Source organism: Citrobacter sp. Cpo100, from assembly GCF_030332595.1.
Taxonomy (GTDB): domain Bacteria; phylum Pseudomonadota; class Gammaproteobacteria; order Enterobacterales; family Enterobacteriaceae; genus Citrobacter; species Citrobacter portucalensis.
In genome coordinates this window covers 686595-743318 of the sequence record NZ_JAOWHM010000037.1, presented here as the reverse complement: position 1 = coordinate 743318, position 56724 = coordinate 686595, and the positions used below count along the sequence as shown (strand labels likewise).

The window sequence follows — 56724 nt, the reverse complement described above, 5'->3', positions numbered from 1 at the left end:
ATTTTAATCGCCATCAGCGCCAGTTTTTCCTGGATCATCTGATTGTGACCAATTGGCTTACCGAATGCGATGCGCTGGTTGGCGTAACGGGCGGCATCTTCGAAGGCGCATTCAGCAAAACCGGTACTGCGCGCAGCGTTGATCAAACGTTCCATTTCGAAGTTGTACATGACGTTGAGGAAACCCATGCCTTCCTCTCCGACCATATCGCTTTCATCCACTTCAACGTCATCAAGATAAACTTCGCAGGTGCTGAGCATATGCCAGCCGATTTTATGCAGCGGATTAACCTTAATGCCGGGTTTTTTCGAATCGACCCACCACAGCGTAAAGGCTTTTTTCGGATCTTTTGGCTCCGGATCGCGGGCCAGTACCAGCATATATGGATACTCTTTTGCGCCGGTGATAAAGGTTTTCTGCCCGTTGAGATAGACCTTACCGTTTTTGCGAGTGTAGCTGGTGGTCGCGCTGTTGTTGTCGGAGCCAGCTCCCGGTTCGGTTAATGCCAGCGCATACGCTGGATCGCCCGTTTCCATGGTGCTTTCTGCGGTCTTACGCAGCTGTTCAGCGGATCCAAAACGACGCATACTGTGAATGCACTGACCGTTAGTGATCAAAAAAGCGGGTGCGCCGCATTTTGAAACTTCCATCAGCGCCAGCATCTGTGTGACGTAATCCGCCGGGATGCCACCAAACTCTTCCGGAACGCCCAGCATCGAAATACCGTTGTCCGCCAGGGCACGCATAAACTCTTTCGGGTAGGTCGCCGTCTGATCACAGGTACGGAAATATTCTTCCGGGAAATTGCTGGTAATCAGTTCCCGAATACTGGCAAGCAGCAGTTCTTGTTCTTCAGTTAAAGAAAAGTCCATCAGGGTACTCCTTTTAATTGGCGGCGTCGGGTAATACAAAACCCATCGAGGCATCGATAAATAATCTTTCGTCCATCAGCTTCAGATTTGGCGAAATAATTGGCGTGAAATCCATCTTGTCCAGGATGTCTTCCTGTAAAGAGACTCCCGGTGCAATTTCGATTAAATGAAGACCATCTGCTTTTAACGTAAATACAGCGCGTTCAGTGATGTAACGCACATCAAGTCCACGTTCGAGAGCAATTTTTCCGCTGAAAGTCACTTCAGGTAATTCGTTGACGAATTTTTTCACCCGACCTTCCTGCACAATATTTAACTTGCCATCGGCAACTTCCGTTTTCAGACTTCCGGCAGTTAACGTGCCGCAGAAAATAATTTTTTTGGAGGTGGCGCTAATATCGATAAAACCGCCGGTACCCATGATTTTGCCATTGAATTTGTGTACGCCGACGTTGCCGTGGCGATCGACTTCGGCAAAACTTAAATAGCACACGTCCAGTCCACCACCGTGATAGAAGTCAAACTGGGAGGTCATATCCAGAATGGCGCGGGTGTTGACGTTGGCGCCGAAAGCAATACCTTGAGAGGTGATGCCGCCAATCGGACCCGTTTCGACTGTCAGAATAAAATCGTCAGCACAGCCTTCTTCGCGCGCGACGAGGCCAATGCCATCGGCAATGCCTACGCCAACGTTGCCGACCGCACCTTTGCGCATTTCAAACAGGGCGCGTCTGGCCACCAGTTTACGCTGATTGAGCGGCAGGGCAGTCTGTTGGCTGTCATCGAGAACAAAATCGCCAGAGATAAAGCGGTTAACCGGCGCGCCACCATACAGTTGCGTTTGGTCGGGGTCGATGACCACAATATCGACCAGATAGCCGGGAATACGCACCGATTTCGGATGCAACGTGGCTTTCTTCACCATCTTTTGCACCTGCATCATAACGATGCCACCGTTATTGTGTACGGCCTGGGCAATCACCAGCGCATCAAGATACATCACTTCATCTTCAAAGGTGGCGTAGCCTTCACTGTCGCAAGTGGTGGCGCGAATAAAGGCGATGTTTGGCGCAATGGCTTTGTAATACAGGTACTCTTTGTTATCAATTTCCACCAATTTGATCAGATCTTCGGTGGTCACTTCATTCAGCTTACCGCCCTGTTGGCGAGGGTCAACAAATGTACCGATGCCGATATCACTAAGGATCCCCGGCTGGTGAGCCGCCGATGCACGCAGGGTTTGGGTTAATACGCCCTGAGGATAGTTATAGGCGGCAATTTTATTTTGTTCAGCCAGATCGGAGATTCGCGGTGATTGTCCCCAGTGTCCGCATAATGCCCATTTGACTAAACCTTCCTGTGCCAGTGGGCTAATTCCCCGGTCGGCACGGTCACCCAAACCTGTAGGACTAATCAACGCTAAATTTCGCGGTGACTGTGAGTTTTTATATTTTTCAGCCAGTGCATTAATTAATGTTGTTGCTTCGAGAATACCCCCTCCAGCACCTAATACACAAAGCGTTGCTTCATCAGGAATATAATTGACTGCATCTGCAGCGGATAATACGGGTACCCGACCATCTATACGATTTGGCCTTGAAAATTTCATGTGAACTCCAGATTATATGCGTGCGACTACCTGTCGCTATATTCGACAATAATATTGTGAGTTATTTAATAACGCTTAATTACCGGCCAGATATCCGTGGTTAGACGAATATCTGGGGTAGGGCATTACTGATATTTATATGGATATATCTGTAATTAAGCCTGATGCAATATTGTCAATACAGTACGCAGGTCGGTGACCGAAATTTGTCCTGGTGCGGAGGCTTTTTTTACTGCCCCAAAGGTTGCCGCTGAACCGAAAACCTCACCAGACAGACGTGAAATCACCCCTGTTTTAGCCATCGACATGGTGATTATCGGGCGATCGGCATAGCGTTCTTGCATTTCCAGCGTGGCACTAAGCAGCGTCAGAACATCCGTTTTATTTTGCGGCATCAAGGCAATCTTCGGAATATCTGCGCCCAGCTCCTGCATTTTACGCAGGCGCTGGACAATCTCTTCCGCGGCTGGTGTCTTATGAAAATCGTGATTGGACATAATCACAAAGACATTTTTCGCATGCGCATGCTCGACGGTCGCTTTGACCAGTTCGTCACCGGTAAACAGTTCCAGATCGATCATATCCACCAGACCGCTGTCTACCGCCGCGCGGTTAAGTGCAACATAGTGCTCGACAGACAGAGCCTGTTCACCGCCTTCTTTGGCGCTACGGAAGGTGAAAAGCAGTGGTTTGTCAGCCATCACATCACGGATGGTGCGCGCAGCTTCCAACACCGCCTCAATGGAAGAGACATCGGCGAAATGGTCTACGCGCCATTCCAGAATGTCGAAATCCGCTTCGCGATAGGCCAGCGCTTCGCTTTTTACCGTTGCGATGTCTTTACCCATCAGCGAGACAATGATCTTCGGCGCACCCTCGCCAATAACGAGGTTTTTTACGGTTACGGTTTTCATTGATTACCCTTTAACTATTGTACAAATGCTTGCCCGTCAGGCGGCAAAACCCATAACCTGTTTCACATACTCCAGCGGGAAATCTTTCCCGGTCCAGAGCTTGAACTGTTCAGCCCCTTGCCACAACAACATGCCGTAACCATCAATTGTTTTGCAACCAGCACTTTGTGCCTGCTGCAATAATTTGGTCATATGCGGGTTGTAGACGCATTCGGTTACCAGCAGTTCCGGACGCAGCAGGGAAGCGTCGGTCACGAGAGATTCATTTTCCAGCGGCTTCATGCCGACTTTAGTGCCGTTGGTCAAAATATCTGCGCTGGCAAGTGCGTCAGCAAAAGCCTGGCGATCGGCGAGATCGATAACGGTGACCACGCAGTCGGTGTTTTCATTGACGCGTTTGGCAAACTCCTGCGCTTTGGCAAAAAACTCATCCTGGCGGTTAAAGAGTTTAATTTCTTTGATGCCTTCAATCGCTGCCTGTGCACCAATAGCCGTCGACGCACCGCCTGCGCCCAACAGTACCATGGTTTTACCTTTGATATCGAAACCACTTTCCTTAATTGCACGAATATGGCCCGTGCCATCGGTATTGTAACCGCGCAGGTAACCATCATCATTGACGATAGTGTTAATTGCGCCGACCAACTTGGCTGCGGGTGTTAATTCATCAACATACTCACATGCCAGCTGCTTGTTGGGCATTGAGACCCCGGTACCCCGCATCTTTAAGGCCTTCAGCCCGGCAATGGCATTAGCAAACGTTGAGTTATCAACTTCAAATGCCATGTAAGTGAATGGCAATCCCGCTTTTTCTAATGCCTTATTTTGCATTTCAGGCGACAGACTGTGTCTGATAGGGTAAGCCATCAAACCAATCAGTTCATATTTAGCAGTTACGTCCATTTGATACTCCTTCTAAACAATTTATTGAAAATAACGCTCGCCCAACCGCACATCATTTTTGGGGATATCAAATACGCGGTAGTAACGAATAAAGACGATGATGGCGGTGACAAAAGCCAACAGAGCAAATGCAAGGTCCAGCAAAATAATGTATTGCAGACCAATGTTAGAGAGGTATCCGGTGATTAATGGGATAATAAAGTTGGCTACGCCACCCATCATCATATAAATACTGGTGACTTTGGCCTTGCTCTTGGGAAAGAACTCCGACATCACCGAAACACCGAGCTGTAAAATACCGCCAGCGGCAGAGAATCCAATGAGAAATGAACCGGCGTTACATACCAGCGGAGATGGGTATAAATAGATCACGGCTGCGGTGATGGTTGCCAGTCCGGCATTAAATACATTCGCCCAAATAGGCCGTACCCATTTTTTCAACAGTGCGGCAAAGATAAATACGCAGACCAACGACCCCATACTGTAGTAAGAGATTGTTTTCAGTGCGTCGGATTCTGCCATACCGGCAAAGGCCATCGCATATTTCGGCATCCAGACCACGATGACGTAAAAAGTCGAAAAGGCAGCAACACCAAACATGACGGATGCCACACCTTCCAGCCAGACCAACGGTTTACTGTTCATCTGTGGCAGATCTTTTGCGATGCCGGCATCCACCATCTGGCTGGGGAAACGACTTTTTAGCAGCATCAGGGTAATGACTACAAACAACGCACCTGGAATAATGACCGCATAACCGTACCAGATATGGTTGAGCAGCATGGTGCTGACGACGATGGGGTAGATCATCTGCCCAAACGAGACCATAGCTTTCACCAGGATAACGGCTGAGCCAGAGGCTTTAGGGAAGCATTCCATTAACGCCGGGTACCCACCGGTATCCAGTGCCGAGTTTGCCACGCCAACGCAAACGGCCAGAATAAAGGCAATCATCAGATTAGGGCTGGCGGGAATACCGAAGAAGAACAGTATATAAAGAATCGCCCCTAACAGAATGATAGCCCGACGACCAAATTTATCTGAGAGCACACCAAAGAATAAGATGCTCACCAGTCGCCCCAGACCAATGCCTGAAATCAAATAGGCAATTCCTGCATTATCTGTGGAAAACTTTTCTGCAAGAGAGGTCATATTTTGCGCCAGTGTAATGACGCTAATGCCGTGTAGGAAATAACTTAAATAAATACAGGTTATCGCCAAAAGAAATGGCGTATTAAAGGTCTTGCTTTGAGACATTTTCACAACTCCTTGCGGATTTTAAAATTGTTCTGTGCTCGTCGATATTGTTTAAATTGCGGCGACCTTGTAATTAATATACCGGGCGGAAGCCACAGAACCTACATAGCATGGCGTTTAAGTTACCAGGTATATTGCATAACACACTGTGAAATTGAACTCTGCCAGCCGGTGTTTTGCTTATGTTTTAAAATAAATGCCAATTATTTTGCAGAAGGGGGGAACAATATTGCATCCACGCTATTCTACGGCTTGTATCATTTTTAGCTGATGCTTTGACGCGATGTGGCTGCGATAACCAATAAATAACGCCAACAGGAACCCAACAGCAGCTATGCCAGTATCAAGCCACATGATGTGAGCAATACTGGTTTCTGAGAGTTTTGCTGTTATCAATGGAATAGTGAAGGTCGCAATGCTGCCCGCACTGTAGTAAATACCGGTCGCTTTACCCTTCGCATACGGAAAGCGTGCGGCCATGAGCGTTAAACCGATTTGCACAACGCCCCCTGCGGAAGAAAAACCGATGACAAACGCAAAGATAATGACCACGTAGGGTGTCGGATGCAGACAAACCATCAGCAGTGCGACAAATGAGATAAACGTATACAGCATCAGCATCGATGTCGCGCGTTCTGCTTTTCGCGCCAGCGGGGCGGTGATCAGCACGCACAGTAGAGAGCCGCAGGTATAAATGCTTAACAGTTTGATAGATAACGTATAGGACATTCCTGCGACAAACTGTCCGTATTGCGCCAGCCACTGGCTTACCAGGTAAAATGTTGCCATTGCGATGTAGCCGTATAGGGTGTAACTGGCAAGGTCGAGCAGGGAGCAACGATGTTCAGGTTGTGCGGTTTCTCGTTCAGCAGGTTGTGCCCGAATGACGGTATGAGGCCCGGGGTGTGGCGGAAACCGACAGCGAAACAAAAACACGCCGTTGAGTATCATAACGGCAGCCGCCAGCAGGAAGGACCAGCCAAACCAAAGTTCGCTCCACACCAGCAGGCTGATGATCATCGGCAGCAGGAACTGACCGCTGGAGACGAAGGCTTTTATCAAAATATTGGCTGTGCTGGGGGAACGGGGGAATGCCTCCATCAGGCTGGGATAGGTTCCGGCATCGAGAAAACTGTTTGCCATTCCTGCTAAAAAACCAAAAGCATAGGCAAGAAAAATACTGTGAGTATTGATGATGCCAATAAAGAAAATCAGGTAGCAGGTCATACCAAGGATAATGAATGGTCTGCGACCGTAGCGATCGGAAAGCATCCCTGCCACTAATAAAACGCTTAAGCGGCCGATACCGAGTGAGGAAATAACAATCGAGACGCCCGCAGCATTGGTTTGCCACTGTTGTTCCAGCGAAGACATATTGAGGCTCATCAGAATGACCCCCATGCCGTGCACCAGGTAATTTAGGTACAGCCCTATCGCAGTGGAGAAATAGGTGTTTTTCATAATGTGTTACTCAGCGAAGAGGCTAAATAGGTATGGCGTTGCAATCTCTTAACACATACGCTCGAGATCGTGAGCATAGAGTTCAACAGCAGCCGACTGATAGATTTTCCAGTCGAGAAAACTATCGTGGTGATAAATCGCCTGAAAAGCGTTCAGATCGGGGAAAAAACGCATGGTGTTATTACCGATACGATTATTTATTTTGTCGATAATTGCATTAATTCTTAACTTCCTCCTTGCTTTCATTTCTGAACAAATGCGGATGATGTCTTCTGGAATTTCTCTTTCACCCTTTTCCCATTGCTGCCAGGCGGCAACATTGTTATCGCGCGCGATATACCTGGCGCTTTCTTCCACCGTCATAGCAAAAATATGGCGGATTGCCTGTAGTTCTAATGCGTTCATTATTTGGTCACTTCATAAAAGACGGTGGAATAGTAATAACATTGCTGTGGATATTTCTGCTTGAAGAGAGTCACAGTATTTTGTGCAATATTATTTGTTCCTTGACGGGGAAGATAATGTGTTGGTGCGTTAAGGTTGGTGGAGTGGCGCGCGAAGGACAAAAAAAAGCCCAACGTGGGAGTTGGGCAAATTCTCCTATATTCTACCTCGTGCCTTATGTAGCAGGGCTTACAGCTATGATGTGTATTAGCTGGTGTATCACCTGTGTATCACTCCTGATTAATATGATCACCTTCCTGAACTATTAGCATTGCTTGTGCCGTTAGCTATTAGTGCTGTACGCCTCGATGCTGAGTCTTAGACTTTTAAGTAGTAGCTGATAGCCCTGCTATGTGAGCTTGTGGGTTCTATCAGTAAGGCATTCAGTCTAAACAATCACATTCTATTCAGCGCTCTTACGTTGTAAGTTACGGTTAAACATCAGTAAGGTGTTGATTTGACTGTAATAAACTACGCGATTTAGCCCCTATTACTAACCATTCTTTATTATCACTTATTAATCGTTCAGAGTGTTATAAAGTAACATTCTATCGCGTCTGCTGTAATATCCTGTCAGATAATAGTAATAGAAATATACATATTTCCAGCTTGTTGACTACCGTGTTGCATCCGTGTTTATCCGTATGGTTTTAATCAGGTTTTTCAGTGTTCCTCTGATGTGAAGGGATCAGTAACCAACCACCATCTAAGCTATTAGTGCTGATGAGATAATTCTTGGTTTGCTATTACTATTAGCAAGCCTATTATGGCGATGCTTCATCAATAATCACTAACTAACAGGACACGAACAAATGACTACTACAACCCTGAATGCACAAGCTTTAGCTAACAGTGCTCGTGAATGTATTCGTTATGCTCAATCAACTAAATGGACAATCGCTAAGATTGTGAATCATTGGAATCTGTGTGTAGAGCAATCAGGGCTTACAGGTATCTACGATTTCCCTACAGATTACAAACGTAAGGCACATCTGATAGCAGATCTGGAACGTTGTATAGAGCAGCTTACTAACATTGCAGAAGGGCGTGATGCTCTTGTATCTGCTCCTGTAGAAGAATGTCGTGAATACATGGTTCAGGATGTGAAGAAAGAATGGTAGTAGTTAACCCTGTTAGTGGTGAACTGAACACTATTACTTATGTAAATGATTTCTCTTGCTACTTTGTTATTAGTTTCAGTGGTGATATGAACCAACAATATTTTGATAGAGGTGAAACATTAATGGTGTGTGAGGCTGAACAGGCTACACAAATTACTAATGTTATTCCTAACCAATCTAATGAGAGTCCAGCAATGAAAACTTTAACCCTTGCTTATGATTTAAGTGTATTAGTAAAAGCTTCTTCTGATTTAGAAGCAATGGATGTGATTAAAACAGCAATAGCTATTGAAGAAGCTGGTGATAATCTTCCTGATTCATTACACGCTATTGTTTATGATTTGTTTGCTGCTACAGCTTCACAAGGCTTATTGAATACTCTTAATGGTGCTTTACCTGATGAATTGCATGATGAAGTAATAGAGATGGCTGCTAATCTGGCTAACTATCAGTAATATTTAATGGGCTATGCTACCTATGCTACTATAGGTAGCCCTACTACTAAATACTTGAGGTGATGTGATGGAAACTATTAAACAGATTTGTGAAGAAGCTGGTGTAAATCTGGACGTGTTAGGCAACGTAGGCAAGCCTACTACAGATGCTCGTAAAGCAGAGGCTAAGAAGTTTGTTCCAGCGTTAGAACAGGGGAAAACCACTGTAGGGGCAATTGTGAAGCTGGTAACGAGTGTGAACGGTCGTAAGCTTGCACAACAGCAGTTTTACGCTTTAGCAGGATGGAAGCCTAACAACACGGATAAACCTGCTACGCATACTATCCGTGAGACACACACGGCTAAAGCTGTAGCTGCTACTTTCGGTGGTGAAACTTTCACTATTACTAAGGCTGAGAAATATCTTTTTGATGTGCTGGTAATGATGGCAGATAAGAAAGATTTAGAAGCTGCACACGAACAGGTTAAACAGCGTTTCCTAGCTGAACGTGAAGAAGAAATTATGAAGCAGATAGAACGGGAACTATCTTCTATTAGCCCTATCGTGAATAGGGGCGTAGAAACGCCTGTAACGATGTTTGAGCCTGTAGCAGTACCAGAAGCAAGGGAAGAAGGTTAAAGAGGGTGTAACAGAGTTCTTAGGCCGTCTGGAAGAAGAATTAAAGTCTGATGTTCCTATGTTGGATGAAGCAGACCAAAAGCGGCTAATCACTATTAAAGAATCTGGCAATGCTCATAGTGAACGAGCACATAAGATTTTAGAACAATTCACTAATCCAGAGAGTAATAAATAGGGCTAAGTGCCCTATAGGGGAACACATTCTCTTATAGGGCATTTCATGAGGTATGAGTTATGGCTAATAAGAAGCCGCTACAGTGGGTTCACTTTGCTGTTAATGGTGTAACTGGTTTTGTAGAGATAGAGCCTAACGGGGCTATGTGGGTTAACTTCTGTGGTGTTCGTTATGCTTATTCCACTATTCAGGGAAAGCTTAAAAACACTGTTCATTCTATTATGGTTCAGCATTCTTCAGTTAGTAGTTGGAGGGGTTAAAGTGGTAGAGCTTGGCTATAATGTCTTTTTTGGTGCCATTGGCTTATTATTCATTCTGGCTATTATTGCTGGTGTGATTTATGTCTTACTTAAATTCTTTGGATTCATTAAGAAAGAATTTAAATTAGCTAAAAAAGATATGGATCGTAATGATTGGATTGCTGCTGTTATTATGGCTTGCATTCTAATTCCTGGGTTTTATCTGGCAGTAGTTAACGATATTATTCCTTTATTCAATTAAGAGTAAATCTAAAATGGGTTCATTTTTCTTAGGATTGGTTATTGTAGCTGTAGCTATTGCCATCACATTCTATTGTATTGGATTATCTATAGGCCGTCGTGAAGTAGCTGCTGCTAATTATCGCTATCAAATTACGAAGTTTGAAAACGCTATGAATAAAGCTAAAGATGATCTTGCTACTGCTCATACTGTAAAAGATAAGCTTGCTTCAAAAATCAGTAGTGAGGTGTTAGGGCTTAAACTTTTAATGAAGCAATATCACTTTGAACAGGGTGAACATGTAGCTAATATTCGTGGTGATTTAGTAGCAGCACAATCTTTTAATGAGCATTATTTCAAGATTATAAATTCTTCGGGTATGTTCACTAAAAGGATGGTGCTTATGTGTGGTGAGCAATTAGAAAATGCACCCTTTGCTATTACTCATGAGCGTTTTAGTGAAGTATGTGATGATTATTCTAAGCGTGATAGAGAAGAAGAAAAATCTGATTTAGAACATGCTAAAAGATGGTCTGCAAGAGATCGTGAAGCCTTTATGAATGAACATGAGGAAAGTTTAAAATGTTCTTGATAATAGTAGGTGTAGTAATTACAGGAATCTTTATTTTCTTATGGGCTATCTATCAACGCTGCCAGCCTACATCTTTTTCTATTCCCCAATGGCAATGGGAAGCAATAGAAGAACGCTTTAATGATATGGAACGAGAATTAGAGCTATTGAGGGAGGCTAACAAATGAAACGTTTAATTATTGCTGCTATTACCTGTGCTTTATTATCAGGCTGTGCAGGTGAACTAAGGGATGAAGCAGCAGAAAGCAGTAATGCAGAAGTTTTAAATTATGTTACCAAAAATCAAACAGATTGCATTGATAATACTTTCAGTGAATCTATCTATCAGGCCAATATTAAGGAAATGACATACAGAGAATCTAAAGGAGCTATGAACGCTCAAGCAGACGCAGAAGCAATACAGGCTGCTAAAGCTAAATGTGTTGCAGCTAACAAGCAGAGGAACGAACAGAGAGCCTTAGAAGCTTCCTATGAGCACCAGCAACACGAGCAAGCCTATCAGGACGATGAACGGTTAGAGCGGCTGTGTGAAGCTGCACACCCTTACATGATAGGGCAATGTATGCGTAATTCTGCTGTGAACGAAATGGTGGATGCTCTGTAATGGAACAGCCTACAGAGGAACAGCCATTAAGCCCCATAGGAGAGGCTATAGAGCGTTTAAAGGTTCATCCCTATGGAAACCTACAGGAACGTTTTAAAGAGTGGTTAGAACGCGATACAGAGCGTTTAATAGTGTGGCGTGAAGCCGATAATAGATAACAGGCAGAAGAAAGGATGATAAAGAGGTATTTAATTAGCATTGGGGTATTAGTTATTTTCTTAGTTATAGCTGTACGATTGGTTTATTTAGAACAATTCTACAGCATATCAATGAAACAGGCTAAAATAGAAACTCGTTTAGCTACTGAATGTAAATTTACAACTAATACCCCTCATTGTTATGTCTTAACAGACCAATTAGAAAACACTGTTAAAAAGTGGGCAGCATTTAATAGTCGCTGGCATAGGAATAATAAATGAAATGGCTTATTAGATGGTGGAAGCGTAGGAACGCTGAACTAATAACACTCTATCCTATTGATGTTCGATGTGAAGAAACTTTTAAATTTGCTCGTAATGCTGAATTATTTGTAGCTATTGACTGGCATAATAATTTTGATGATGTCATTTTTAAATATATGTTTGTTACTGGTGGTGGAAAACGAGTAGATATAAATTTAGTAGGGGATGATTATTATCTTATAGACTGTTCCACCAAAGAAAAAACCCTTATCAGATTGAAGGTGTTAGATCGTGATTAAGAAACTATTATTAACTACTACACTTTTCTGTTCAGTAGGTGTAGCTCATGCAGATAATTTAAATGATCAGGTGTTAGGGAAGTATGCAAGAGATATAGCTCATGCTTTCCAGCAAGAAGCAAAAGCAGAGGGGCTAACCTACGCTGATTGTGAGGTAACTGTTAAGCTTCTTCCTCGTGGTGAACTGGAAGATGTGAACAGTATTAGCGGTGAAGCCTGTGATGGTGTTGAACGTGTTATGAGGGGCTATCTATGGCCAGAAGCACCTGATAGAAATTATTCTTATGCTATTACTGAAATTCATTTCAGAGTGGGTAATAGTTATGGGGATCATCACGATTAAACGCTGATAATTAACGCTGAGTAAATAGAAGGGCTAACGTCCTTCTGTAAGAAGGGCTATCTTAACAGGTAGCTCTTTTTTTTATTTCTTTTTCAGAGTTTCCTTTCTTTTTACTATCGCTTTTTGTTTTTACTTGTATCTCATTTTGCGTTAGCGACCTTATCTGATGGGAACTACTTAGACCAATTATTAAAAGGTGCATCGCATTTTGCGTTATCCCTTATAGGTGCATCGCAATTTGCGACGGTCTACCTTCTATAACATGCTGTCAGAATAAAACGTTAGTGGATTAGTATCTTTATATTATCGAACCAATAAACAAGGAAATTTAATTATGTTAACTATCTTGCTTGATGCAATGAATCAGAAAGGAATTACAGGCTATAAGCTTGCTAAACTTACTGGTATTCAACATGGTACTATTTACCGGATTATGAACGGTAAAGAATGCTTAGGCGTTAAGATGCTTGAGAAACTTACTAACGCTATGGGTTATGAAATGGTAATTACACTAAAGGATACTGAATAATGTTAATGTTAGACCTGAATCAAGATCTGTTAGATGCAGTTAATAAATCTGCTACTGCAAAGAATCAAACTATCTATGCCTTTATTCGTAATGCTTTAAAGGAATCTATTAAAGATTGATGTTATGCCGGAGGCATTAAATTGAATATAAATAAATTAATCGTGGACACGGTGACGTATGGTAATAGAGCATTTAATTTAAACTCTAATGAAATAATGTACATCATTATTATTTTATCCTTTGCTAAGGAACATAATGAAGATCCTGAATTTTGGCCTTCAAGAGATAATATTAAAGGTCGTTCAGGTGGTATGAGTCGTGACACTCAATTAAGAACAGAGAAGAAGCTAACAGAGAAAGGTTTATTCTTAGGTAAGAGTAGACACCAGATCGGCATGAAATGCCCTAATAACTATTTCTTAGCTCTGGAACTGATGCAGGAACGTTACCGAACCTTTGAGGCCGTAGAGCTACAGGAACAGCAAGCAGAGGAAGTAGAGCAGGTAGCAACACAAGCTATAGCCCCTATCTCTGAGGAGCCACCAGAAGCCCCACACGACGATTTAACAGCTACACCAATACCAGAGCAGCCACAAGTAGAGAACGTAGCTCAAACAGCGATACAGGACGTTAGACGCGACACACAAATCTGTGTAACGCCCGATACTGGAAAACCAGTAACGCTACCTACTGAGATTCCAGTAGCTAACAAGACTGAACAATTCATTGAAGATTACCGTAGGAAGTACAACAGAGAACCACACCCCAGTGTTATTAGCTGCTTCCTGAATGACAAATTAGAGGATTTTATATAATGCTTGATAGCAAATCACTATTACTTTTTCAGCAGAAAGCTTTTAATCAGCTTCTTGCTATTACAGAAGAAACACCTGTTGTTAAACGTGCTGAATTATTCGGACGTGCAAGCGGTATGTTAGCAGCTTTAAAATATATCACTGATGAAGAAACTTATCTCGCTATGAGAACTATCTTTTTAAAAGCTGGCGTAGACTATGTAGAGAATTTAGGAAGGGTACAAAATGAGAGTAAATAATATTAAACGAGATGAAAAAGGAATGTTTATTCCTCAAGAAGATTTTAGTGAATTTATCGGCAAGCATTACGGCAGACTTGAAGTATTAAAGGTAGTGAGATTAGAAACAGCATGGTCTACAATTATGCCTTATGCTATCTGTTATTGTTCCTGTGGTAATGTCCACAAAATACTTCTTTCTACTCTGAAAAGAGGACAATGTAAAAGCTGTGGCTGCTACCACCGTGAGATAATTCCTACTATCCATAAGTTAAGCCCTATGACTAAAGAAGGGCATATTAGCTATCAGCGAATTAAAAAGCAGGGATGAGTAATGGATAATGAAGAAATTGATTATGAAGAATTAGATAAGCTATTTAAAAAAGATTATGCCTATCCTAAGAAAGAAGCAGAGAATTATTAGACCTTCAACATGAAATAGAAAGGCGTAATAACTTATCCCTGAAAGAAGATATTAAAGAACGATCACCAGAGTTTTACGAAATGAACAAGCAACGTATTATGGATAATGAAGAACTACCAGAGATTAAAACGTTCATTAAAAATCATGACAATTCTATGATGTATATTCGCCGTATTACTAAAAACGAATTATTTAAATCTTGTAGAAGGTCATACTCATCAATGAAAGATCGTTGTACTAATCCTAATAGCCCTTCTTATCCTAATTATGGTGGGAGGGGTATTAAAATTTGTGATAGATGGTTAGAAAGACAAAATGGTTTTAAAAACTTCATGTACGATATGGGATTAAAAAAAGAAGGTCTTTCTCTTGATAGAATAGATGTAGATGGAAACTACGAACCGTCTAACTGTAGATGGGCTGATTATTACACACAAGCTAATAATAGGCGATCATCAAAATGGTATAAAGAATTACATAAAAACGAGGAATGCAATGTTAACAACTGAATATAAAATATTAGGAGGCGTTAAAGCTTATACGCCTGATACAAATTTCAAAGGATATGAGAAAGGGAAATATACACCAGTGTTAGTAGGAAACTATTATTGGACTGGTGCTTATATTTTTTATTTCCCTGATGTAAGTGATTTGGATAGTCCTACTTATGGCTATCAAGTTGATGATAATGAAGCTTGGAGTTTTACCACTCGTGATAATTGGCTATATGCCGATCAAGCTACATTACAATCAGCTTTCATTGACGCTGTTAATAGTGGTCAAACATGGAATGCTTTAAAAGATACAAATAAATATTCTATCCCTGTTATCCAGCATGGAACAAAAAATAGATGGGTAGATGAAATTCCTACTACTTACAATACTGTTACCAGCGTATCTATTAGCCCTGCTACCAGTACAGCCACTGTAGGAACAGCTTACAGCCAACTGTTTAAATCTACTTGTAGTGAAGCAGATGATGGTAGTTATACCTATCTGTGGACGGCTACAGGGGTTACAGGAGGCTTACAGCTTGATAATGCTACCATAGCAAGCCCTACACTTTCAGGAACGCCTACAGCCTCTGGTAGTGCTTATTTAAGCGTTACAGTTACAGATAGCTACGGTAATAAGGCTACAAGTGAATCTACAATTACAGTAGCTGCTAAAGCTACCAACGTTATTAATAGCGTTACAGTTAGCCCTACTGAATGTGATTTCACTGTAGGCGATGTATTAGATCAAGTATTTACTGTTAGCCTTTCACCTGTAGATGATGGTAGCTATTCTTATAGCTGGTCATTTGGTGGTAGTGCTATTGGTACTCTTACACCTTCCAGTGATGGTAAATCTTGTACTCTAACAGGTACTTTGGCTAAGTCTGGTACTTATTATGTTAAGTGTACTGTAACTGATGCTTATAAAACGCTGTAGTTAATAATAATGCTCAAGGCGGTAAATGTGTTTGTACAGCAGCAGCTACTAAAGCTACTTTAAATAGTGCAAGTGCTGAAAGTATTACAGCTACTATTGGTGTTACCACATCTTCACCGATTGTATTTGATCTATCTGATAGTGATGATGGTTCTTACACTTACACTTACACTTACACCTTCACTACAGCTAATGGTAGTGGTACTGGCTATGGTTACTTCTATGTTTCTACTGATGGTGGTAGCACTTATAAATTAGGATCAACAGGAACGGCTTATACTGGTAGTCCTATGTTTGCTATCTCTGGTAAGGCTTATGGTATAGCACCTACAGCAGCAGGTAGCCCTTCATTTATCCTTAATATTGCTGATACCCATAGTAACAGCAAAACAGTTACTATCCCTGTTTCTGTAGTAGCTGCTGTTAGTTATGCTCACGTTTCAGACGGTACTGTTACAGGTAGTGCTGATGGTACTTGGAACGGTAGTAATAAACATGGTGTAGCCCAGCATAGGCTATTCCACTGTGTAGCGTCTGCTGATGATGGATCATTTACCTATCTATGGGGATGGACGGGAACAGCCCCTACAGGGCTTAGTTATGATACGCCTACTACCCCTGATACTTACGTAAGCGGTACACAACCTACAGCGGGTACATTCCACGGCGTTTGTACAGTAACTGATACTTATGGTGGTACAGGCCAATACACTTGGACTGATACAGTAAGCTAACCAGTCAAGCCCCTTTCTATGGGGCTTTTTCTTTCAATGCTGACACATTGATATACACATTCCACTTCCAATAAAATCAATAACTTACAATAGATAAGCATTCATTGCTAATACACGATTGATACACCACTTATACACTAAGCCCCTACAGAAAACCCGTAGGCATTGATTTATAAGCAAAAAAAAGCCCATCGTGGGAGATGGGCAAAGACTACACACAGCAATTCGTTGTTTCACTCAGGGGATTTCCATGCTTATAAATCAATGTGTTGATCTAAAGCCATGAGCTAATAGTAGGCATAGTGATTTTTTACGTCGATCAGATTCATCTCAATAGTTTAAAAACTGTAAAGAATTTGCGACACAAATGATTATTTAAAGAAGGGCGAGGTTGGGTCTAATCCCGCAAGAGGGAGGATTGATTAGTATTGTTAAACAATCAGGCGGCGCTGCCGCCTGATGTTGGATTACTTATTGCGTTCGATTTCAGCAATTTCTTCGAGGATTTCATCCGGATTGGTACCTGGCGCAGGGGCTTCGTTTACCCAGGCGGAAAACAGACGCCAGGAAACGGCCAGCACTACTGGACCGATAAACAGACCAATCATGCCGAAGGCAATCAGTCCGCCGATGACCCCGGAGAGAATCAGGATCAGTGGCAAATCGGCACCCATACGAATCAGCATCGGTCGAATAACGTTATCCAGCGTTCCGACTACGCCGCTCCAGACCAGCAGAACCGTGCCCCAGGTTGAATCACCCGTCCAGTACAGCCAGATAATGGCCGGAATCAGCACCGGCAACGGCCCCAGTTGCACCAGACAAGACAGGATCATCAATACCGCCAGCAGCGTGGCGTAAGGCACGCCGGTTACCGCCAGACCAATTCCCCCGAGCACTGCCTGCACCAGAGCGGTGACCACAACGCCCAATGCGACGGCGCGAATGGCTTGCGCGGCCAGCAGAATGGCAGCATCGCCACGTTTTGAGGCAAGACGGCAAGCGAAGTGACGAATACCTAATGCGACCTGTTCACCGCGCCAGTACAACAGGGCGCTGAACAGCAGCATCAGACCACAGTGCATCATAAAGCGGCCGATATGCGCGGCCTGACCGACAAACCAGGTGGTGGTGGTACCGATATAAGGACGAACCTTGGCCATAATGGCCGAACCGCCCATATCCAGTAAACTGTGCCATGCGCCATACATTTTGGCACCCACCAGTGGAATGCTGTTCAACCAAGCCAGATCCGGTAGCGTCATATCACCTGCGGTTACGGCATGGATCAGCGGCCCGCTGCCATCGACGATACTGTTAACCAGCAGCGCGATAGGGATGATGAACAACAGCACTAACAACAGTGTCATCACCAGTACGGCAAGTGAACGACGTCCCCAGAGCAATTTTTGTAAGCGTAGCAGGATAGGCCAGGTCGCAATGACAATCGTACCTGCCCAGGCAAAACCGAGGATAAAGGGCTGAACAATCCAGAGACAGGCCACAATCAGGATGGCTAAAAACAGCACCGATAGCAGCACTTGTGCAATATCCCTGGGCTGACGGAAATTTACCATAAATACTTTTCACCTTTGTCTTTGCGCCAGAACGTTGACGCGACGTGAACACGTTAATCACACTCTATAATGATGAGCAATTTCAGCGGTTTTGAACAGGCGGATTCTGCCTGTAAATCTGCTGAGCGTATTAGAAAAAAATGTGATACAACAAACAAAGCAACACGCAAACGATTAAATTCACAACACAGACCGCAGGAAAGGGTCACTATAATGATTCCACAAATTTCTCAGGCGCCAGGTGTCGTTCAGCTGGTGCTCAATTTTTTGCAGGCGCTGGAGCAGCAAGGATTCACGGGTGATACGGCAACGAGCTATGCCGATCGTCTGACAATGTCGACGGATAACAGTATTTACCAGCTGCTTCCTGATGCTGTCGTTTTCCCTCGTTCAACCGCAGATGTGGCGTTAATCGCCCGTCTGGCGGCAGAACCGCTATTCTCGTCGTTGATTTTTACCCCGCGCGGCGGCGGCACCGGGACCAACGGTCAGGCGCTGAACCAGGGCATTATTGTTGATATGTCCCGCTATATGAGCCGGATTATTGAAATCAACCCGCAAGAAGGTTGGGTGCGGGTAGAAGCCGGGGTGATAAAAGACCAGCTCAACCAGTTTCTGAAGCCATATGGCTATTTCTTTGCCCCGGAATTATCCACCAGTAACCGGGCAACGCTCGGCGGGATGATCAACACCGATGCGTCCGGGCAAGGATCGTTGGTTTACGGTAAAACTTCCGATCATGTGTTGGGCATCCGTGCGGTGCTGATGGGCGGTGATATTCTGGATACCCAGCCCATGCCGGTCGAGCTTGCCGAAATGCTGGGTAAAAGCAATACCACGATTGGCCGTATCTATAAGACCGTTTATGAGCGTTGTCGTGATAACCGACAGCTGATCATGGATAAATTCCCGAAACTTAATCGCTTCCTGACGGGTTACGATCTGCGGCACGTCTTTAACGATGAGATGACCGAATTTGATTTAACCCGCATTCTTACCGGCTCTGAAGGTACGCTGGCGTTTATCACCGAAGTCCGCCTTGATATCACGCCACTGCCCAAAGTCAGACAGTTGGTTAACGTTAAGTACGATTCGTTTGATTCGGCGTTGCGTAACGCGCCGGTGATGGTGGAAGCGCGCGCATTGTCGGTAGAAACCGTCGACTCCAAAGTACTCAATCTGGCGCGTGAAGACATCGTCTGGCACTCGGTAAGCGAACTGATTACCGATGTCGCGGATAAAGAGATGCTGGGCCTGAATATTGTCGAGTTTGCCGGTGACGACGAAACCTTGATTAATTCGCAGGTCAGCGCACTCTGCGAACGCCTGGATGGGTTAATCGCTCGCCAGGAAGCGGGCGTCATTGGCTGGCAGCTATGTACCGAACTGGCGGGCGTCGAACGAATTTACGCCATGCGCAAAAAGGCTGTCGGTCTGCTGGGCAATGCAAAAGGTTCCGCGAAGCCCATTCCGTTCGCCGAGGATACCTGCGTTCCTCCGGAGCATCTGGCTGACTATATTGCCGAGTTTCGCGCGCTGCTCGACAGCCATGGTCTGAGTTACGGCATGTTCGGCCACGTGGATGCTGGCGTGCTGCACGTTAGGCCGGCTTTGGATATGTGCGACCCGCAGCAGGAAGTGCTGATGAAACGCATTTCTGATGATGTCGTCGCGCTGACGGCAAAATATGGCGGTTTGTTGTGGGGTGAGCACGGGAAAGGTTTCCGTGCGGAATACAGTCCGGCGTTTTTCGGTGATGAACTGTATCGTGAACTGCGCAAAGTGAAATCGGTGTTTGATCCGCAAAACCGGCTCAACCCCGGCAAAATCTGTCCACCGGAAGACGTTGATGCGCCGATGATGAAAGTGGACGCGGTGAAACGCGGAACGTATGACCGTCAAATCCCGCTGGCCGTACGCCAGGAGTGGCGTGGGGCAATGGAGTGTAATGGCAACGGGTTATGCTTTAACTTCGATGCGAAAAGCCCCATGTGTCCGTCGATGAAAATCAGCCTTAACCGTATCCATTCTCCGAAAGGGCGAGCTACGCTAGTACGTGAGTGGCTGCGTCTGTTGGCCGATCGCGGGATCGATCCTGTGCAACTGGAAAAAGAGCTACCGGAGAAACGCGCCAGTTTACGCACGCTGATTACCCGTACCCGCAACAGCTGGCATGCACGCAAGGGCGAATACGATTTCTCGCACGAAGTAAAAGAGGCGATGTCAGGGTGCCTGGCGTGTAAAGCCTGTTCCACACAGTGTCCGATTAAAATTGATGTGCCGGAGTTCCGCTCACGCTTCCTGCAGCTGTACCACACGCGTTATCTGCGCCCGTTGCGCGATCATATGGTGGCGACCGTTGAGAGCTATGCACCGCTAATGGCGCGGGCGCCTAAAACGTTTAACTTCTTCATCAATCAGCCGCTGGTGCGAAATCTGGCTAAAAAGCACATTGGAATGGTTGATTTACCGCTATTGTCTGCGCCGTCGCTGCAACGCCAACTGGTGGGACATCGTTCTGCCAATATGACGCTGGAACAGCTCGAATTACTCAGCCTCGAGCAAAAAGCCCGTACGGTGCTGGTGGTACAAGACCCTTTCACCAGCTATTACGATGCGCAGGTGGTCGCTGATTTTATACGTCTGGTAGAAAAACTGGGTATGCAGCCGGTACTGCTGCCGTTTTCGCCAAATGGCAAGGCGCAGCACATTAAAGGCTTTTTAAACCGTTTTGCCAAAACGGCGAAAAAGACATCCGAGTTTCTTAACCGGGTAGCGAAGCTGAATATTCCGATGGTGGGTGTTGATCCGGCGCTGGTGCTTTGTTATCGCGATGAATACAAGCTGGTGCTGGGAGAACAGCGGGGTGATTTCCATGTGCTGCTGGCCAACGAATGGTTATCAAAAGCTGTGGAAACACAGCAGTCAGTCGCTGTTGGCGGTGAACCGTGGTACTTCTTTGGCCACTGTACCGAAGTGACGGCTTTACCGGGCGCGCCTGCACAATGGGCGGCTATTTTTGCTCGCTTTGGCGCAAAGCTGGAGAACGTCAGCGTGGGGTGCTGTGGTATGGCGGGCACCTACGGTCACGAAGTGAAGAATCACCAAAACTCATTGGGTATCTATGAGTTATCATGGCACCAGGCAATGCAACGATTGCCACGTAACCGTTGTCTGGCTACAGGGTACTCCTGTCGCAGCCAGGTTAAACGCGTTGAAGGTACGGGCGTTCGCCACCCATTACAGGCACTGCTGGAGATTATAGGATGATCTGGAAACGTGAAGTCACACTCGAGGCTCTCAATGCCATGGGTGAAGGAAATATGGTTGGGTTGCTCGATATTCGTTTTGTGCACATTGGCGACGATACGCTGGAAGCTACGATGCCAGTGGACCATCGCACCAAACAACCCTTTGGGTTGTTACACGGCGGCGCATCCGTGGTGCTGGCGGAAAGCATTGGTTCGGTAGCTGGCTACTTGTGTACTCAGGGTGAGCAGAAAGTGGTGGGCCTGGAGATCAACGCCAACCATATCCGTTCTGCACGGGAAGGGCTCGTCAGGGGCGTATGTCGCGCGTTACATACAGGTTCTCGTCACCAGGTGTGGCAAATAGAAATCTTCGATGAGCAGGGTCGATTGTGCTGCACGTCGCGTCTGACGACCGCAATTTTGTGATGCATATTGCTTTTGGTCATTATCTGCACAGGGAATGGTGTTATACTGTGCAGGTTTTGAACACAAGCGAGGATGATATGTCTACCCAATTAGACCCTGCCCAACTGGCAATAGAATTTTTACGTCGTGATAAAACCGATCTTTCACCGGCTCAGTACCTGAAAAGGCTGAAACAGCTTGAGCTGGAGTTTGCAGATCTGTTGGCGCTCTCTTCCACTGAACTGAAAGAAGAGATCTATTTTGCCTGGCGCATGGGCGTTCATTGATTCCGGTATGCTTATCGTAACGAAACCCCGACACGCGTTCGGGGTTATTTTTTGCCTTAAATCTTCATTACCACTTCATCTCGCCGCTATTAACCTTCGCACTTAGTTCCAGCGAGCTTACGTCTGCAAGGCCTGGCCATGCTGCCGTCATGGTTTTAATCACATAGTCCGATCCTTTCTTCGCCCCTAGCGCCTGCTCAAACGACTGCAAATAGTCCTGGGTGAAGCGAATAGCTTTATCACCGGTTGGGCGGTCGCCAATGTAATGACCCGGGACCACCTGAGTGGGCTGTAAGCTCTGCATTTCGCTCAGTACGCTACGCCATGCACTACGTTGTTGTTCAGACTGTGTATCCGCCGTCCAGACGTGAATACCTGAAGCCACGCCTGTGCCGCCAATAATGGCTCGATTCGCCGGGATCCAGATATACTCTGCATAATCGTTGGCGTGACGCAGTTCCAGCGTTTCGCCATCAACCGTGAACTGCGTTTGCGTAGTCGCCTGCGGAACGGTAAGCGATGTTGGCGAGCCGTCCTTCATTTGCGGGCCCCAGAATTGCAGCTTGGCCTCTTTGGTAGCGCGGATATGGTCTACCACCTGCGGCGTTGCCAGGACTTTTACCTGTGGGAAGGCCTTAAAGATGGGCTGCAAACCAAAATAGAAATCCGGATCGCCGGAGGTGATCACGATAGCCTTCAGCGTTTTACCGCTGGCGCGAATCATTTGCACCAGTTGTTCACCATCTTTGGTACTGAACTGGGCGTCAAACAAAATCGCCTCTTTTGGGCCAGACACCAGCGTCGAAGAAACCGGGAAAATAGCCTTATCCTGTGGATTATAGACGTCCAGCTGTAGCGGCGCGGCGAAAGCTGAAGACGCAAACAGAGGTAACAGCAGGGCCAGAGTTTTAACTTTCATACCAGGTAACCTTGTGCAGGAAATTGTCTTTTGATAGTTCCCGTATTTTAAGGATATTCGGATCTGTTAGAATTCCCTCATTAGGACATGCTGAGTTTCATAAAACGATCGGATGGGAACAATGGACAGAGTGATGGCGGCAATGGTATTCAACCATATCTGTGATTTGGGTAGCCTGAGCGCAGCCGCGCGTGCGTTGGGGCTTTCCCGTCCGATGGTCAGTCGTTATCTCGACGAGATGGAAAAATGGGCAGGCGCAAGGCTTATCCATCGCTCATCGCGTCGCTTGACGATCACGCCAGCGGGTGAAGAGGCATTAGTGAAAACACGTTCTCTGGCGCAACTTTCGCTGGATATTGGTGCCGCCAGTGCCGCGCAAATTCCCTCCGGCACGCTACGTGTAGCCTGCGCCCATTTTACCGCGATGCATATTCTTGCTCCGGTTCTGCCGACGTTTATGGCGCAATATCCGCAATTACGTATTGAGGTGGAGATCAATAATCAACCGGTAAGCCTTGTGGGGGAACGCATCGATGTGGCGATCCGCATAACGGATAATCCAGAGCCAGGGACTATTGCCCGTCGGTTGGGCGACTGTAAATCGGTTCTTTGCGCGTCTGCAGATTATCTGCATCATCATGGCACGCCTGAGACAATCGACGATCTCACACGGCACAATTGCCTGTACTACAGCGGTTTTGCCGGACAATCCTGGCACTTTTTGGATCCTCAGGGGCAGCCTGTCTCCGTTGCAATCAAAGGGAATTTGAGTGCAGGGATCTCTTCGCTGCTCTGCGAGTCGGCGGTGGCCGGAATGGGGATCGCGTTGGTGCCAGAGCTGGAGGCGCAGGAAGGGCTGGAGCAGGGAAAGCTAATTCGATTACTGCCAGAACTTCAACCTAAGTGCCTGCCGATTTATGGTTTATACCTTTCGCGTGAACATCAACCCGCAGGGCTACGCCTGCTGCTGGACACGCTCAGTGAGGCACAGCGTTAAATATGTGATTGAACGCGTTTATAAAAGAGTCAAACCGCAATTAGTGTTAAAAAAAACTAATCGGTGTATGAGATTCTTCTTATCGCCCCTTCAAGAGCTAAGCCAATATGAGTGCCGGAGATAAGCGCCGGATGGGGCCGGAACCCTTAAGCCTGCCAACAAGCAGACTTAAGGGTTTTTTGTTGTTTGTTTATTATTTGAATTGTTTTTCCCTACCTTCATCCCCACCTATCCCTTAAATAGACATTTTCTATACATCTTTTGTCATTTGACCTGACTGAACGATTGGATTTTCATAATCCATTATTAATCAATGCATTGAATAAAATAATCCATCCCTGTAAACCCTTGCTGCAGGGTCTATGCTTAGTAAAAGTAGTCAAAAAGGGCGATTAACCCGAATGCCCCTGCTGTTGAGGGGTTGAAGTGATAATCATTATCACTAACATGGTGTTATAGCTTAAAAGCTAGTGACTCGAGGTAACTCTATGGAATTGCATTCAGGAACATTTAACCCGGACGATTTTGCCTGGCGTGGGCTGACGTTAACGCCAGCGGCTGCGGCGCATATCCGCGAGCTGGTGGCAAAGCAACCTGACATGTTGGGTGTGCGTTTAGGTGTGAAGCAAACAGGGTGCGCGGGATTCGGTTACGTGCTGGATACCGTCCGCCAACCCGAAAAAGACGATCTGCTGTTTGAAACGGAGGGCGTCAGACTTTATGTGCCGTTGCAGGCGATGCCGTTCATTGACGGCACAGAAGTCGATTTCGTTCGCGAAGGATTAAACCAGTTATTTAAATTTCATAACCCGAAAGCCCAGAACGAATGCGGCTGTGGCGAAAGTTTTGGGGTATAGGCGGTACTATGTCTCGTAATACTGAAGCAACTGACGATGTCAACACCTGGGCTGGCGGGCACCTTAATTACAAAGAGGGCTTCTTCACCCAACTGCAAACCGATGAGCTGGCAAAAGGGATCAATGAAGATGTCGTGCGCGCGATTTCGGCAAAACGAAATGAACCCGACTGGATGCTGGAATTTCGCCTGAATGCCTTTAAAGCGTGGCTGACCATGGAAGAACCACACTGGCTTAAAGCGCATTACGACAAACTGAATTATCAGGAGTACAGCTATTACTCCGCACCTTCCTGCGGTAACTGCGATGAAACCTGTGCGTCTGAACCGGGAGCGGTACAGCAAACGGGCGCGAATGCATTTTTAAGCAAAGAGGTTGAGGACGCATTCGAACAGCTTGGCGTGCCGGTACGTGAAGGCAAAGAAGTTGCGGTTGATGCCATTTTCGACTCGGTATCGGTAGCGACCACCTATCGCGACAAACTGGCGGAACAGGGCATTATTTTCTGTTCGTTCGGTGAGGCCATTCACGATCATCCTGAGCTGGTAAAACAGTACCTGGGCACTGTTGTCCCCGGCAATGACAATTTCTTTGCCGCGCTGAATGCGGCGGTGGCATCTGACGGCACGTTTATTTATGTACCGAAAGGCGTACGTTGCCCAATGGAGCTGTCGACCTATTTCCGTATCAATGCGGAAAAAACCGGGCAGTTTGAACGCACCATTCTGGTTGCGGATGAGGGCAGCTACGTCAGCTATATCGAAGGCTGTTCAGCTCCGGTGCGCGACAGTTACCAACTACACGCGGCGGTGGTGGAAGTCATCATCCACAAAGATGCCGAAGTGAAATACTCCACGGTGCAAAACTGGTTTCCCGGCGATGGCAATACGGGCGGTATTTTGAATTTCGTCACCAAGCGCGCACTCTGCGAAGGCGAAAACAGCAAAATGTCGTGGACGCAGTCGGAAACCGGCTCGGCCATTACCTGGAAATACCCAAGCTGCATTTTGCGTGGCGACAACTCGATCGGCGAATTCTACTCCGTCGCGCTGACCAGTGGACATCAGCAGGCCGATACCGGCACCAAAATGATCCACATTGGCAAAAACACCAAATCGACCATTATCTCGAAAGGGATCTCCGCCGGACACAGCCAGAACAGTTATCGCGGCTTAGTGAAAATCATGCCGACCGCTACTAACGCCCGCAACTATACCCAATGCGACTCGATGTTGATCGGTGCGGATTGTGGGGCACACACCTTCCCGTATGTGGAGTGTCGTAACAATAGCGCCCAGCTTGAACATGAAGCCACCACGTCGCGTATTGGTGAAGACCAGTTGTTTTACTGCCTGCAGCGCGGCATCAGTGAAGAGGATGCCATTTCGATGATCGTGAATGGTTTCTGTAAAGACGTGTTCTCTGAACTGCCGCTGGAGTTTGCCGTGGAAGCGCAAAAACTTCTCGCCATAAGTCTTGAGCACAGCGTCGGTTAAATTTTAAGGAAAGCACATGTTAAGCATCAAAGATTTACAGGTCAGTGTGGAAGATAAGGCGATCCTGCGTGGGTTGAGCCTTGAGGTTCACCCCGGAGAAGTTCACGCCATTATGGGACCAAACGGTTCGGGGAAAAGTACGCTTTCTGCAACTCTTGCTGGGCGGGAAGACTACGACGTCACTGGCGGGACGGTAGAGTTCAACGGCAAAGATTTACTGGAACTGTCGCCGGAAGACCGGGCCGGTGAAGGGATATTCATGGCATTCCAGTATCCGGTGGAAATCCCTGGCGTCAGTAACCAGTTTTTCCTGCAAACGGCGCTGAATGCGGTGCGAAGTTACCGTGGCGAAGAGTCGCTGGATCGATTCGACTTCCAGGATCTGATGGAAGAGAAAATAGCGCTGCTGAAGATGCCGGAAGATTTGCTCACGCGCTCGGTAAACGTCGGTTTCTCCGGCGGTGAGAAAAAACGTAATGACATTCTGCAAATGGCCGTGCTGGAGCCTCAGTTGTGCATTCTTGATGAGTCAGACTCTGGGCTGGATATTGATGCGCTGAAAATCGTTGCGGATGGCGTGAACTCGCTGCGTGACGGGAAACGCTCATTCATTATCGTCACTCACTATCAGCGCATCCTGGACTATATCAAACCCGATTTTGTTCACGTTCTCTACCAGGGGCGAATTGTGAAGTCCGGCGATTTTACGCTGGTCAAACAACTGGAGGAGCAAGGTTATGGCTGGCTTAGCGAACAGCAGTAACGTGCTGCAACAGTGGCACCATCTGTTTGAGACGCAAGGGGAGACACGCTCACACCATGCGCAGCAGCACTTGCAACAGATGCTGCGTCTGGGGCTGCCAACGCGGAAGCATGAGGACTGGAAATACACGCCGCTGGAGGGATTAACAAACAGCCAGTTTGTCAGTCATGTCGCTGAGATAACGTCAGCCCAATGTGCAGCGTTGTCGCCGACAATTGATGCTGTACGACTGGTGTTTGTTGACGGGCAATTCTCTCCGACGCTCAGCGACAGTACAGACGGTAGCGGTTTTGACATTACCATTGACGATGCGCGCCAGGCGCTGCCAGCGGCTATCCAACCGGAAGTGTTTTTGCACCTTACCGAAAGCCTGTCCCGTAGCGTAACGCACATTCAGGTGAAGCGTAACCAGCGCCCCGCGAAACCGCTGCTGCTGCTGCACATAACCCAGGGGCTGGCGGGCGATGAGGTGAATACGGCGCACTATCGCCACCATCTGGAGCTAGCGGAAGGCGCAGAAGCCACCGTTATTGAACACTATGCCAGCCTCAGCGAGCGTCGCCATTTCACCGGCGCACGCTTAACGATGAACGTCGCGGCAAACGCCCATTTGCGCCATATCAAACTGGCGTTCGAAAATCCGTTTAGTCACCACTTCGCGCATAATGACATTCAATTGGGCGCGGATGCTACTGCCGTTAGCCACAGCTTCTTGCTTGGTGATGCGGTATTGCGCCATAACACCAGTACGCAGCTTAACGGTGAAAACACTACGCTTCGGCTGAACAGTCTGGCGATGCCGGTGAAAAATGAAGTCTGTGATACACGGACCTGGCTTGAGCACAACAAAGGGTATTGCAACAGTCGCCAGCTGCATAAAACGATTGTCAGCGATAAGGGACGAGCGGTCTTCAATGGTCTGATCAACGTCGCCCAGCACGCCATCAAAACCGACGGTCAGATGACCAACAATAATTTGTTGCTAGGAAAGCTGGCGGAGGTGGATACCAAGCCACAGCTCGAAATTTACGCCGACGATGTGAAATGCAGCCACGGGGCGACGGTAGGACGGATCGACGACGAACAGATGTTCTATCTGCGTTCGCGAGGGATCGGCCAGCAGGATGCTCAACACATGATTCTCTATGCGTTTGCCGCTGAGCTGACGGAAGCCCTGGGCGATGAAACGCTGAAACAACAGGTACTGGCGCGGATCGCCCAACGCTTGCCGGGAGGCGCAGCATGACATTTCCCATTGAAAAAGTACGGGCAGACTTTCCGGTCCTGACGCGTGAAGTGAACGGTTTACCGTTGGCGTATCTGGACAGCGCTGCCAGCGCGCAAAAACCCAATCAGGTGATTGATGCCGAGGCCGAGTTTTATCGTCACGGCTATGCGGCGGTCCACCGCGGTATTCATACGCTGAGCGCCCAGGCCACGGAAAAAATGGAAAATGTGCGCAAGCTTGCCTCGTTGTTTATTAACGCCCGCTCAGCGGAAGAGCTGGTGTTTGTTCGTGGTACGACGGAAGGCATCAATCTGGTGGCGAACAGCTGGGGCAGCAGCAATGTGCGAGCGGGCGATAACATTATCATCAGCGAAATGGAGCACCACGCCAATATTGTGCCCTGGCAGATGCTGTGTGCCCGCGTAGGGGCAGAGCTGCGCGTTATTCCGCTCAATGCCGATGGTACGTTGCAGCTGGAGACGCTGCCGACGCTGTTTGACGATCGTACGCAACTGCTGGCGATTACCCACGTTTCTAACGTGTTGGGTACCGAGAACCCGTTATCGGAAATGATTGAGCTGGCGCATCAATACGGCGCAAAAGTGTTGGTGGATGGCGCGCAGGCGGTGATGCATCATCAGGTGGATGTCCAGGCACTGGATTGCGATTTTTATGTTTTCTCCGGGCATAAACTTTATGGACCAACCGGTATTGGCGTTCTGTATGCCAGAGAGTCGCTGTTGCAGGAGATGCCACCCTGGGAAGGCGGTGGTTCAATGATTGCGACGGTGAGTTTGAGTCAGGGAACAACGTGGGCCAAAGCCCCCTGGCGTTTTGAAGCCGGAACGCCAAACACCGGAGGTATTATCGGACTCGGCGCGGCTATTGAGTATGTTTCAGCACTGGGGCTTACTGAAATCAGTGAATATGAACAGTTCATGATGCGCTATGCGTTGGAGCAGTTGGCGGATGTGCCGGATTTGACACTTTACGGACCGGATAACCGCCTGGGTGTGATTGCATTTAACCTTGGTAAACATCACGCCTTTGACGTCGGCAGTTTTCTTGATAACTATGGAATAGCCGTGCGGACGGGGCATCACTGCGCAATGCCGCTGATGGCCTACTATAACGTTCCTGCTATGTGTCGGGCGTCGATTGCAATGTACAACACCCATGAAGAAGTGGATCGCCTGGTAACGGGCCTCAAGCGTATTCATCATTTACTGGGCTAACAGGGAGGCGTTATGGCTGCGCTACCGGATAAAGAAAAGTTGTTGCGTAATTTTCTGCGTTGCGCTAATTGGGAAGAGAAATACCTGTACATTATTGAGCTGGGTCAGCGTTTGCCGGAATTAAACGACGACTTACGCTGCCCGGAAAATAGCATCCAGGGATGTCAAAGTCAGGTATGGATTGTTATGAACCAGAATGGCGAAGGGATTATTGAATTACAGGGCGACAGTGATGCGGCAATTGTGAAAGGACTTATTGCCGTGGTATTCATTTTGTATGATCGCATGACGGCCCAGGATATTGTGAATTTTGATGTGCGTCCGTGGTTTGAAAAAATGGCGCTCGCACAGCACCTCACACCGTCTCGTTCACAAGGGCTGGAGGCGATGATTCGGGCTATTCGCGCCAAAGCCGCAACTCTTAGCTAAACTGATAAAACACGTTAACTTTCAGACCGACTTGAAAGCGTTCGTGTAAGGCAACGCAGTGACTCGTAAGCCGGATTGGGCGCTCGCCGCCGTCCGGCAAGAACGCCAGGGGGGTGAGTGAGTATGAAACGCGCGTCTGTTATTACGTTAATGCTAATCGGCGCTTACAGCGCTATTCAGGCCGCATGGGCGGTCGATTATCCTTTGCCCCAGGCGAACAGCCGCCTTGTTGGGCAAAACCAAACCTACACCGTGCAGGAAGGCGATAAAAACTTACAGGCGATAGCCCGTAAGTTTGATACCGCTGCCATGCTGATCCTTGAAGCCAACAACACTATTGCCCCCGTACCTAAACCCGGAACCCTGATTACTATTCCCTCACAATTACTGCTGCCGGATGCACCACGCGAAGGCATTATTGTGAATCTGGCGGAACTGCGTCTGTATTACTTCCCGCCGGGAGAGAATATTGTTCAGGTATTCCCAATTGGTATCGGTTTGCAGGGGCTGGAAACGCCGGTAATGGAAACCCGGGTTGGGCAGAAAATCCCGAATCCTACCTGGACCCCTACACCAGGCATCCGTAAACGCTCTCTGGAGCGCGGCATCACATTACCGCCTGTTGTACCTGCCGGGCCAAATAACCCGTTAGGACGCTTTGCACTGCGTCTGGCGCATGGAAACGGTGAGTATCTGATCCATGGAACCAGCGCGCCGGACAGCGTGGGCCTGCGTGTGAGTTCTGGTTGTATTCGCATGAACGCGCCGGACATTAAAGCACTGTTTGCTCAGGTCCGCACAGGCACGCCGGTCAGGGTGATTAATGAGCCGATAAAATATTCGATTGAGCCGAACGGCATGAGGTATGTCGAAGTGCATCGACCGCTGTCGCCGGAAGAGGAGCAAAACGTCCAGACCATGCCGTATGTGCTGCCAGCCGGTTTTACCCAGTTTAAAGATAATAAAGCGGTGGATAACAGTCTGGTGGAAAGGGCGTTGTATCGTCGCGCAGGTTATCCAGTCACCGTCACTGCCGGGCAAGCATCGGTCGCGAGCAATGGGCCAGAAGTGAAGTCTGCGCAAAATGGCGTGCCGGGAGGAGATGCTGAGGTGCGCGCTACGCAATAACAGGGAAGGGGAATTCAGAGCAAAAAAAATGGCGCACAATGTGCGCCATTTTTATTACACAGATACTATTACTTGCGGTATTTAGTAGCTGCGTTGTCCAGACGCTGGTTAGCGCGAGCTGCGTCATCTTTAGCAGCCTGAACGTCGGAACGCATTGCGTTCACGTCGTTGCTCAGCTGGTCAACTTTAGCGTTCAGAGTCTGAACGTCAGAAGACAGCTGATCGATTTTAGCGTTGCTGGAGCAACCTGCCAGCAGAGTAGAACCCAGGATTACCGCGCCCAGTACCAGTTTAGTACGATTCATTATTAATACCCTCTAGATTGAGTTAATCTCCATGTAGCGTTACAAGTATTACACAAACTTTTTTATGTTGAGAATATTTTTTTGATGGGAATGCACTTATTTTTGATCGTTCGCTCAAAGAAGCATCGAATTGTGCAAAAACGGCTAAAAACCCGAGTGAAAACAGAAAGCTTCCATCGGATTCATCTTAGATAATCACGGATTAGATAGTGAAATCCGATTTGATTTTTTATTAATTGTGGCTATCGATAAAATAAAAAAAGCGCCACCAGGGCGCTTTTTTAAGCAAATTAATTCGCGATGGAATTATTACAGCACGTGAACGGATGCGGTGTTGGTGGTGCCACTCGGAACCAGTGCACCAGAAACCATAACCACAACGTCACCTTTTTGAGCCAGACCGCTTTCCAGAGCGACTTCTTTACCCAGACGATAGAAATCATCGGTAGAGCTGATTTCTTTAACCACCTGTGCAACAACGCCTTTGCTCAGCACCAGCTGACGCGCGGTAGTTTCGTTGGTGGTCAGCGCCAGGATGGTGGCATCCGGGAAGTATTTACGTACTGCGCGAGCGGATTTACCACCCTGGGTTGCGACGACGATCAGCGGCGCGTCCAGTTTTTCAGCAGTTTCAACCGCGCCACGGCAAACGGCTTCGGTGATGCGCAGTTTGCGGCTGTCGTTGTTGAAGTCCAGACGGCTGGTCATCACACGGTCAGTACGCTCACAGATGGTCGCCATGATGGTAACGGCTTCCAGCGGGTATTTACCTTTTGCAGACTCGCCAGACAGCATTACTGCGTCGGTACCGTCGAGGATGGCGTTCGCTACGTCACCGGCTTCAGCGCGGGTCGGACGCGGGTTTTTGATCATGGAGTCCAGCATCTGGGTCGCAGTGATAACGACTTTACGTGCACGGATACATTTTTCGATGATCATCTTCTGCGCGAAGATAACTTCTTCAACCGGGATCTCAACGCCCATATCGCCACGCGCAACCATGATGCCGTCAGACGCTTCGAGGATTTCGTCGAAGTTGTTCAGGCCTTCCTGGTTTTCGATTTTGGAGATGATCTGGATGTTTTCGCCGCCGTGCGCTTTCAGGTGCTCACGGATTTCAACGACATCAGAACGTTTACGGATAAAGGACGCTGCAACGAAGTCAACGCCTTGCTCGCAACCGAAGATCAGGTCTTGTTTGTCTTTTTCAGCCAGTGCTGGCAGCGCGATGGAAACGCCCGGCAGGTTAACGCCTTTGTTTTCGCCCAGGTCGCCGTTGTTCAGCACTTTACAGATAACTTTGTTACCTTCGATGGCGGTAACTTCCATGCCGATCAGACCATCATCAACCAGAACGGTGTTGCCGACGGACAGATCTTTAGTGAAGCCTTCGTAAGTTACAGCAACGATTTCGTTGTTGCCTACGACAGATTTGTCGGTGGTGAAGGTGAAGGTCTGGCCCGCTTTCAGGGAAACGTCGTTACCGCCTTCCAGTTTGATGGTACGGATTTCAGGACCTTTGGTGTCGAGCAGGATTGCGGCTTTCTTGCCGGTTTTGCTCATGACGTTGCGCAAGTTCTTGATGCGCTGACCGTGTTCTGCGTAGTCGCCGTGGGAGAAGTTCAGACGCATGACGTTCATGCCCGCGTCCAGCATTTTGGTTAACATCTCTTCGGATTCGGTTTTCGGACCGATGGTGCAAACAATTTTCGTCTTTTTCATGACAGTCTTAGTCTTTAAGTTGAGAAGGATATGGAAATCTGGCTCCCATCGCGCACGGATGGGAAGCTAAACCTGAGTTACGAAAGTTGTGATGCCTCGCTCTAAGGATAGGTGACATCGAAAAAGCGTGCAGAGGAATGTGTGCTTGTGTTTCAGCCCAACGGGATGGTGAGTTCTGTAGTCGTTGAGTTTTACAGGTCAATGTGCTGAAACCATTCAAGAGACAATTGGCGCGCATTATACGCTGAAAATTATCAAAAAGGAAAATGGAAACAGCGTTTCAAAACACTTCTGTGCAGTTTTACAAAAATTATTCATTAATTTGTTCATCGGTATGGATAAAGAGGTTATCGGGCGTTGCGATTAGTTGCGCAACAAACTGCATTTAACATCTCGATGACTACGTTTTATGCCGTTGACGTCGATGCAGTACTATATTTCTAAAAGTTATATCAAATGCGTTTTAATTCATTTTAAAAGCCAATTCCACTGATTACACTCGTTTGGACATCCATACTGCTAAACAGCCAAAAGCGCTAGCAGAAGAACAATAAGCAGCAGCGGATACCCAAACGACATGATTGTCCTGAAAAATATTTCGAAAGTGTTTACGCCAGGCAGGCTTGCCATCACCGCTGTCGATAACGTCAACCTGACGGTTGAACAGGGGCAGATTTACGGCATTATTGGTTACAGCGGGGCAGGTAAAAGCACCTTAATTCGTTTGCTCAATGGTCTCGAAAAACCAACCTCCGGCAGCGTGACGATTAACGGCCACGATATCTCGGCCGCCAGTGGGGAATCGTTACGCCAGGCGCGACTGAAAATCAGCATGGTGTTTCAACACTTCAATTTGCTGTGGTCGCGGACCGTTAGCGAAAACATTGCGTTCTCTATGCAAATCGCCGGTGCGTCCAAAGCGTCCATCAAAGCGCGGGTTGCTGAACTGATTACGCTGGTTGGGCTGAGCGGTCGTGAAAATGCGTATCCTTCCCAGCTCAGCGGTGGGCAAAAACAGCGTGTAGGAATTGCTCGTGCGCTGGCGAACAATCCAGATGTCCTGCTGTGTGACGAAGCCACCTCGGCGCTGGATCCGCAAACTACCGATCAGATCCTCGATTTACTCCTCGATATTAACCGTCGTTTCAAATTGACCATTGTGCTGATCACTCATGAAATGCACGTGGTACGCAAAATCTGCGACCGCGTCGCGGTAATGGAAAACGGCAAGGTCGTTGAGGAAGGTGATGTGCTCAGCGTCTTTACCCATCCTCAGCAGCCTATTACCCGACAATTTGTTCGTCAGGTGAGCCAGTACACCGAAGAAGACGAGTTTAATCCGCAGCTGGCAAGCGAGTTGGGTGGGGTAGTTATCAAATTAACCTTTACCGGGCAACGTACCCATCGGCCTGTGGTTGGGGAATTGACCCTGCGCTATGGCCTGCCGTTCAACATCTTGCACGGCAAGATGACGCAAACCGCACACGGCGTGTTTGGGCAACTCTGGGTGCACGTGGTGGCCTCTGAGGAACAATTGAACAATATTTTGGCCGACCTGCGCCAGAGCGACATTGAAGGCGAGGTGATTCAACATGGCTGAAGAACTGTTTCCCCATCTGAAGTGGGATCAACTGTTAGCGGCAACCCAGGAAACGCTGTATATGACAGCTCTTTCGGGGGCGGCGACCTTTATTCTGGGCATCGCGCTTGGCCTGGCATTGTTCCTGACAGCGCGCGGCGGATTATTCCCTAATCGCGCGGTATATAGCGCTATTTCGCTGGTGGTGAATATCTTTCGTTCGATCCCATTCATCATTTTGATCGTGCTGCTGATCCCGTTTACCAAAGCGATGGTAGGCACCATTCTCGGCGCCAATGCTGCGTTGCCTGCGTTGATCGTGGGGGCAGCGCCGTTTTATGCGCGTCTGGTCGAAATCGCTCTGCGTGAAGTGGATAAAGGCGTTATTGAAGCGACGCGTTCAATGGGCGCACGACTGAGCACACTTATTTTTCGAGTTTTACTGCCGGAATCCTCTCCTGCTCTGGTGTCCGGGATCACCGTGACGCTAATTGCGTTGGTTAGCTACAGCGCGATGGCAGGGGTAATTGGTGCCGGTGGTTTAGGGAATTTGGCCTATCTGGAAGGATTCCAGCGCAACCACAGCGACGTCACGCTGGTGGCGACGGTGACGATTTTGCTCATTGTCTTCATCATCCAGCTTTGCGGCGATGTGATCACCTCTCTGTTAGATAAACGCTAATAAAATACGGAAACCATTATCATGAAAAAATCACTGACGTTACTCGCCGCAGCAACCTTAAGCGCCCTGAGCTTTGCCTCCTGGGCTGATACTCTGACCGTTGGCGCGTCTAACGTGCCGCATGCGGAGATCCTTGAACAGGCCAAACCGATTTTGGCGAAGCAGGGGATCGATCTGGAGATTAAACCGTTCCAGGATTACATTCTGCCGAACACTGCGCTGGCTGGCCGTGAGATTGACGCCAACTACTTCCAGCATATTCCGTACCTGAACAGCGTGATTAAAGACCATGCAGGCGATAAAACGTATGACTTCGTCAGCGCCGGAGCGATTCACATTGAGCCGATTGGTATCTATTCGAAAAAAGTGAAATCACTTAAAGATCTGCCGGAAGGCGGCAAAGTCATCATGCGTGACGCGGTATCTGAGGAAGGCCGTATTCTGTCGATTTTCGAAAAAGAGGGGGTGATCAAGCTGAAGCCGGGCGTGGATAAAGTAACTGCGCGCATTAGCGATATCGTCGAAAACCCGAAAAAGCTGAAGTTCCTGCCAAACGTGGAAGCCGCGCTGTTACCGCAGATGTATAACAACGACGAAGGCGATGCGGTGGTGATTAACGCCAACTACGCCATCGACGCCGGGCTGGATCCAGTGAAAGATCCTATTGCTGTTGAAAGTGGTGAAAACAACCCGTATGCCAACATCATTACCGTGCATCGTGGCGACGAGAAGAAAAAGGATATCGTAGCGCTGGTTGATGTCCTGCATTCAAAAGAGATCCAGGACTGGATCCGTACTAAATATAAAGGTGCGGTGATCCCGGTAAACAACTAATCTGCTTTTTGCCGGGTGGCGGCAGTGCTTTATCCGGCCTACGACGTCCTGTAGGCCGGGTAAAACGCGTTCGCGTTGCCATGCGGCACCAGAGCTACACTCGCTCAATTCTCGCTGGCAACCCCTGACGCACCGACGCACCCGACACCCAGTCAAGCCAGGTATTGGTTACCTGTCGGGTTGGGTCCGCAAAACCCAACTCGTTGAGATTAATCCCCGACTTAATCTGCTCATCAAACGCCATCGGCTCACCGTCGAGGGTATGCCGTGCCGCGCCCATTTCTTTATGCCCGTAACCATGCTCGATGGCGATAACACCCGGCATGACGCCATGCAGCAGGCTTATCTGCGCTTGCGCCTGACCACCTGGGGTGGTGATACGCACGATATCGCCGTGTGCTAAACCATACCGCTGACCATCCTGTGGATTGAGCGCCACCAGATTAACCGGCTTCAGATGATGAAGGCGTGGGATAACCGCCGTGGCGCTGGACATGGTATTGGATTTAAAGGAAATCAGTTTCAACGGCCACTCTTGTTCCGGGAACAACTCCTCGACCGCACGTCCATCTGACAGACGTGAAGGATACCAGGCCGGGCAGCCGCTGAAGCGCTCGCCGGTAATCGCATGGCGGTGCGCGGCGACGTTCGCATTCCAGATTTGGAGCGGTTTTTCCCAGGCATTGCCGACGCGGTTATCAACTCGCCCGCTGTTGTCCGGCGCAAAGCGCCCGCCGCGGGAGTAGATAAACGCCACTCGGCTGATTTCATCGGTTTTCAACGTTTGGGTCATCACAGGCATGATCCGCTGGACCCCGGTCAGCGCTATGTCTTCCGGCTGTGCTTCAGCAACCGGAGCTTTGCCCATAAACGCAATATTGGCCGCGAGACGCAGGTAGTAATCTTCCGCACGGTTTAACGGATAGTGATTACCTTGCGGATCGGTAATTGCATTGTCGCCGAATCCAGGTAGTCCGATGCGCTTTGCCACTGCGATACAGAAAGACTCCATCGAGGCCGGTTGACCGTCAGCCGTGAGGCTGGTCGCCGATCTGACAACTGGCCAACGCGCGGTGGTGGCTTTGCTGGCCACGCCCGCCCACGGAGCGCTGAATCCCCAGCTTTCGAAGTTGTGGGTATCCGGCACGATGTAATCTGCCAGCGCCGTGGTTTCGTTCATAAAGGCGTCAATGGCAATAAACAGCGGCAGACGAGCAGGATCCTTGAGCTTTTCTTCCGCCACGCCGCGTAACCCCGCAATGCCGTAAAACGGGTTGGTCATGTTGGAGATCCAGGCTTTCAGCGGATAAGGGTAACCTTCAAGCGCCGAGACGAGGAGTTCGGTAAGCTGACCGGCGACAAACGGATACCACGGCGCTTTAGCCGGGAAGGGCGATTGCCCGGCAGCCACCTTATTGCGGTACTCTTCCGAAGACTCATAAGCGGTTTTACTGCGCGCGATGCTTAACCCTTTCGGTTTTACCTTCCCGGCGAAGCTGTCCATGTTGTAGCGCGGACCGTCGGTGGCGCCATTAAATTTGCCGCCGCCGACGAACACGCCGCCTTCAAGGCTGAGGTTACCAATAAGCGCATTGAGCATCATCACCGACCAGGCGTTATAAAATCCATTACCTGCCATCATACCGCCGTGCGTGATCACTGCCGCTTTACGCCCGTGGCGGGTGAATGCGTCGGCCAGAGCGGCAATGTCTGCTTCTGACACCCCACACTGCTGGCTGTACTGCGTTAGCGACAGTTTCTCTGCGGACTCACGCAGACACTGGAAGCTGCTTTTTACCGTTACTGTCTGCCCGTCGGCCAGCGTCACTTCACGGGTAACAAACAGCTGAGCGCGCGGGCAACTGCTGGCGGCGACAATCTCACCGGCCTCGTTGACGACCACCGGCTCCTGGGCTGCGTTTGCACTCAGATGGGCGAGGGTCAGGTGTTGTCCGGCAAGCGTTGGAATTTCATCGGTAATCACCAGATGCGTAGCGTTAGTCCAGCTTTTTTCTCCAGCCTGCTGCATGGCCTGCACGCCGGGAATGGCGAGATAATCAGCGTTATAGCGTTGTTTATCGATAATCCAGCTTATCATCCCCATAGCCAGCGCAGAGTCGCTTCCTGGTCGTACGGGCTGCCAGTGACCGTGATCGTCAGCCAGCACCGTGGTTAATGGCAGGGCTGGCGCCACCACAACATAGCGGAAGCCGTCACGTAAACGGGCGCTGGCCAGCTGGCGGGCCTGGCGCTTAAACGGGTTGCCGGATTGCGCCGGAGAGGTGCCCATAAACAGCGCGAATTCGACGTTATCCCAGTCGGGTTTCACGTGGGTATTTTTATCCAGATCGCCCATTAACGCGCCGGAACCGGCCCGATAGGCCAGGCCGCAGTAAGCGCCATGAGCACCGAAGTTTTTACTGCCGAAACTGTTCAGTGCGAAGCGACGTAAAAAGGTATCACGTCCTTCATCGCTGGTATTGGTGACCAGCAGTTGATTGGATTTTGGGCCAAAGCCGGGATGTTTCGCATCAAGCGGTGTAGTGGGATCGTGGATGGCTCTCAGACCATCAACGTGGCCTTCACCAAACAAATCGCCACCTTCCACCACCTCTTTGATCAGCTGTTCGAAGCTGATGCGCTGCCATTTTCCTTCACCGCGTTTACCGACGCGCTTCATAGGCTCCAGAATTCGTAGCGGGCTGTACAGACCTTCGAGTAAGGTTGCGCCACGGGCGCAGGCGGTAGAACGTGCGTCAAGACCTGACTCCCCGGCCAGTTGTTCCATTGCCGTGGCAAAGGGGACGGAGGCGTCTATATGGTGCTCGTGCGACAACGGATGATAAGGGTTGCCCGCAATGCGCAGCACTTTGCCTTGCTCAGTGTCAACGCGAACCCGTACACCACACTGCGTCCAGCAACCAAAGCACTGCGTCATCGAGATCACCTGCTGCGGGTTTTGCTGCCAGTGAGGCCGGGCGTTGGCTTCTGGGATTAGCGCGTTGGCAAAAATGCGGTCACGGGTAATTTTGCCCGAGGTTCCGTCCAACAAACCGTCTATCGCGCGCTTTGCCACATCCCGATAACTCAGGCCAAAAGTCACCATGCCACCTACGGCAAGGCCCACTTTAAGCCACTGACGACGGGTTAAATTAGCCATGTTGCATTCTCCTTGCGATCGCGTTCAGGGCTTCACGAACAATAATAATCAGTGCTATCCACAGGCCGAAGGTACCCACAATAGCCAGCCAGCCATCGGTGCCGCCGGGCAGGGTATAGGGATTAAACTGCGCGTTAAATTTCGGTACGGTCTGCACCTGGATGAGTAACGTCCAGCGCATTAGCCAGCACAGCGCCATAGCGCTAAAAGCGAGTAATATGCGCAGCGGTAGCGATAAGGGGTAACGTACAACCAACCCGCAAAGAGCAAGGGAAACAAGCCATAGCGCAACCCAACCGATAGCGTAGTGTTGTGCTGAAGAGGCAACATCCAGCCACTGACGGATAGCCGAACCGGAAAGCGTATTACCACTCGCCCAGATCGCCACCACGATAGCAAGCGCAATCAACGTGACCATTTGCCCCCACGCTAGCTTACGCGGTAGTGCGTCCTTGCTATTTGTCGTGGCAATGAGCAGGGCAAGAAATGTTTGCAGCGCGCTGAGGAACATCGCAACCGGAAAGGCGTAACTGAACCAAATGGGACGCGCCTGTACCACCGACACTTCACGGCCGGTGTAAACCAGCAATCCGATGGCGGACAGCGCGCTACCAAGTGCCAACCATTTTGTGACGCTGTAACTTTTTAGCGTTAGCCGTTTCACATGCTGCGCCAGAAACCACAGACCTAAAAAACCGGTAAACAGCGGTAAAAACAGTGCGCCCCACGGCATCCAGGACCATGGCGTCGGATACGCATAGAAATGCCAGACGCGGGCGGTTTGGTGTAGATCAGCGGTCAGCGCCAGTGGCGCAGTAATCGCGCAGGTCAGGGCGATCAACAGCGTCAGATTCTCCAGGTCTGCCGTTTCTTTTTTGCGCCAGTGAAGAACGCAGGCGAACAGCGCGGCGCAGGCGGCAATGCCGATGAAAAAGAAATATTGTACGGCCCAGGGTAACCAGCTTACGTCCTGGGGATGGGCCAGAACCTCGTCGATAATCAGTGAATGGTTCATTTAAACCTCCTGCCAGAGAGCGGGTTGAGCTCGTCCCATCAATGGGGTGACAAACGCCTCATCCAGTCCCAGATAGAACACGTGAGGAGACGTACCGCTTTCCGGCTTAAGGACTTTGATGGCGTCATGGTGTTCATGCAGCATTTGTGAAATGCGGCTGTGCGGATCTTTAATATCGCCAATGATGCGCGCGCCGCCGACGCAGGATTCCACACAGGCCGGGAGCAGCCCCGCTTCGAGGCGGTGAACGCAAAAGGTACATTTATCGGCGGTTTGCGTTTCATGGTTGATGAATCGCGCATCATAAGGGCAGGCCTGCACGCAATAGGCGCAGCCCACGCAGCGTGTGTTGTCGACCACCACAATGCCGTCTTCTCGTTGGAAAGTGGCTTGTACCGGGCAAACGGGCACGCAAGGGGGATTATCACAATGGTTGCACAGTCGCGGCAGCAGGACGTTGGTAACGCTTTGCTGGCCTTCAATCTGTACTTGATACTGGTTGACGAGGGTACGAAATTCGCCCAGTGGCGTCTGGTTTTCAATGGCGCAACTGACGGTACAGGCCTGGCAGCCGATACAGCGTCGCAGGTCAACCATCATGGCGTAGCGATGCTGTTGTGAGCCTTCGTGGCGTTCAGGCGAAAAGGGAAATTGCGCCTGAGCCAGCGGAACCAGTGATGCGCCAGCGGTCAGGACGCCCAGTTGCTGGAGAAACTGCCGTTTACTGCTGTCCATATTTTCTCCCGTCACGATGCAACAACGAAACATTGGTCACGCCGTTGATTTGCGTGTGATGAATAAAGAATCTCAATGATTTACAGTGTAAAAATCGTGACGGGGTATACTCTATTGTGGTTAACCACATACCCGGCTTGTTGTTGATCTAAAACACCATAATTGACAGGGATAATTGAGTGGGACGCAACGTAGTAAGATGTCTGACGGTGCTGGCGTCGCTGTGGATGCTAAGCGGCGCGGTCAGGGCGCAGACATGGAACATTGGCGTTTTGGCGATGCGCGGGGAGGTTTCTACACGTAATCACTGGCAGCCGCTGGAAACCTTGTTGAATCAGCAAATCCCCGGTGAGCAGTTTCATATTCAACCGCTGGACCTCCGGCAGATGCAGGAGGCGGTGAATCGTGGAACGGTACACTTTGTGGTCACCAATCCGGCGCAGTTTGTCCAGCTTAACAGCCGCTCGGCGCTACGCTGGCTGGCGTCGTTACGCTCCACCCGTGGCGGGAAAGCCACCAGTAATGTGATTGGCAGCGCCATTCTCGTCAGGCGCGACAGCGGGATAACCTCCGCACACGATCTGATCGGCAAAACGGTTGGCGCCATTGATGCTCAGGCGTTTGGTGGCTATTTGCTGGGATATAAAGCGCTCAGTGATGCCGGTCTGCGCCCGGAGCGCGATTTGCGTCTGACGTTCACCGGATTTCCCGCCGATGCCTTACTCTATTTATTACGTGAAAAAGCCGTGCAGGCGGTGATCGTGCCGGTGTGCCTGCTGGAAAAAATGGATGAAGAAGGCCTCATCCGTAAAACCGATTTTATGACCGTGTTGAATCATCCAACTTCAATTCCCTGTTTAACCAGTACGCCGCTCTATCCGGACTGGTCATTTGCCGCACTACCTGCAGTGAGTGACGAGTTGGCCGATCGCGTGACGCGGGTACTGTTCAATGCACCGCAAAACGCGGCGTTTCGCTGGGGCGCGCCCGCCTCGACCCGCGAAGTAGAAGCGTTGCTGCGCGACGTCCGACAGCATCCGCAGCAGCGTCAGCTGTGGCTGGATGTCAAAAGCTGGTTTATTCAACACCGACTGGCGATGGGGGGCGTGGCCATCGTGCTGCTGTTGCTTACGCTCAATTACATCTGGGTGATGCTGTTGGTTCGCCGACGCGGCAGGCAGTTAGAGCGGAACAACGTATTGTTGCACAAACAGGAACAGGCGCTGGAGACTGCCCGCCAAATGAGCGTGCTGGGGGAGATGACCTCCGGTTTTGCCCATGAGCTCAATCAGCCGTTGTCGGCTATCCGCCATTATGCCCAAGGCTGTCTGATTCGCCTGCGTGGTCAGGATGAGCAGCATCCGTTGTTGCCCGCGCTTGAGCACATAGACGCCCAGGCACAACGAGGAGCCGATACGCTGCGCAATCTCCGGCAGTGGGTCAGCCAGGCACAGGGCAATCCGGTACTCACCGATGGCTGGCAAGCCATCAACGTTCACGATGCTATCCATCACGTCTGGCAATTACTGCGCATGCCCCAGCAATTCCCGGCGGTAACGCTGCACACGCAGGTTAGCAAGGCGTTAACGTTGATGCTGCCAAGCGTTCTTCTTGAGCAGGTGCTGGCTAATCTGGTACTCAATGCCGCCCAGGCAGGCGCTACGACAGTATGGTTTAGCGCCCTGCACAAGGATGGTGGCGTGCGTATTCAGGTGCAGGATAATGCCGGAGGCATTGACGAGGCTCAGTTGTATCAGGCGTTTCAGCCGTTTATGACCACCCGCAAAGAAGGTATGGGACTAGGACTGGCCATTTGTCAGCGACTGGTGCGCTACGCAAACGGAGATATTGAGATCAAAAATCAGCAGGCCCCGGACGGTAAAGCGGGGGCGAGAGTGACATTGTATTTTAAACCAAATCAGGAAGGAGGCCGTAGTGGCGATAATTCATCTGCTGGATGACGACATTGCCGTCACCCAGGCCTGTGCGTTTTTATTGGAAAGTCTGGGATATGAGGTGTCTTGCTGGGAGCAAGGCGAGAAATTCCTCGCCGAGGCAAATCTGCACCAGGTGGGCGTACTACTGCTGGATATGCGTATGCCGGTACTGGATGGGCACGCTGTGCATGAAATCATGCGTCAGAAAGCAAGTACGCTGGCGGTGGTCTTTCTCACCGGGCATGGCGACGTGCCGATGGCGGTTGAGCAAATGAAACGTGGCGCGGTCGATTTTTTGCAAAAACCCGTGTCAGCCGTGCCGCTTCAGGCAGCATTAGAACATGCCTTGCAGGTCTCAGCAGCGGCGTTCTCGCGACAAGAGATCATCTCATGCTACCAACAACTTACGCCAAAAGAACGGGAACTGGCGCATCTGGTAGCAAAAGGGTTAATGAATCGGGAAATTGCTGATGCCATGAATATTGCCGTGCGTACGGTTGAAGTGCACCGGGCGCGGGTGATGGAAAAAATGCAGGCAGGAAGTCTTGCTGAGCTCGTTAATCGACTTCAGAGAATTCAGTAGAATGATGACATTTATTTGATTTTCATTGAATTTTGTCTAAATCGTCAGAGTGATATATGCTGTTGGTTTGAGTTAATGACGAGCGGGCAAAAATGGGAAATCAGACGAAAGACGACGAGTTGTACCGTGAAATGTGCAGAGTAGTCGGTAAAGTAGTGCTGGAAATGCGCGATCTGGGACAAGAACCTAAGCATATCGTCATTGCGGGAGTACTGAGAACCACCCTTGCTAACCAGCGCGTGAAGCGCAGTGAGTTAGAAAAACAGGCTATTGAGACCGTAATTAAAGCATTGGCCGGTTAATTCATAAAAAGAGGACCGCAGAAATTTTTTGCCGTCCTCTTATTCTCGATACGTTAATCTATCAATCTATATAATTTATCTCCGTTAATAATTGGTTGTAGAGAACTATAAATCGATATGTATTTATATATCGGTTGTCGTACAGCATTATATTTGGGAGAGGGTTCACAAATATTTGTAATTTAAATGGGCTGCTATTTCACTCTTTTTCTTAATGATAATAAATCTCACTCCGTATTAATTATATCCCTTCCGTTTTTTAATTGATGACGATCAAGACTATGCATGCTGAATAACCACATTATTTCTGCGCCTAACCCTAAAGGATTAGATTCATTCAGTTTAACCACCGTCATTTACGCGATCAGGTTAGGGCAAAAATTTACGTGTTGTTGGCAACATTAACCGCCCGATATGGCTTGAGCTGCGCTGGTTTAAATTAGCCTGGAGGTGTTGCTACCACAGCATTTGCGAAGAGGATGCGAAATAAATGAACCAGGTTGATCGTCCATTTTTAGATTGTGGTTTAACGCGACTAGAATTCCTGCGGATATCAGGGAAAGGACTGGCGGGATTAACGATTGCCCCCGCGCTGTTATCCCTATTTGGTTGTAAGCAGGAAGATATCGATAGTGGGACCGTGGGGCTTATCAATACGCCGAAAGGGGTTCTGGTGACCCAGCGAGCGCGCTGTACGGGCTGTCACCGCTGTGAAATATCCTGTACCAATTATAACGATGGTGCCGTAGGGACCTTCTTTTCCCGGATAAAAATCCATCGCAATTTCTTCTTTGGCGATGATGGCGTCGGGTCCGGTGGTGGGCTGTATGGCGATTTAAACTATACCGCTGATACCTGCCGGCAATGCAAAGATCCGCAGTGCATGAAGGTCTGCCCAATTGGTGCAATTACCTGGAAACAGGAAGACGGTTGTATTGCGGTGGACCACAAACGCTGTATTGGCTGTAGCGCGTGTACCACAGCCTGCCCGTGGATGATGGCGACCGTAAATACCGAAACGAAAAAATCCTCAAAATGTGTGTTATGCGGAGAATGCGCCAATGCTTGTCCGACTGGGGCATTAAAAATTATCGAGTGGAAAGATATTACTGTTTGATAGATAACAGGCATACCTGATTCGCGCCATTAATTGCCAAAAATACTGCAGTTTTGGATAAAAAAGCTGCCTGAAGAATGGCGGGTATATCTATTAAACCTTCTTGCAAAGGAAAACATGATGGCTAATGGTTGGACAGGTAATATTTTACGGGTCAATCTCACCACGGGTAATATCACCCTTGAAGATTCCAGTAAATTTAAAAAATTTGTCGGTGGGATGGGCTTTGGTTATAAAATTATGTACGACGAAGTCCCGCCAGGCACCATGCCTTTTGATGAAGGGAATAAACTGGTTTTTGCCACCGGACCATTGACGGGGTCAGGCGCTCCCTGTAGCTCCCGCGTCAATATCACCTCCTTATCGACGTTTACCAAAGGTAACTTAGTCGTAGATGCCCATATGGGCGGTTTCTTTGCTGCACAAATGAAATTCGCCGGTTACGACGCCATTATTATTGAAGGCAAGTCCGCATCACCGGTCTGGATCAACATCAAAGACGATAAAGTCAGCATCGAAAAAGCCGATTTCTTGTGGGGCAAGGGGACTCGCGCCACAACCGAAGAGATTTGCCGGATTACCAGCCCGGAAACCTGCGTTGCCGCTATTGGGCAGGCGGGTGAGAATCTGGTGCCACTGTCCTGCATGATCAACAGCCGCAACCACAGCGGCGGTGCAGGTACGGGTGCGGTGATGGGTTCTAAAAACCTGAAGGCCATTGCGGTAGAAGGGACCAAAGGCGTCAACATTGTCGATCGTAAAGAGATGAAGCGTCTCAATGACTACATGATGACCGAGCTTATCGGCGCCAACAACAACCACGTTGTGCCAAGCACCCCGCAGGCCTGGGCAGAATACTCTTCGCCAAACTCGCGCTGGACAGCCCGTAAGGGACTTTTCTGGGGCGCGGCAGAAGGGGGGCCAATCGAAACCGGTGAAATCCCGCCGGGCAACCAAAATACGGTGGGTTTCCGTACCTATAAATCGGTGTTCGATCTGGGTCCAGCCGCAGAAAAATACACGGTCAAAATGAGCGGCTGCCATTCATGCCCTATTCGTTGTATGTCGCAGCTCAATGTCCCGCGGGTGAAGGATTTTGGCGTGCCGAGTACCGGCGGCAACACCTGCGTGGCGAACTTTGTTCACACCACCATTTTCCCCAATGGCCCGAAAGATTTTGACGATAAAGACGATGGGCGAGTCGTAGGGAACCTGATCGGACTGAACCTGTTTGACGATTACGGTATCTGGTGTAACTACGGCCAGTTGCACCGTGACTTTACCTACTGTTATTCGAAAGGCGTCTTTAAACGCGTGCTGCCAGCCGAAGAGTACGCGGAGATCCGTTGGGATCAACTGGAGGCGGGCGATCCTAACTTTATCAAAGATTTTTACTATCGACTGGCGCATCGCGTGGGGGAACTCAGTCATCTTGCGGACGGTTCGTATGCCATTGCTAAACGCTGGGATTTGGGCGAAGAGTACTGGGGTTATGCCAAAAATAAACTGTGGTCGCCGTTTGGTTTTCCGGTCCATCATGCAAACGAAGCCTCGGCGCAGGTGGGGGCGATCACCAACTGTATGTTTAACCGTGACTGTATGGCGCACACCCATATCAACTTCATCGGTTCCGGTTTGCCGCTGAAATTACAGCGCGAAGTGGCGGGCGAGTTATTTGGGTCGCAGGACGCCTACGACGAGACCAAAAACTATACCCCAATCAATGCCGCCAAGATCAAATATGCCAAATGGACGCTGCTGAAAGTCTGCCTGCATAACGCGGTTACGCTGTGTAACTGGGTTTGGCCGATGACGGTTTCACCACTCAAGAGCCGCAACTATCGCGGAGATTTGGATCTGGAAGCGAAATTCTTCCAGGCAGTCACCGGTGATGAAACCACGCAGGCGAGTCTGGACCTGGCCGCTGAACGCATCTTTACCCTGCATCGTGCCTATACGGTCAAACTGATGCAAACCAAAGATATGCGTAATGAACACGATCTCATCTGCTCCTGGGTGTTTGATAAAGATCCGAAAATTCCGGTCTTCACCGAAGGCACCGACAAGATGGACAGGGAGGATATGCGCCAGTCACTGACGATGTTCTATCAGGAAATGGGCTGGGATCCCGAGTTGGGTTGCCCAACGCGTGAAACCCTGAATCGACTCGGACTTGAAGACGTGGCAGCCGATTTGGCTGCGCAGGATCTGTTGCCAGCGTAAGGAACGCGAGATGACTAACGTGAGCAGCGTTCAGGCACCCGTTGAGGCGCTTCCTGACGAGGTTGATAGCCAAAAGAGACACTGGCTACAGGCGTTTCACCCGCCGGTCGAGCGGGTGACTGCGCCGCAGGTTCAGGAAGCCGCCAGCCCGGAGTCGATTGTGGCAGATTTTATCCGCCAGCATTCGGCATCGGGGCACCTGGTAGCGCGCAGCGTGTTTCTGCAGCCACCTTATTCGGTCCCTGAAGCCGATCTCTCCGCGCTGCTGGATGTGCTGTGCCAGGACGCGAATAACGCGGATATCACCCGTGTGCAGGGTGCGGAAGATGTCTATTTCTACTCAACGCAAACCATGACGGCAAACTACGCCGACATGTGCGTGCAGGTGGTGGAAAACGACATCTGCCGTGCGATTGCCGAGGCGGTACGCTTCGACTGTCAAACGTATCCTCGCCCCTATAAGGTCGCCATGTTGACGCAACCGCCGTACAGCTTTGAGTCTCAGCAGATTTCAGCGGCGCTAACGGCCATGGAAACGCACCCTGATTACGCAGATATACGTACTGTGGAATCGTCAAATGCGGAGCCTTATTTGTTCAGCGAACGTTTTATGAGTTATGGCAAAGCGTACGGCCTGTGTGAATGGCTTGAGGTTGAGCAGTATCAGAACCCCTGAATTCTTCAGGTTGATGTCATGGAATGTGTGGACGACCACTGTCACAGCATTAGAGGATAACCCGATGTCCTTCACCCGACGAAAATTTGTCATTGGCATGGGGACGGTGATTTTTTTTACCGGCCCAGGTCAAAATCTGTTAGCGAGTACCAGGAGCCCTAAAGCCGTTCGTTACGTCATGATTCACGACGAATCACTGTGTAACGGATGCAATATTTGCGCTCGTGCATGCCGGAAAACCAACCATGTACCTGACCAGGGCAGCCGTTTGTCGATAGCGCATATTCCTGTAACCGATAACGACAACGAAACGCTGTATCACTACTTCCGTCAGTCCTGCCAGCATTGTGATGATGCACCTTGTATTGAGGTGTGTCCGACCGGTGCCTCCTGGCGAGATGAGAACGGTATTGTGCGAGTAGATACGTCTTGCTGTATTGGTTGCAGTTACTGTATTGGCGCGTGTCCTTATCAGGTGCGCTATCTCAACCCGCAAACCAAAGTGGCGGATAAATGCGACTTCTGCGCTGAATCTCGGCTGGCGAAAGGTTTCCCTCCGATCTGTGTTAACGCTTGCCCGGAACATGCGCTGATTTTCGGTCGTGAAGATAGCCCGGAAATTCAGACCTGGTTGCGAGAAAACAAGTATTACGAATATCAACTTGCAGGCGCCGGGAAGCCCCATCTGTATCGTCGGTTCGGTCAACATTTGATTAAAAAGGAAAATGTATGAACGCGTCGCAGAATGCCGAACAGTTTCACGCCCAGCTTGCACAGTATGTTCCCCTGTTTTCACCGGACTATTGGCCTGTGTGGTTAGTCGTTGCCGGGTTAATGCTGGTGGGAATGTGGCTGGTGCTGGCGCTTCACGCCATGCTGCGCTTTCGGGCGGCGCATAAAGCGTCGGCAGGGCACGGCGAGAAGGTCTATTTATATTCGAAGGCTGTCCGCCTGTGGCACTGGTCGAATGCACTGTTATTTCTGTTGCTTCTGGTCAGTGGCCTGGTCAATCACTTCTCTGCCGTTAGCGCACCGGTAATGAAAAGCCTGCTTACCGTTCATGAGGTCTGCGGCTTTTTGCTACTTGCCTGCTGGATTGGTTTTGTGCTGATCAACCTGATTGGCGGCAACGGACATCACTATATTATTCAACGTCAGGGCTGGATCGCTCGTGCGCAAAGACAAACTCGTTTTTACCTGTTTGGCATTATGCAGGGCGAGTCACACCCATTTCCGGCCTCACCTCGCTCTAAATTTAATCCGTTACAGCAGGCGGCCTATGTTGGCGTGATGTATGGTTTGTTGCCACTGCTACTGATCACTGGATTGTTATCGCTTTACCCGGTAGCTGTCGGCGATCTGTTCCCCGGAGTGCGTTACTGGCTGCTTCAGGCGCACTTTGCGCTGGCAATAGTCAGTCTGTTTTTCATTTTTGGGCATCTTTATCTCTGCACTACGGGGCGCACGCCGGGCGAAACCTTTAAGTGTATGGTGGATGGCTACCACCGGCATTAAGCGATGATGATTACGCGAAGTGACTTACGGGCCTGGCGTGTTGGGCCCGTCATGTATCGTTGGTTTCTACGCGCGTTTCCCGCAGGAGGAAGCTATGCCGATGTTCATCGCGCGCTCCAGCGGGAAGGGTATACCGATTGGGCAAATAGCCTGGTGGAATACGGCTGGTCAAAATGGCGGGAAGAGGCGAGTTTTGCTCAGCAGGATATTGACGCGATGGGGAATATTTCCCGTGAGCAAGCCGCGGGGGAAACCAGCCGTCCGTTGGCTTGTGCGGAAGATTATGCCCGATTTAGCAGTGCGGGTGATAACGTAAAAATTGCCAGCGTCGGGTATGCTGCGCAGATCGCCTGTGCCGGTTACAGCGCACGGATTGGCAGTGTAGGCTATAACACGCATATCGGCAGTTCAGGCGAACGCGGGCGAATAGCGATTGCGGGAAACTCGGCGCGTATCAGCAGTGTGGGCGACGGAACGCGTATTGCCAGTACCGGCATGCGCGTACGTATCAGTTCGCTCGGCGATCGAAATCGGATTGCCAGTAGCGGTGATTTAACCCAACTGGCCTGTTTTGGCGCAGATGCGAAAATCGCTAACTGCGCGGACAATATCCACATTATTGCCAGCGGAGAGAACGCCGTTGTTGCCAGTACCGGTGCTGTCGACTCAATAATTCTTGGTCCCGGCGGATGTGCGGCGCTGGCTTATCACGATGGCGAAAGAATGCGTTTTGCGCTTGCCGTTGAAGGGGAAAATAACATTCGGGCGGGCGTAAAATATCGGCTCAACGAAGACCATCAGTTCGTGGAATGTTGAGCCGAGAGGTCATTTTGGTGCGAATCGGCGCTGGGTGATTTTTTCAAGGCTAAAGCACAGCAGGTAATAGACCAGCCCGGTAAAGATAAAAATGGCTGCGGGGTAGATCTGCACCCGGCTGTTAACCTGACCGGCAACTGTCGTGAGTTCCGGCACGTTAACAATAAACGCCAGTGACGTGTCCTTCAGTAGCCCAATAAAAATCCCTGTCAGCGACGGCAGTACGTTACGCAGCACCTGCGGCAGCAAGATAAGCCACAGGGCCTGTTCCGGGCGAAAACCCTGAACAACTGCCGCTTCATACTGCCCGCCAGGCAGTGCGCTAATTCCAGCATACACCGAGTGCATCACCGAGGCGGCGGTGAACCATGCCAGCGCCAGCGTCACTGTAACGGCACCGGGCAGATCGCTTCCGGTCAGCATGGGTAGCAAATACCACATCCAGAAAATTACAAAGATGAGCGGAATGCCGCGAATAAATTCTGCCCAGATAAACAACCCGTTGCGAACCGCGCCCGGAAATCGCCAGGCGCAGCAGGCAAGAACGATCCCGCCAGGCAGCGCCAGCAATGCCGCACCAATAGCCATCAGCAAAGTGAGCAGGACGCCACCGGGTTGCCCCTCAGCTACACGTCCCCACAGGAGATAGTCAAGATTGTCGGTAATGACCGAAACATTAGCGATCATGCAGTATGCTCCTGACGCTGAAGATGCGCATTCTTATCTTTGACGATTTACCCGACGCAGACTGCGGGCCAAGACGGGTAAGCAACATACCCAAAGTGATGCCGGTAAACAGATAGAGTGCGGTGCCAACGGCAAAGGCTTCCAGCGCGTGCGCGTTGTAGCTCTCAATTTGCCGTACCTGGTAGGTGAGCTCAGCAAATCCAATACCGCTGGCAAGCGAGGAAAGCTTCATCAGGTTGAGATATTGCCCAACAATCGGTTGCCAGGCGTTTGCCAGCCCCTGAGGCAGCAGAATGTGACGAAATATCGCCCAGGATGAAAACCCCTGCGCCACGGCAGCCTCGCGTTGTCCGGCAGAAACAGCCCGTAAACCCGAAGCGATCTCTTCAACCAAAAATGCTGATGTAAATACCCCAAGCCCCCATGCTGAACAGATAAACTCCGGTGTTAACCACCAGACATCACCTGGCAAAATTGACCATGGATGATCGGCATTGATAAAGCTAATGACGTTACGGGGTAGCCAGTTCCAGGCGGCAAAATACCAGAACATCAGTTGCACCAGTAAAGGCGTGTTGCGAAACACCGAGACCCACACCCCGACCATCGCTTTAGCGAGACGATTGCCCGTCAGGCGCAGGCCGAGCAGTGAGATGGCAATGAGCGTGGCGAGCACGATACCTGCCAGCGTCACCCAGAGCGTGGTGAGAAAACCGGAAATTATCCATTGCAGGGGTTGCCCGCTCAGCACTCCCTGCCAGTCCATTGCATGCATTATGACGATGACTCCTGGTGTAACGGGTCGAGCACTTTTTTCAGGAAACGCTGGGTTCTCGGGTGCTGTGGTCGGACGAAAAAATCCTCCGGCGCGGCCACTTCCAGAATATCGCCACCATCGATGAAAACCACCCGATCGGCAATTTCGCGGGCAAAATGCATTTCGTGGGTCACGACGATCATGGTGATACCGCTGTGGGCCAAATTTTTCATTACCTGTAATACCTCGCCGATCATTTCCGGATCCAGCGCGGAAGTGGGCTCATCAAACAGAATAATTTGTGGCGACGAGGCCAGTGCGCGGGCGATGGCCACGCGCTGCTGCTGCCCACCGGACAACTGCGCGGCATAGGCGTTGGCTTTTTCCGCCAGTCCCACTTTTTCCAGCAACTCAAGTGCCCGACGATCCGCTTCCGTCTTGTTCCAGCCGTGAACATATTCCAGCGCCAGTGCGATGTTCTGCAGCGCAGTCAGGTGCGAATAGAGATTGAATTGCTGAAATACGAAACCGATACGGCTACGTAGCTGGCGTAACGCCGCCCCGCGCAACTGGCCAATCGGTTTACCATCAATGAAAATTTCGCCACCGCTGAGCGACTCAAGCTGGTTGATAAGACGTATAAGAGTGGATTTTCCTGAGCCGGAAGGCCCCAGAATAGTCACCACTTCACCGGGTTCAACCGCCAGGCTAACGCCGTTAAGGACGGTGTGAGCGTCATACTGTTTAATCACATTGCGTAGTTCGACGCTCGCCTGGCGCAAATGGGTAAAATCCGCAGCCGAAGCTGCGGATCGAGGAAAAAGGGCTGAGAGCATATTACTTGGCTTCTATTTTAAAGGCGCGGGCTTGCGGATTTTTGGTTTCAGGACCAAACCAGACATCATAAATTTTGGCTGCCTGCCCGGTAGATTCCAGCTTCAAAAGTTCATCGTTGACGGCTTTTAACAACGCTGGCTCACCTTTTTTCACCCCCACGCCGATCTCTTCTTTGCTCAGCAGGTCCGGCAGAATTTTGAAATCAGCTTTATCCGGCGCAGCGCCTAATAACCCGGCCAGAATCGTACTGTCCTGGGTAATGGCCTGAACATTGCCGTTGCGTAGCGCGGTTAACGCCAGCGGGATATCGTCGTAGGCCAACACGCGCGCCTGCGGGAAGCGCTGATGCAGTGCCTGTTCACCAGTAGTGCCTTTTACCGCGCCGATGCGTGCTTTGCCGTATTCATCGAGCTTATCCGGAGATTTTGCTGGCACAAGGAACTGCTGGCCGGTAACAAAATATGGGACGGAGAAATCTATTACCTGCGCCCGTTCAGGTGTAATCGTGATATCCGCGACGATTAAATCAGCTTTACCAGATTGTAATAACGGAATGCGGTTTGCCGGATTGGTCGCTACCAGTTCCAGTTTTACACCAAGGGATTTGGCCAGCGCTTCGGCAAAATCAACGTCGTAGCCGACAATCTTATGGGTTTTGGCATCGACGGAGCCAAACGGAGGATTCGCGTCAAATGTCGCGACTTTTACGACGCCTGCGGCTTTGATATCGGCCAGTTGGTCAGCCTGAACCTGCGAGACGGTAAGTCCTGAGGCCAGCAGCACGCCCAATGCCAGCAGTGTTTTTTTAGCGCGGTAAGTTTTCGTTGCCATCATTGTATGAAATCCCTGTAGTTTTTTGGTTTGTGCTTTTTACGCTCCCATAACTTACGGTTGGGACAAAATAAGAAAAAATTCTTATCTATATACAAAATGTTATTAGTGAAGGATGTGTTAATAGCGGGTGAAAATAATGCAGGAGTGAAAGGTAAAATCGTGCATAAGCCTGGTAATAATTCGCATTTTGTTTTTGTGTGAGAGCACGCTTGAATAAGATTGAGCTGTGCTAATGTCCAGAAATGCTACTGGAATACCCTCCGGACCTGTACCATATATCACAACAGGTCTGGAGTGGGGATAAGCATGCTGCGTGATAATTTTAACGATCTCTATTATCTCATTATCGTTGCCCGCGAGCGTAGTTTTACCCGGGCAGCGGCAAAACTTGGGGTTTCGCAATCCGCGCTAAGCCATGCGATTCGTGGGCTTGAAGAGCGGCTGGATGTACGGCTTCTGACCCGCACCACGCGCAGCGTTGCGCCGACCGAAGCCGGAGAACGGCTTATCAACAGTATCAGCCCGCGTTTTGATGACATTGAAACAGAGCTGCTGGCATTAACCGATGTCCGTCAGCGCGTGGCCGGTAACATCCGCCTGACGCTGGGCGAACATGCATTGCAATCTACCGTCTGGCCCGCGCTGGAGCCATTTTTGCAGGCTTACCCCGATGTGAATGTGGAAATGACCATCGACAATAGTCTGACGGATATTGTGACTGGCCGTTATGACGCGGGTATTCGGCTCGGTGAGCAGGTGGCAAAAGACATGGTCGCCGTCAGAATTGGCCCGGACTGGCGTATGGTAGTGGTGGGGTCACCGGCGTATTTTGCTCGTCATGGCAAACCGAAAACCCCTCACGACCTGCAAAATCATAGCTGTATTAACATGCGCATGCCGACGTTGGGCGGATTATACGCCTGGGAGTTTGCTAAAGACGGGCAAGATTTGCGCGTACGGGTGGAAGGGCAGCTTATTTTTAACAATCTACCCCCGCGAATTAGCGCAGCGATGGCGGGAATGGGGCTGGCTTTTGTGCCGGAAGACACCGTCGAGCAGGCTGTTGCAGAGGGGGCATTGGAAAAAGTGTTGGAGGACTGGTGCGAACCTTTCCCTGGCTATTATTTGTACTATCCCAGCCGAAAACAACATACCGCCGCCTTTGCGCAACTGATTGAGGCCTTACGGTATACGGGCTGAAGTGGGTGGGGTTAACAGGCGATAAAAAACCGGCATTGCGCCGGTTTGGAAATCAGATTTTGCAGGCGTCGCCGCAGTCATTATCAGCAATAATTTCCTGCGCTTTCTTGTCTGCATCTTCCAGACGTTCAGCGTTACGCTCTTGCGCTTCTTCCAGTCCATCAAAGACCAGATTATCGAGATCAATTTCCATCATTCACCTGCTCAGGTTCAGCGTTTAACATCACGTTATTATATTGCAAAAATGTTGCTTAACAGCAGCGATTCTTGCTACTTAGCATCGAACGCAATCCGCTGTGCGTATTTATCCGCCAAAATAGCCTATGGTTCGCAATTGCTAAAGAATCATTGGTTGTAAATACCGCAAAATCCTCGCTCTCTCTACCGTTTTATCTCCACTTTTTCATTAACGTGATGCGCGATCATTTTTAACAAATCTGCGACAAAATCACTATACATATAACTTAATATCTTTTATACATTAATTGTTCAACCCTGCGACTATTCCACAAAAGAGAAAGCAATATGGAACAGACACCTGATAAGAAAAATGATAATTTTCAAAAAGATGGCAAAGAACAGTTCAATCGCTCGATCGGTCTTATTTCAAACTTTGCGTTGGGTTTTACCTACCTGTCGCCGCTTACTGCCGTCTATTCGCTGTTTGCACTGGCCGTAACGCTGGCGGGGCCGCCCGCAGTATGGTGGATTTTAATCGTCGCATGTGGGCAACTTTTGGTGGCATTGGTGTTTGGTGAGGTCGCTTCCCAGTATCCGATAACCGGCGGGCTTTACCCCTGGGCCAGAAGGTTGTGGGGCAAGAAGTATGCGTGGATCGCCGCCTGGATCTACCTGTGGGCGCTGGTGGTCACCATTACGTCGATCGCGGAATATACATCAACGTTTGTTGAATCACTCTTCCACTATGGTCAGACGCCGGCCACGATGTTGGTGACTTCCGTCCTGCTGCTGCTGTTGATGATGGCCGTTAATATGTCCGGGACTAAAAATCTGGCCCGGGTGGCAAAAATTGGCTTCTGGTGTGAAATTGTCAGCGTGATCGCGCTGGGGATTTATCTGCTGATTTTCCACCGTTCACAGCCGTTCTCTGTGATTTTTGACTCGATGGGCGTGCTGGCTCATGACGGCAGCTACTCCACCGCATTTATGTCTGCTGCGCTGATGGGACTGTTTATGTTCTTTGGCTTTGAGGCCTGCGGTAACGTTGCGGAAGAGGTGCAGAATCCGAGTAAAAAGATCCCGGTGGCGATGATTTTAAGCATCGTATTCGGCGCGATTTCCGCCATTATTTCTGTTATGGGTTATTTGCTGGCTTCACCGAATCTGGTCAGCATCGTGAATGGCAAAACGTCCGATCCGATCCCGGCAATCCTTAATGAAGCTCTGGGCGAAACTGGCGCGACTGTCTTTATCGTGGTTGCAATTATCGCCATGTTGTCGTGCATTTTGTCTCTGCAGGCTGCGTTAAGCCGTCTTATCTTTTCTTTCTCCCGCGACAGAATGCTGCCGGGAAGTGAATGGATGGCCAAAATCTCTAAAAATGGTGTTCCGGATAATGCCATGGTCGTCAGTTGCCTGCTGCCAGTGATCATCTGCGTTTGGGTTTATTTCCAGCCAGATAACCTGTCGCGTATCACCGCGTTTGCTGTTATCGGGATTTACATCTCGTTCCAGATGGTTGTGCTGGCCGCGCTGCGTCAGCGTCTGAAAGGCTGGAAACCGGCGGGGGAGTGGACCATTGGCGGTTGGGGCGTAATCGTGAATGTGCTGGCGTTAGCTTACGGATTGTGCGGGATCTGGTTACTGGCGCAACCGGCAGACAGCAGCGACTTCATCGACCGTTGGACGGTCCTGTTCGGCCTGGCGATTGTTGTTGGCTCGGGGCTTATTTATATGTTCCTGACCCGTCCGT

At 49.3% G+C, this 56724-nt stretch carries 61 protein-coding genes and 1 other RNA gene (2 of these 62 running past the window's edge); 41 read left to right on the top strand and 21 right to left on the bottom strand.

What is annotated here, in order from left to right; all coding sequences use genetic code 11:
* The 7 genes from OGX96_RS19140 to OGX96_RS19110 all read right to left on the bottom strand — a co-directional run.
* Window positions 1–872 carry the 5' portion of an acyl-CoA dehydrogenase gene (locus OGX96_RS19140; protein ID WP_003832619.1) on the bottom strand. Its footprint begins 280 nt before the window's first position, so the window shows 872 of its 1152 coding nt (coding positions 1–872); the start codon lies at window positions 870–872; its stop codon lies off the left edge, out of view.
* Window positions 873–885: 13 nt separating this feature from the next.
* Window positions 886–2481, bottom strand: coding sequence for an acyl CoA:acetate/3-ketoacid CoA transferase (locus OGX96_RS19135; protein ID WP_008784596.1), 1596 nt, complete (start codon window positions 2479–2481; stop codon window positions 886–888).
* Between the two features lie 155 nt (window positions 2482–2636).
* On the bottom strand, window positions 2637–3395 hold the full coding sequence (gene aroD / locus OGX96_RS19130; protein ID WP_128611895.1) for a type I 3-dehydroquinate dehydratase: 759 nt from the start codon (window positions 3393–3395) through the stop codon (window positions 2637–2639).
* A gap of 36 nt (window positions 3396–3431) precedes the next feature.
* Window positions 3432–4298, bottom strand: a complete 867-nt coding sequence (ydiB, locus tag OGX96_RS19125; protein WP_003836604.1) for a quinate/shikimate dehydrogenase — start codon at window positions 4296–4298, stop codon at window positions 3432–3434.
* A 21-nt stretch (window positions 4299–4319) separates the two neighbouring features.
* Window positions 4320–5555 carry an MFS transporter gene (locus OGX96_RS19120; protein WP_032943180.1) on the bottom strand — a complete coding sequence of 412 codons (1236 nt, stop codon included), beginning with the start codon at window positions 5553–5555 and terminating at the stop codon, window positions 4320–4322.
* A 240-nt stretch (window positions 5556–5795) separates the two neighbouring features.
* Window positions 5796–7016, bottom strand: coding sequence for an MFS transporter (locus OGX96_RS19115; protein ID WP_198802078.1), 1221 nt, complete (start codon window positions 7014–7016; stop codon window positions 5796–5798).
* 48 nt (window positions 7017–7064) lie between these two features.
* Window positions 7065–7421: a YdiL family protein gene (locus tag OGX96_RS19110; protein ID WP_198802079.1), complete on the bottom strand. Its 357-nt coding sequence runs from the start codon at window positions 7419–7421 to the stop codon at window positions 7065–7067.
* A gap of 851 nt (window positions 7422–8272) precedes the next feature.
* On the opposite strand from OGX96_RS19110, the gene OGX96_RS19105 reads away from it, so the two are divergent.
* The 16 genes from OGX96_RS19105 (at window position 8273) to OGX96_RS19030 (ending at window position 16703) form a co-directional block, all read left to right on the top strand.
* Window positions 8273–8581, top strand: a complete 309-nt coding sequence (locus OGX96_RS19105) for a hypothetical protein (RefSeq protein ID WP_286583951.1) — start codon at window positions 8273–8275, stop codon at window positions 8579–8581.
* A complete protein-coding gene (locus OGX96_RS19100) occupies window positions 8575–9036 on the top strand; it encodes a hypothetical protein (protein WP_286583949.1) in 462 nt (153 codons plus the stop codon). Before OGX96_RS19105 ends, OGX96_RS19100 begins: the two co-directional genes overlap by 7 nt.
* A 67-nt stretch (window positions 9037–9103) precedes the next feature.
* Window positions 9104–9655: a hypothetical protein gene (locus tag OGX96_RS19095; protein ID WP_286583947.1), complete on the top strand. Its 552-nt coding sequence runs from the start codon at window positions 9104–9106 to the stop codon at window positions 9653–9655.
* Between the two features lie 346 nt (window positions 9656–10001).
* Window positions 10002–10331: a hypothetical protein gene (locus OGX96_RS19090; RefSeq protein ID WP_286583946.1), complete on the top strand. Its 330-nt coding sequence runs from the start codon at window positions 10002–10004 to the stop codon at window positions 10329–10331.
* Window positions 10332–10344: 13 nt separating this feature from the next.
* The gene (locus OGX96_RS19085; protein WP_286583945.1) at window positions 10345–10902 is read left to right on the top strand and encodes a hypothetical protein; all 558 of its coding nucleotides are present in this window, start codon (window positions 10345–10347) and stop codon (window positions 10900–10902) included.
* On the top strand, window positions 10893–11069 hold the full coding sequence (locus OGX96_RS19080) for a hypothetical protein (protein ID WP_286583944.1): 177 nt from the start codon (window positions 10893–10895) through the stop codon (window positions 11067–11069). The genes OGX96_RS19085 and OGX96_RS19080 overlap by 10 nt, the downstream gene beginning before the upstream one ends.
* Window positions 11066–11506 carry a putative periplasmic lipoprotein gene (locus OGX96_RS19075; RefSeq protein ID WP_286583942.1) on the top strand — a complete coding sequence of 147 codons (441 nt, stop codon included), beginning with the start codon at window positions 11066–11068 and terminating at the stop codon, window positions 11504–11506. The genes OGX96_RS19080 and OGX96_RS19075 overlap by 4 nt, the downstream gene beginning before the upstream one ends.
* Before the next feature lie 415 nt (window positions 11507–11921).
* Window positions 11922–12206: a hypothetical protein gene (locus OGX96_RS19070; RefSeq protein WP_286583940.1), complete on the top strand. Its 285-nt coding sequence runs from the start codon at window positions 11922–11924 to the stop codon at window positions 12204–12206.
* On the top strand, window positions 12199–12549 hold the full coding sequence (locus OGX96_RS19065; RefSeq protein WP_286583938.1) for a hypothetical protein: 351 nt from the start codon (window positions 12199–12201) through the stop codon (window positions 12547–12549). The genes OGX96_RS19070 and OGX96_RS19065 overlap by 8 nt, the downstream gene beginning before the upstream one ends.
* Before the next feature lie 334 nt (window positions 12550–12883).
* Complete coding sequence (locus OGX96_RS19060; protein WP_286583936.1) at window positions 12884–13078, top strand: helix-turn-helix domain-containing protein; 195 nt, start codon at window positions 12884–12886, stop codon at window positions 13076–13078.
* Window positions 13079–13218: 140 nt separating this feature from the next.
* Window positions 13219–13893: a helix-turn-helix domain-containing protein gene (locus OGX96_RS19055; protein ID WP_286583934.1), complete on the top strand. Its 675-nt coding sequence runs from the start codon at window positions 13219–13221 to the stop codon at window positions 13891–13893.
* Entirely contained in the window at window positions 13893–14132 is a 240-nt protein-coding gene (locus OGX96_RS19050) for a hypothetical protein (protein WP_286583932.1), read from the top strand. The genes OGX96_RS19055 and OGX96_RS19050 overlap by 1 nt, the downstream gene beginning before the upstream one ends.
* Window positions 14119–14442 carry a hypothetical protein gene (locus OGX96_RS19045; protein WP_286583930.1) on the top strand — a complete coding sequence of 108 codons (324 nt, stop codon included), beginning with the start codon at window positions 14119–14121 and terminating at the stop codon, window positions 14440–14442. Before OGX96_RS19050 ends, OGX96_RS19045 begins: the two co-directional genes overlap by 14 nt.
* Before the next feature lie 173 nt (window positions 14443–14615).
* Entirely contained in the window at window positions 14616–15044 is a 429-nt protein-coding gene (locus OGX96_RS19040) for a hypothetical protein (RefSeq protein ID WP_286583929.1), read from the top strand.
* A complete protein-coding gene (locus tag OGX96_RS19035; RefSeq protein ID WP_286583927.1) occupies window positions 15031–15969 on the top strand; it encodes a hypothetical protein in 939 nt (312 codons plus the stop codon). Before OGX96_RS19040 ends, OGX96_RS19035 begins: the two co-directional genes overlap by 14 nt.
* A gap of 290 nt (window positions 15970–16259) precedes the next feature.
* On the top strand, window positions 16260–16703 hold the full coding sequence (locus tag OGX96_RS19030; protein WP_286583925.1) for a hypothetical protein: 444 nt from the start codon (window positions 16260–16262) through the stop codon (window positions 16701–16703).
* A 176-nt stretch (window positions 16704–16879) separates the two neighbouring features.
* Here the strand turns inward: OGX96_RS19030 and rprA are convergent.
* Both rprA and ydiK read right to left on the bottom strand, forming a co-directional pair.
* Window positions 16880–16987, bottom strand: an RNA gene (rprA, locus tag OGX96_RS19025) — antisense sRNA RprA.
* 183 nt (window positions 16988–17170) lie between these two features.
* The gene (gene ydiK, locus OGX96_RS19020; protein WP_003832632.1) at window positions 17171–18280 is read right to left on the bottom strand and encodes an AI-2E family transporter YdiK; all 1110 of its coding nucleotides are present in this window, start codon (window positions 18278–18280) and stop codon (window positions 17171–17173) included.
* 213 nt (window positions 18281–18493) lie between these two features.
* Here ydiK and ydiJ point away from each other — a divergent pair, with 213 nt between their 5' ends.
* The 3 genes from ydiJ (at window position 18494) to OGX96_RS19005 (ending at window position 22223) form a co-directional block, all read left to right on the top strand.
* Window positions 18494–21550, top strand: a complete 3057-nt coding sequence (gene ydiJ, locus OGX96_RS19015; RefSeq protein WP_286583923.1) for a D-2-hydroxyglutarate dehydrogenase YdiJ — start codon at window positions 18494–18496, stop codon at window positions 21548–21550.
* Window positions 21547–21957: a 1,4-dihydroxy-2-naphthoyl-CoA hydrolase gene (gene menI / locus OGX96_RS19010; protein ID WP_008784603.1), complete on the top strand. Its 411-nt coding sequence runs from the start codon at window positions 21547–21549 to the stop codon at window positions 21955–21957. The genes ydiJ and menI overlap by 4 nt, the downstream gene beginning before the upstream one ends.
* 77 nt (window positions 21958–22034) lie before the next feature.
* Window positions 22035–22223 carry a YdiH family protein gene (locus tag OGX96_RS19005; RefSeq protein WP_003030540.1) on the top strand — a complete coding sequence of 63 codons (189 nt, stop codon included), beginning with the start codon at window positions 22035–22037 and terminating at the stop codon, window positions 22221–22223.
* A gap of 67 nt (window positions 22224–22290) precedes the next feature.
* On the opposite strand, the gene OGX96_RS19000 is transcribed toward OGX96_RS19005, so the two are convergent.
* Window positions 22291–23142 (bottom strand): Vmh family MBL fold metallo-hydrolase, encoded by an 852-nt coding sequence (locus tag OGX96_RS19000; RefSeq protein WP_286583920.1) that lies wholly within the window; start codon window positions 23140–23142, stop codon window positions 22291–22293.
* A 121-nt stretch (window positions 23143–23263) separates the two neighbouring features.
* Here OGX96_RS19000 and OGX96_RS18995 point away from each other — a divergent pair, with 121 nt between their 5' ends.
* The 8 genes from OGX96_RS18995 to ldtE all read left to right on the top strand — a co-directional run bounded on the left by OGX96_RS18995 (window position 23264) and on the right by ldtE (window position 31275).
* Window positions 23264–24139 (top strand): LysR family transcriptional regulator, encoded by an 876-nt coding sequence (locus OGX96_RS18995; RefSeq protein ID WP_048235485.1) that lies wholly within the window; start codon window positions 23264–23266, stop codon window positions 24137–24139.
* Between the two features lie 488 nt (window positions 24140–24627).
* Window positions 24628–24996, top strand: a complete 369-nt coding sequence (sufA, locus tag OGX96_RS18990; RefSeq protein ID WP_286583918.1) for a Fe-S cluster assembly scaffold SufA — start codon at window positions 24628–24630, stop codon at window positions 24994–24996.
* A gap of 8 nt (window positions 24997–25004) precedes the next feature.
* Window positions 25005–26492, top strand: a complete 1488-nt coding sequence (gene sufB, locus OGX96_RS18985) for a Fe-S cluster assembly protein SufB (RefSeq protein WP_020996440.1) — start codon at window positions 25005–25007, stop codon at window positions 26490–26492.
* A 16-nt stretch (window positions 26493–26508) separates the two neighbouring features.
* Window positions 26509–27255: a Fe-S cluster assembly ATPase SufC gene (gene sufC / locus OGX96_RS18980; protein ID WP_174770334.1), complete on the top strand. Its 747-nt coding sequence runs from the start codon at window positions 26509–26511 to the stop codon at window positions 27253–27255.
* Complete coding sequence (gene sufD / locus OGX96_RS18975) at window positions 27230–28501, top strand: Fe-S cluster assembly protein SufD (RefSeq protein ID WP_032943209.1); 1272 nt, start codon at window positions 27230–27232, stop codon at window positions 28499–28501. Before sufC ends, sufD begins: the two co-directional genes overlap by 26 nt.
* Window positions 28498–29718, top strand: coding sequence for a cysteine desulfurase SufS (gene sufS, locus OGX96_RS18970; protein ID WP_008784609.1), 1221 nt, complete (start codon window positions 28498–28500; stop codon window positions 29716–29718). Before sufD ends, sufS begins: the two co-directional genes overlap by 4 nt.
* 12 nt (window positions 29719–29730) lie before the next feature.
* A complete protein-coding gene (gene sufE, locus OGX96_RS18965) occupies window positions 29731–30147 on the top strand; it encodes a cysteine desulfuration protein SufE (protein ID WP_003832654.1) in 417 nt (138 codons plus the stop codon).
* A gap of 123 nt (window positions 30148–30270) precedes the next feature.
* Window positions 30271–31275 (top strand): L,D-transpeptidase LdtE, encoded by a 1005-nt coding sequence (gene ldtE / locus OGX96_RS18960; RefSeq protein WP_032943210.1) that lies wholly within the window; start codon window positions 30271–30273, stop codon window positions 31273–31275.
* Between the two features lie 68 nt (window positions 31276–31343).
* Here ldtE and lpp read toward each other — a convergent pair whose 3' ends face one another.
* From lpp to ynhH, 3 genes are all read right to left on the bottom strand, one after another.
* Entirely contained in the window at window positions 31344–31580 is a 237-nt protein-coding gene (gene lpp, locus OGX96_RS18955) for a murein lipoprotein Lpp (RefSeq protein ID WP_003029373.1), read from the bottom strand.
* A 309-nt stretch (window positions 31581–31889) separates the two neighbouring features.
* Window positions 31890–33302, bottom strand: a complete 1413-nt coding sequence (gene pykF, locus OGX96_RS18950) for a pyruvate kinase PykF (RefSeq protein WP_003029366.1) — start codon at window positions 33300–33302, stop codon at window positions 31890–31892.
* A gap of 7 nt (window positions 33303–33309) precedes the next feature.
* Window positions 33310–33504: a protein YnhH gene (gene ynhH, locus OGX96_RS18945; RefSeq protein WP_244293978.1), complete on the bottom strand. Its 195-nt coding sequence runs from the start codon at window positions 33502–33504 to the stop codon at window positions 33310–33312.
* A 375-nt stretch (window positions 33505–33879) separates the two neighbouring features.
* Between ynhH and OGX96_RS18940 the strand changes: the two genes are divergently transcribed.
* From OGX96_RS18940 to OGX96_RS18930, 3 genes are read left to right on the top strand one after another with little or no spacing between them, the layout of a single operon-like run.
* Complete coding sequence (locus OGX96_RS18940) at window positions 33880–34902, top strand: methionine ABC transporter ATP-binding protein (protein ID WP_063941515.1); 1023 nt, start codon at window positions 33880–33882, stop codon at window positions 34900–34902.
* Window positions 34895–35563, top strand: a complete 669-nt coding sequence (locus tag OGX96_RS18935; protein WP_048214308.1) for a methionine ABC transporter permease — start codon at window positions 34895–34897, stop codon at window positions 35561–35563. Before OGX96_RS18940 ends, OGX96_RS18935 begins: the two co-directional genes overlap by 8 nt.
* Window positions 35564–35584: 21 nt before the next feature.
* On the top strand, window positions 35585–36397 hold the full coding sequence (locus OGX96_RS18930; protein ID WP_003029358.1) for a MetQ/NlpA family ABC transporter substrate-binding protein: 813 nt from the start codon (window positions 35585–35587) through the stop codon (window positions 36395–36397).
* Window positions 36398–36491: 94 nt separating this feature from the next.
* Here the strand turns inward: OGX96_RS18930 and ttrA are convergent, their stop codons facing one another.
* From ttrA to ttrB, 3 genes are read right to left on the bottom strand one after another with little or no spacing between them, the layout of a single operon-like run.
* A complete protein-coding gene (gene ttrA, locus OGX96_RS18925) occupies window positions 36492–39557 on the bottom strand; it encodes a tetrathionate reductase subunit TtrA (RefSeq protein WP_286583915.1) in 3066 nt (1021 codons plus the stop codon).
* A complete protein-coding gene (gene ttrC / locus OGX96_RS18920) occupies window positions 39550–40572 on the bottom strand; it encodes a tetrathionate reductase subunit TtrC (protein WP_001016644.1) in 1023 nt (340 codons plus the stop codon). Before ttrC ends, ttrA begins: the two co-directional genes overlap by 8 nt.
* The gene (gene ttrB / locus OGX96_RS18915) at window positions 40573–41307 is read right to left on the bottom strand and encodes a tetrathionate reductase subunit TtrB (protein WP_353622034.1); all 735 of its coding nucleotides are present in this window, start codon (window positions 41305–41307) and stop codon (window positions 40573–40575) included.
* A 227-nt stretch (window positions 41308–41534) separates the two neighbouring features.
* Here ttrB and ttrS point away from each other — a divergent pair, with 227 nt between their 5' ends.
* From ttrS to ydhT, 9 genes are all read left to right on the top strand, one after another.
* Window positions 41535–43268: a tetrathionate respiration histidine kinase TtrS gene (gene ttrS / locus OGX96_RS18910; protein ID WP_213752895.1), complete on the top strand. Its 1734-nt coding sequence runs from the start codon at window positions 41535–41537 to the stop codon at window positions 43266–43268.
* Window positions 43243–43827: a tetrathionate respiration response regulator TtrR gene (ttrR, locus tag OGX96_RS18905; RefSeq protein ID WP_000974596.1), complete on the top strand. Its 585-nt coding sequence runs from the start codon at window positions 43243–43245 to the stop codon at window positions 43825–43827. Before ttrS ends, ttrR begins: the two co-directional genes overlap by 26 nt.
* Before the next feature lie 92 nt (window positions 43828–43919).
* Window positions 43920–44129, top strand: coding sequence for a fumarate hydratase FumD (fumD, locus tag OGX96_RS18900; protein ID WP_003029345.1), 210 nt, complete (start codon window positions 43920–43922; stop codon window positions 44127–44129).
* A 490-nt stretch (window positions 44130–44619) separates the two neighbouring features.
* Window positions 44620–45246: a ferredoxin-like protein gene (locus tag OGX96_RS18895; RefSeq protein ID WP_016152920.1), complete on the top strand. Its 627-nt coding sequence runs from the start codon at window positions 44620–44622 to the stop codon at window positions 45244–45246.
* 120 nt (window positions 45247–45366) lie between these two features.
* Window positions 45367–47469 (top strand): aldehyde ferredoxin oxidoreductase, encoded by a 2103-nt coding sequence (locus OGX96_RS18890; protein WP_286584223.1) that lies wholly within the window; start codon window positions 45367–45369, stop codon window positions 47467–47469.
* A 10-nt stretch (window positions 47470–47479) separates the two neighbouring features.
* Window positions 47480–48145: a YdhW family putative oxidoreductase system protein gene (locus tag OGX96_RS18885; RefSeq protein ID WP_060682282.1), complete on the top strand. Its 666-nt coding sequence runs from the start codon at window positions 47480–47482 to the stop codon at window positions 48143–48145.
* A 64-nt stretch (window positions 48146–48209) separates the two neighbouring features.
* A complete protein-coding gene (locus OGX96_RS18880; protein ID WP_020996435.1) occupies window positions 48210–48878 on the top strand; it encodes a 4Fe-4S dicluster domain-containing protein in 669 nt (222 codons plus the stop codon).
* Window positions 48875–49660 carry a thiosulfate reductase cytochrome B subunit gene (gene phsC / locus OGX96_RS18875; RefSeq protein ID WP_048235471.1) on the top strand — a complete coding sequence of 262 codons (786 nt, stop codon included), beginning with the start codon at window positions 48875–48877 and terminating at the stop codon, window positions 49658–49660. The genes OGX96_RS18880 and phsC overlap by 4 nt, the downstream gene beginning before the upstream one ends.
* Before the next feature lie 3 nt (window positions 49661–49663).
* Window positions 49664–50476, top strand: coding sequence for a protein YdhT (ydhT, locus tag OGX96_RS18870; RefSeq protein ID WP_286583913.1), 813 nt, complete (start codon window positions 49664–49666; stop codon window positions 50474–50476).
* Window positions 50477–50485: 9 nt separating this feature from the next.
* Here ydhT and OGX96_RS18865 read toward each other — a convergent pair whose 3' ends face one another.
* From OGX96_RS18865 to OGX96_RS18850, 4 genes are read right to left on the bottom strand one after another with little or no spacing between them, the layout of a single operon-like run.
* Window positions 50486–51163: an amino acid ABC transporter permease gene (locus OGX96_RS18865; protein WP_267458737.1), complete on the bottom strand. Its 678-nt coding sequence runs from the start codon at window positions 51161–51163 to the stop codon at window positions 50486–50488.
* Window positions 51153–51938 carry an amino acid ABC transporter permease gene (locus OGX96_RS18860; protein ID WP_286583908.1) on the bottom strand — a complete coding sequence of 262 codons (786 nt, stop codon included), beginning with the start codon at window positions 51936–51938 and terminating at the stop codon, window positions 51153–51155. The genes OGX96_RS18865 and OGX96_RS18860 overlap by 11 nt, the downstream gene beginning before the upstream one ends.
* A complete protein-coding gene (locus OGX96_RS18855; RefSeq protein WP_071446911.1) occupies window positions 51938–52756 on the bottom strand; it encodes an amino acid ABC transporter ATP-binding protein in 819 nt (272 codons plus the stop codon). The genes OGX96_RS18860 and OGX96_RS18855 overlap by 1 nt, the downstream gene beginning before the upstream one ends.
* A 1-nt stretch (window position 52757) precedes the next feature.
* Window positions 52758–53591 carry an ABC transporter substrate-binding protein gene (locus OGX96_RS18850; protein ID WP_286583904.1) on the bottom strand — a complete coding sequence of 278 codons (834 nt, stop codon included), beginning with the start codon at window positions 53589–53591 and terminating at the stop codon, window positions 52758–52760.
* A gap of 306 nt (window positions 53592–53897) precedes the next feature.
* Between OGX96_RS18850 and OGX96_RS18845 the strand changes: the two genes are divergently transcribed.
* Window positions 53898–54791: a LysR family transcriptional regulator gene (locus OGX96_RS18845; RefSeq protein WP_048214301.1), complete on the top strand. Its 894-nt coding sequence runs from the start codon at window positions 53898–53900 to the stop codon at window positions 54789–54791.
* 52 nt (window positions 54792–54843) lie between these two features.
* Here the strand turns inward: OGX96_RS18845 and OGX96_RS18840 are convergent, their stop codons facing one another.
* Entirely contained in the window at window positions 54844–54984 is a 141-nt protein-coding gene (locus OGX96_RS18840; RefSeq protein WP_003832695.1) for a hypothetical protein, read from the bottom strand.
* A 332-nt stretch (window positions 54985–55316) separates the two neighbouring features.
* On the opposite strand from OGX96_RS18840, the gene OGX96_RS18835 reads away from it, so the two are divergent.
* Window positions 55317–56724, top strand: partial view of an APC family permease gene (locus OGX96_RS18835; RefSeq protein WP_003832697.1) — the 5' portion only. 74 nt of this gene lie beyond the right edge of the window; the window shows 1408 of its 1482 coding nt (coding positions 1–1408); the start codon lies at window positions 55317–55319; its stop codon lies off the right edge, out of view.

Coding starts and splice junctions, on each gene's coding strand:
- fumD (WP_003029345.1), top strand. CDS start 43,920: ATGGGAAATCAGACGAAAGACGACGAGTTGTACCGTGAAATGTGCAGA.
- OGX96_RS19040 (WP_286583929.1), top strand. CDS start 14,616: ATGAACAAGCAACGTATTATGGATAATGAAGAACTACCAGAGATTAAA.
- OGX96_RS19100 (WP_286583949.1), top strand. CDS start 8,575: ATGGTAGTAGTTAACCCTGTTAGTGGTGAACTGAACACTATTACTTAT.
- OGX96_RS18850 (WP_286583904.1), bottom strand. CDS start 53,591: ATGATGGCAACGAAAACTTACCGCGCTAAAAAAACACTGCTGGCATTG.
- sufA (WP_286583918.1), top strand. CDS start 24,628: ATGGAATTGCATTCAGGAACATTTAACCCGGACGATTTTGCCTGGCGT.
- ttrS (WP_213752895.1), top strand. CDS start 41,535: ATGCTAAGCGGCGCGGTCAGGGCGCAGACATGGAACATTGGCGTTTTG.
- ttrC (WP_001016644.1), bottom strand. CDS start 40,572: ATGAACCATTCACTGATTATCGACGAGGTTCTGGCCCATCCCCAGGAC.
- OGX96_RS19110 (WP_198802079.1), bottom strand. CDS start 7,421: ATGAACGCATTAGAACTACAGGCAATCCGCCATATTTTTGCTATGACG.
- OGX96_RS18885 (WP_060682282.1), top strand. CDS start 47,480: ATGACTAACGTGAGCAGCGTTCAGGCACCCGTTGAGGCGCTTCCTGAC.
- OGX96_RS19120 (WP_032943180.1), bottom strand. CDS start 5,555: ATGTCTCAAAGCAAGACCTTTAATACGCCATTTCTTTTGGCGATAACC.
- OGX96_RS18940 (WP_063941515.1), top strand. CDS start 33,880: ATGATTGTCCTGAAAAATATTTCGAAAGTGTTTACGCCAGGCAGGCTT.
- OGX96_RS18995 (WP_048235485.1), top strand. CDS start 23,264: ATGGACAGAGTGATGGCGGCAATGGTATTCAACCATATCTGTGATTTG.
- OGX96_RS19035 (WP_286583927.1), top strand. CDS start 15,031: ATGTTAACAACTGAATATAAAATATTAGGAGGCGTTAAAGCTTATACG.
- lpp (WP_003029373.1), bottom strand. CDS start 31,580: ATGAATCGTACTAAACTGGTACTGGGCGCGGTAATCCTGGGTTCTACT.
- ydiJ (WP_286583923.1), top strand. CDS start 18,494: ATGATTCCACAAATTTCTCAGGCGCCAGGTGTCGTTCAGCTGGTGCTC.
- OGX96_RS18845 (WP_048214301.1), top strand. CDS start 53,898: ATGCTGCGTGATAATTTTAACGATCTCTATTATCTCATTATCGTTGCC.
- OGX96_RS18890 (WP_286584223.1), top strand. CDS start 45,367: ATGGCTAATGGTTGGACAGGTAATATTTTACGGGTCAATCTCACCACG.
- OGX96_RS18855 (WP_071446911.1), bottom strand. CDS start 52,756: ATGCTCTCAGCCCTTTTTCCTCGATCCGCAGCTTCGGCTGCGGATTTT.
- OGX96_RS19000 (WP_286583920.1), bottom strand. CDS start 23,142: ATGAAAGTTAAAACTCTGGCCCTGCTGTTACCTCTGTTTGCGTCTTCA.
- OGX96_RS19115 (WP_198802078.1), bottom strand. CDS start 7,016: ATGAAAAACACCTATTTCTCCACTGCGATAGGGCTGTACCTAAATTAC.
- OGX96_RS18930 (WP_003029358.1), top strand. CDS start 35,585: ATGAAAAAATCACTGACGTTACTCGCCGCAGCAACCTTAAGCGCCCTG.
- ydhT (WP_286583913.1), top strand. CDS start 49,664: ATGATGATTACGCGAAGTGACTTACGGGCCTGGCGTGTTGGGCCCGTC.
- sufC (WP_174770334.1), top strand. CDS start 26,509: ATGTTAAGCATCAAAGATTTACAGGTCAGTGTGGAAGATAAGGCGATC.
- OGX96_RS19050 (WP_286583932.1), top strand. CDS start 13,893: ATGCTTGATAGCAAATCACTATTACTTTTTCAGCAGAAAGCTTTTAAT.
- OGX96_RS19070 (WP_286583940.1), top strand. CDS start 11,922: ATGAAATGGCTTATTAGATGGTGGAAGCGTAGGAACGCTGAACTAATA.
- aroD (WP_128611895.1), bottom strand. CDS start 3,395: ATGAAAACCGTAACCGTAAAAAACCTCGTTATTGGCGAGGGTGCGCCG.
- OGX96_RS18860 (WP_286583908.1), bottom strand. CDS start 51,938: ATGCATGCAATGGACTGGCAGGGAGTGCTGAGCGGGCAACCCCTGCAA.
- ydiB (WP_003836604.1), bottom strand. CDS start 4,298: ATGGACGTAACTGCTAAATATGAACTGATTGGTTTGATGGCTTACCCT.
- ttrB (WP_353622034.1), bottom strand. CDS start 41,307: ATGGACAGCAGTAAACGGCAGTTTCTCCAGCAACTGGGCGTCCTGACC.
- OGX96_RS19095 (WP_286583947.1), top strand. CDS start 9,104: ATGGAAACTATTAAACAGATTTGTGAAGAAGCTGGTGTAAATCTGGAC.
- OGX96_RS18865 (WP_267458737.1), bottom strand. CDS start 51,163: ATGATCGCTAATGTTTCGGTCATTACCGACAATCTTGACTATCTCCTG.
- OGX96_RS19080 (WP_286583944.1), top strand. CDS start 10,893: ATGTTCTTGATAATAGTAGGTGTAGTAATTACAGGAATCTTTATTTTC.
- pykF (WP_003029366.1), bottom strand. CDS start 33,302: ATGAAAAAGACGAAAATTGTTTGCACCATCGGTCCGAAAACCGAATCC.
- OGX96_RS18935 (WP_048214308.1), top strand. CDS start 34,895: ATGGCTGAAGAACTGTTTCCCCATCTGAAGTGGGATCAACTGTTAGCG.
- ldtE (WP_032943210.1), top strand. CDS start 30,271: ATGAAACGCGCGTCTGTTATTACGTTAATGCTAATCGGCGCTTACAGC.
- OGX96_RS18840 (WP_003832695.1), bottom strand. CDS start 54,984: ATGGAAATTGATCTCGATAATCTGGTCTTTGATGGACTGGAAGAAGCG.
- OGX96_RS18880 (WP_020996435.1), top strand. CDS start 48,210: ATGTCCTTCACCCGACGAAAATTTGTCATTGGCATGGGGACGGTGATT.
- OGX96_RS19005 (WP_003030540.1), top strand. CDS start 22,035: ATGTCTACCCAATTAGACCCTGCCCAACTGGCAATAGAATTTTTACGT.
- sufB (WP_020996440.1), top strand. CDS start 25,005: ATGTCTCGTAATACTGAAGCAACTGACGATGTCAACACCTGGGCTGGC.
- OGX96_RS19135 (WP_008784596.1), bottom strand. CDS start 2,481: ATGAAATTTTCAAGGCCAAATCGTATAGATGGTCGGGTACCCGTATTA.
- OGX96_RS19105 (WP_286583951.1), top strand. CDS start 8,273: ATGACTACTACAACCCTGAATGCACAAGCTTTAGCTAACAGTGCTCGT.
- phsC (WP_048235471.1), top strand. CDS start 48,875: ATGAACGCGTCGCAGAATGCCGAACAGTTTCACGCCCAGCTTGCACAG.
- sufD (WP_032943209.1), top strand. CDS start 27,230: ATGGCTGGCTTAGCGAACAGCAGTAACGTGCTGCAACAGTGGCACCAT.
- ttrA (WP_286583915.1), bottom strand. CDS start 39,557: ATGGCTAATTTAACCCGTCGTCAGTGGCTTAAAGTGGGCCTTGCCGTA.
- OGX96_RS19045 (WP_286583930.1), top strand. CDS start 14,119: ATGAGAGTAAATAATATTAAACGAGATGAAAAAGGAATGTTTATTCCT.
- ydiK (WP_003832632.1), bottom strand. CDS start 18,280: ATGGTAAATTTCCGTCAGCCCAGGGATATTGCACAAGTGCTGCTATCG.
- OGX96_RS19090 (WP_286583946.1), top strand. CDS start 10,002: ATGCTTATTCCACTATTCAGGGAAAGCTTAAAAACACTGTTCATTCTA.
- menI (WP_008784603.1), top strand. CDS start 21,547: ATGATCTGGAAACGTGAAGTCACACTCGAGGCTCTCAATGCCATGGGT.
- sufE (WP_003832654.1), top strand. CDS start 29,731: ATGGCTGCGCTACCGGATAAAGAAAAGTTGTTGCGTAATTTTCTGCGT.
- OGX96_RS18895 (WP_016152920.1), top strand. CDS start 44,620: ATGAACCAGGTTGATCGTCCATTTTTAGATTGTGGTTTAACGCGACTA.
- OGX96_RS19030 (WP_286583925.1), top strand. CDS start 16,260: ATGTTTGCTATCTCTGGTAAGGCTTATGGTATAGCACCTACAGCAGCA.
- OGX96_RS19060 (WP_286583936.1), top strand. CDS start 12,884: ATGTTAACTATCTTGCTTGATGCAATGAATCAGAAAGGAATTACAGGC.
- OGX96_RS19075 (WP_286583942.1), top strand. CDS start 11,066: ATGAAACGTTTAATTATTGCTGCTATTACCTGTGCTTTATTATCAGGC.
- sufS (WP_008784609.1), top strand. CDS start 28,498: ATGACATTTCCCATTGAAAAAGTACGGGCAGACTTTCCGGTCCTGACG.
- OGX96_RS19085 (WP_286583945.1), top strand. CDS start 10,345: ATGGGTTCATTTTTCTTAGGATTGGTTATTGTAGCTGTAGCTATTGCC.